Annotated in this window: 35 protein-coding genes; 19 read left to right on the top strand and 16 right to left on the bottom strand. The window is 71.0% G+C overall.

The window, feature by feature from the left end; genetic code table 11:
* From OXR63_RS14905 to OXR63_RS14895, 3 genes are all read right to left on the bottom strand, one after another.
* Nucleotides 1-403: biotin/lipoyl-containing protein (locus OXR63_RS14905; RefSeq protein ID WP_308202650.1), on the bottom strand; the 403-nt coding region annotated here is incomplete at its 3' end.
* A 61-nt stretch (nucleotides 404-464) separates the two neighbouring features.
* Entirely contained in the window at nucleotides 465-1,838 is a 1,374-nt protein-coding gene (lpdA, locus tag OXR63_RS14900; RefSeq protein ID WP_267424545.1) for a dihydrolipoyl dehydrogenase, read from the bottom strand.
* A gap of 154 nt (nucleotides 1,839-1,992) precedes the next feature.
* Nucleotides 1,993-3,471 carry a leucyl aminopeptidase gene (locus tag OXR63_RS14895; protein WP_267424544.1) on the bottom strand — a complete coding sequence of 493 codons (1,479 nt, stop codon included), beginning with the start codon at nucleotides 3,469-3,471 and terminating at the stop codon, nucleotides 1,993-1,995.
* An 84-nt stretch (nucleotides 3,472-3,555) separates the two neighbouring features.
* Between OXR63_RS14895 and OXR63_RS14890 the strand changes: the two genes are divergently transcribed.
* The 5 genes from OXR63_RS14890 (at nucleotide 3,556) to OXR63_RS14870 (ending at nucleotide 9,461) form a co-directional block, all read left to right on the top strand.
* Nucleotides 3,556-4,470 carry a proteasome assembly chaperone family protein gene (locus OXR63_RS14890; RefSeq protein ID WP_374116143.1) on the top strand — a complete coding sequence of 305 codons (915 nt, stop codon included), beginning with the start codon at nucleotides 3,556-3,558 and terminating at the stop codon, nucleotides 4,468-4,470.
* A gap of 91 nt (nucleotides 4,471-4,561) precedes the next feature.
* Nucleotides 4,562-5,881 carry an MFS transporter gene (locus tag OXR63_RS14885; RefSeq protein WP_267424543.1) on the top strand — a complete coding sequence of 440 codons (1,320 nt, stop codon included), beginning with the start codon at nucleotides 4,562-4,564 and terminating at the stop codon, nucleotides 5,879-5,881.
* 258 nt (nucleotides 5,882-6,139) lie between these two features.
* Nucleotides 6,140-7,423, top strand: coding sequence for an RNA polymerase sigma factor (locus OXR63_RS14880; RefSeq protein WP_194661058.1), 1,284 nt, complete (start codon nucleotides 6,140-6,142; stop codon nucleotides 7,421-7,423).
* 8 nt (nucleotides 7,424-7,431) lie between these two features.
* Nucleotides 7,432-8,691, top strand: coding sequence for a MurT ligase domain-containing protein (locus OXR63_RS14875; RefSeq protein ID WP_267424542.1), 1,260 nt, complete (start codon nucleotides 7,432-7,434; stop codon nucleotides 8,689-8,691).
* Complete coding sequence (locus OXR63_RS14870) at nucleotides 8,688-9,461, top strand: type 1 glutamine amidotransferase (RefSeq protein WP_267424541.1); 774 nt, start codon at nucleotides 8,688-8,690, stop codon at nucleotides 9,459-9,461. Before OXR63_RS14875 ends, OXR63_RS14870 begins: the two co-directional genes overlap by 4 nt.
* 151 nt (nucleotides 9,462-9,612) lie before the next feature.
* Here the strand turns inward: OXR63_RS14870 and OXR63_RS14865 are convergent, their stop codons facing one another.
* Nucleotides 9,613-9,837 carry a DUF7455 domain-containing protein gene (locus OXR63_RS14865; protein WP_071275757.1) on the bottom strand — a complete coding sequence of 75 codons (225 nt, stop codon included), beginning with the start codon at nucleotides 9,835-9,837 and terminating at the stop codon, nucleotides 9,613-9,615.
* A 167-nt stretch (nucleotides 9,838-10,004) separates the two neighbouring features.
* Here OXR63_RS14865 and OXR63_RS14860 point away from each other — a divergent pair, with 167 nt between their 5' ends.
* Nucleotides 10,005-12,131, top strand: a complete 2,127-nt coding sequence (locus tag OXR63_RS14860) for a DNA gyrase/topoisomerase IV subunit B (RefSeq protein ID WP_267424540.1) — start codon at nucleotides 10,005-10,007, stop codon at nucleotides 12,129-12,131.
* A gap of 476 nt (nucleotides 12,132-12,607) precedes the next feature.
* Here OXR63_RS14860 and OXR63_RS14855 read toward each other — a convergent pair whose 3' ends face one another.
* Complete coding sequence (locus OXR63_RS14855) at nucleotides 12,608-15,094, bottom strand: DNA gyrase/topoisomerase IV subunit A (RefSeq protein ID WP_267424539.1); 2,487 nt, start codon at nucleotides 15,092-15,094, stop codon at nucleotides 12,608-12,610.
* Between the two features lie 25 nt (nucleotides 15,095-15,119).
* Here OXR63_RS14855 and OXR63_RS14850 point away from each other — a divergent pair, with 25 nt between their 5' ends.
* Entirely contained in the window at nucleotides 15,120-16,271 is a 1,152-nt protein-coding gene (locus tag OXR63_RS14850) for an alkaline phosphatase family protein (RefSeq protein ID WP_267424538.1), read from the top strand.
* A 98-nt stretch (nucleotides 16,272-16,369) separates the two neighbouring features.
* On the opposite strand, the gene sepH is transcribed toward OXR63_RS14850, so the two are convergent.
* Nucleotides 16,370-17,383: a septation protein SepH gene (gene sepH, locus OXR63_RS14845; RefSeq protein ID WP_267424537.1), complete on the bottom strand. Its 1,014-nt coding sequence runs from the start codon at nucleotides 17,381-17,383 to the stop codon at nucleotides 16,370-16,372.
* 367 nt (nucleotides 17,384-17,750) lie between these two features.
* Here sepH and OXR63_RS14840 point away from each other — a divergent pair, with 367 nt between their 5' ends.
* Complete coding sequence (locus tag OXR63_RS14840; protein WP_031263038.1) at nucleotides 17,751-18,050, top strand: DUF4193 domain-containing protein; 300 nt, start codon at nucleotides 17,751-17,753, stop codon at nucleotides 18,048-18,050.
* A 578-nt stretch (nucleotides 18,051-18,628) separates the two neighbouring features.
* Here OXR63_RS14840 and OXR63_RS14835 read toward each other — a convergent pair.
* On the bottom strand, nucleotides 18,629-19,060 hold the full coding sequence (locus OXR63_RS14835; protein WP_267424536.1) for a DUF3093 domain-containing protein: 432 nt from the start codon (nucleotides 19,058-19,060) through the stop codon (nucleotides 18,629-18,631).
* Between the two features lie 65 nt (nucleotides 19,061-19,125).
* On the opposite strand from OXR63_RS14835, the gene dut reads away from it, so the two are divergent.
* The 5 genes from dut (at nucleotide 19,126) to dxs (ending at nucleotide 26,146) form a co-directional block, all read left to right on the top strand.
* Nucleotides 19,126-19,620, top strand: a complete 495-nt coding sequence (dut, locus tag OXR63_RS14830; protein WP_267424535.1) for a dUTP diphosphatase — start codon at nucleotides 19,126-19,128, stop codon at nucleotides 19,618-19,620.
* A complete protein-coding gene (locus OXR63_RS14825; RefSeq protein ID WP_194661048.1) occupies nucleotides 19,617-20,339 on the top strand; it encodes a DUF3710 domain-containing protein in 723 nt (240 codons plus the stop codon). The genes dut and OXR63_RS14825 overlap by 4 nt, the downstream gene beginning before the upstream one ends.
* Nucleotides 20,340-20,354: 15 nt before the next feature.
* Nucleotides 20,355-21,122, top strand: coding sequence for a DUF3159 domain-containing protein (locus OXR63_RS14820; protein ID WP_267424534.1), 768 nt, complete (start codon nucleotides 20,355-20,357; stop codon nucleotides 21,120-21,122).
* Between the two features lie 120 nt (nucleotides 21,123-21,242).
* Entirely contained in the window at nucleotides 21,243-24,080 is a 2,838-nt protein-coding gene (locus OXR63_RS14815; protein ID WP_267424533.1) for an aconitate hydratase, read from the top strand.
* A 131-nt stretch (nucleotides 24,081-24,211) separates the two neighbouring features.
* On the top strand, nucleotides 24,212-26,146 hold the full coding sequence (gene dxs, locus OXR63_RS14810) for a 1-deoxy-D-xylulose-5-phosphate synthase (RefSeq protein WP_267424532.1): 1,935 nt from the start codon (nucleotides 24,212-24,214) through the stop codon (nucleotides 26,144-26,146).
* Nucleotides 26,147-26,232: 86 nt separating this feature from the next.
* Here the strand turns inward: dxs and OXR63_RS14805 are convergent, their stop codons facing one another.
* The 4 genes from OXR63_RS14805 to OXR63_RS14790 form a co-directional block, all read right to left on the bottom strand.
* On the bottom strand, nucleotides 26,233-28,371 hold the full coding sequence (locus tag OXR63_RS14805; protein ID WP_267424531.1) for a 3-hydroxyacyl-CoA dehydrogenase NAD-binding domain-containing protein: 2,139 nt from the start codon (nucleotides 28,369-28,371) through the stop codon (nucleotides 26,233-26,235).
* Nucleotides 28,372-28,373: 2 nt separating this feature from the next.
* On the bottom strand, nucleotides 28,374-29,585 hold the full coding sequence (locus OXR63_RS14800; protein WP_267424530.1) for a thiolase family protein: 1,212 nt from the start codon (nucleotides 29,583-29,585) through the stop codon (nucleotides 28,374-28,376).
* A 132-nt stretch (nucleotides 29,586-29,717) separates the two neighbouring features.
* Nucleotides 29,718-30,899, bottom strand: coding sequence for an HRDC domain-containing protein (locus OXR63_RS14795; RefSeq protein ID WP_267424547.1), 1,182 nt, complete (start codon nucleotides 30,897-30,899; stop codon nucleotides 29,718-29,720).
* Between the two features lie 259 nt (nucleotides 30,900-31,158).
* Nucleotides 31,159-31,755, bottom strand: coding sequence for a DUF3000 domain-containing protein (locus OXR63_RS14790; RefSeq protein WP_194661042.1), 597 nt, complete (start codon nucleotides 31,753-31,755; stop codon nucleotides 31,159-31,161).
* A 23-nt stretch (nucleotides 31,756-31,778) separates the two neighbouring features.
* On the opposite strand from OXR63_RS14790, the gene OXR63_RS14785 reads away from it, so the two are divergent.
* Nucleotides 31,779-33,002, top strand: coding sequence for an alpha/beta hydrolase family protein (locus OXR63_RS14785; protein ID WP_267424529.1), 1,224 nt, complete (start codon nucleotides 31,779-31,781; stop codon nucleotides 33,000-33,002).
* Between the two features lie 68 nt (nucleotides 33,003-33,070).
* Here the strand turns inward: OXR63_RS14785 and OXR63_RS14780 are convergent, their stop codons facing one another.
* Nucleotides 33,071-33,520, bottom strand: coding sequence for a SufE family protein (locus tag OXR63_RS14780; protein WP_267424528.1), 450 nt, complete (start codon nucleotides 33,518-33,520; stop codon nucleotides 33,071-33,073).
* Nucleotides 33,517-34,431: a sulfurtransferase gene (locus OXR63_RS14775; protein ID WP_267424527.1), complete on the bottom strand. Its 915-nt coding sequence runs from the start codon at nucleotides 34,429-34,431 to the stop codon at nucleotides 33,517-33,519. Before OXR63_RS14775 ends, OXR63_RS14780 begins: the two co-directional genes overlap by 4 nt.
* A 130-nt stretch (nucleotides 34,432-34,561) precedes the next feature.
* On the opposite strand from OXR63_RS14775, the gene zapE reads away from it, so the two are divergent.
* The 3 genes from zapE to OXR63_RS14760 all read left to right on the top strand — a co-directional run bounded on the left by zapE (nucleotide 34,562) and on the right by OXR63_RS14760 (nucleotide 38,066).
* A complete protein-coding gene (gene zapE, locus OXR63_RS14770; protein ID WP_374116142.1) occupies nucleotides 34,562-35,572 on the top strand; it encodes a cell division protein ZapE in 1,011 nt (336 codons plus the stop codon).
* Nucleotides 35,573-35,866: 294 nt separating this feature from the next.
* A complete protein-coding gene (locus OXR63_RS14765; protein WP_267424526.1) occupies nucleotides 35,867-37,141 on the top strand; it encodes an ammonium transporter in 1,275 nt (424 codons plus the stop codon).
* Between the two features lie 271 nt (nucleotides 37,142-37,412).
* Entirely contained in the window at nucleotides 37,413-38,066 is a 654-nt protein-coding gene (locus tag OXR63_RS14760) for a tyrosine-protein phosphatase (protein WP_267424525.1), read from the top strand.
* Nucleotides 38,067-38,140: 74 nt separating this feature from the next.
* On the opposite strand, the gene OXR63_RS14755 is transcribed toward OXR63_RS14760, so the two are convergent.
* Complete coding sequence (locus OXR63_RS14755) at nucleotides 38,141-39,112, bottom strand: aldo/keto reductase (RefSeq protein ID WP_267424524.1); 972 nt, start codon at nucleotides 39,110-39,112, stop codon at nucleotides 38,141-38,143.
* 76 nt (nucleotides 39,113-39,188) lie between these two features.
* Between OXR63_RS14755 and OXR63_RS14750 the strand changes: the two genes are divergently transcribed.
* Nucleotides 39,189-39,581, top strand: a complete 393-nt coding sequence (locus tag OXR63_RS14750; protein WP_194661036.1) for a ChaB family protein — start codon at nucleotides 39,189-39,191, stop codon at nucleotides 39,579-39,581.
* Nucleotides 39,582-39,724: 143 nt separating this feature from the next.
* Here the strand turns inward: OXR63_RS14750 and OXR63_RS14745 are convergent, their stop codons facing one another.
* Both OXR63_RS14745 and OXR63_RS14740 read right to left on the bottom strand, forming a co-directional pair.
* The gene (locus tag OXR63_RS14745) at nucleotides 39,725-40,609 is read right to left on the bottom strand and encodes a hypothetical protein (RefSeq protein WP_267424523.1); all 885 of its coding nucleotides are present in this window, start codon (nucleotides 40,607-40,609) and stop codon (nucleotides 39,725-39,727) included.
* Nucleotides 40,610-40,702: 93 nt separating this feature from the next.
* Complete coding sequence (locus tag OXR63_RS14740) at nucleotides 40,703-41,176, bottom strand: hypothetical protein (RefSeq protein WP_267424522.1); 474 nt, start codon at nucleotides 41,174-41,176, stop codon at nucleotides 40,703-40,705.
* A 315-nt stretch (nucleotides 41,177-41,491) separates the two neighbouring features.
* Here OXR63_RS14740 and OXR63_RS14735 point away from each other — a divergent pair, with 315 nt between their 5' ends.
* Complete coding sequence (locus tag OXR63_RS14735) at nucleotides 41,492-41,704, top strand: hypothetical protein (RefSeq protein ID WP_267424521.1); 213 nt, start codon at nucleotides 41,492-41,494, stop codon at nucleotides 41,702-41,704.
* Nucleotides 41,705-41,856: the final 152 nt, after the last annotated feature.

Here is a 41,856-nt window from a genome sequence, read left to right as displayed (position 1 = left end):
GGGTCTGTCCGGCCGGGGCCGGCTCGGGCTCGGTCGGCTCCGGGGCCTTGGCCTCGGTGTCCTGCTCGGTGCTCGGCTCGGCCTCGGGCGCTGCCTGGTCGGCAGCGGCCTCGTTCGAGTCCGACGCCGAGTCCGACGAACCGGAGTCGCCGTCGGAGGAGCCCGTGCCGTCGCCGATCTTCACCAGCGGAGTGCCGACCTCGACGGTCTCGTCCTCCTGGACCAGGATCTCCTCGACCACGCCGGCGATCGGCGACGGGATCTCGGTGTCGACCTTGTCGGTCGAGACCTCGAGCAGCGGCTCGTCGACCTCGACCCGGTCACCGACGTTCTTCAGCCATCGGGTCACCGTGCCCTCGGTGACGCTCTCGCCGAGCGCCGGGAGGTTGACGGATTCGCTCATCGGGTGGACTCCTCTTCGCAGGGGTGGATCGTGGTGGTTGTCGATGTCATCGTGCGCTGGCTCACAGGGCGTGGAGCGGCTTGCCGGCGAGGTGCATCAGCGCTTCGCCGAGGGCTTCGCTCTGGGTCGGGTGCGCGTGGATGAGCGGCGCGACGTCCTCGGGGTGGGCTTCCCAGTTCACGGCGAGCTGAGCCTCCGCGATGAGTTCGCCGACGCGGGCGCCGATCATGCTGATGCCGACGACGGGGCCGTCGACGACCCGCACGACCTTGACCGCACCGGACGTGCCGATGATGTGGCTCTTGCCGTTGCCGGCGAGGTTGTACTCGTACGAGTCGACCTTGTCGGCGCCGTACTGCTCCTCGGCCTTCGACTGCGAGAGACCGACGGAGGCGACCTCGGGGTCGGAGTAGGTGACCTTGGGGATGTTCTTGTCCTCGATGACCACCGGGTTGAGCCCGGCGATCTCCTCGGCGACGAAGATGCCCTGCTGGAAGCCGCGGTGCGCGAGCTGCAGGCCGGGGACGATGTCGCCGACGGCGTAGACGTTCGGGACGTTCGTGGCGAGGCGCTCGTTCGTGATGACGAAGCCGCGGTCCATCGTGATGCCGACCTCGTCGTAGCCGACGTTCTGCGTGACGGGGCCACGGCCGACGGCGACGAGCAGGACGTCACCGTCGAAGGTCGTGCCGTCTTCGAGCGTGACGACGACACCGTTCTCGTGCTGCTCGACGCCCTGGAACCGGGTGCCGAGCGAGAACCCGATGCCGCGCTTGCGGAACGCGCGCTCGAGCTGCTTCGACATGGACTCGTCCTCGGCGGGGACCAGGTGGGGGAGGCCCTCGACGATGGTGACGTCGGCGCCGAAGGACTTCCAGACGCTGGCGAACTCGACACCGATCACGCCGCCGCCCAGGATGACGACCTTGTTCGGGACGTAGTCCATGCGGAGGGCGGTCTCGGAGGTGATGACCCGGCCGCCGATCTCGAGCCCGGGGAGGGACTTCGAGTAGGACCCGGTCGCCAGCACGACGTTCTTGCCGGTGACGGTCTGGTCGCCGACCTGCACGGTGTTCTGCGAGGTCAGGCGGCCCCAGCCCTCGACGACGGTGATGCCGCGGGCCTTGATGAGGCCCTGCAGGCCCTTGTACTTGGAGTTGATGACGCCCTGCTGGTACTCGATGACCTTGGGCACGTCGACACCAGCGAACTCGGCGAGGACGCCGTACTTCTCGGCGTCACGGGCGCCGTCGGCGATCTCGGCGGAGTGCAGCAGCGCCTTCGTCGGGATGCAGCCGCGGTGCAGGCAGGTCCCTCCGAGCTTGTCGCCCTCGATGAGCGCGACGCTCATCCCGAGCTCGGCTGCCCGGAGCGCAGCGGCGTACCCGCCACTCCCGCCACCGAGGACCACGACGTCGTAAGTCTGTTCCGTCACCTGGTGCAACTCCCTCGTGCATGTCGGGGCCGGTCGGGCCCGCACATGGACACCACCGCGGCGGTGTCCGACGGTCGGACCGCATGGTTCCGGTCCCGTCCCGTGTCGTTCCGGTGGGTGGCGTCGAGACGCCCGCCCCACCGGAACCAACCTACTACTTGGACTGGAGGTCTTCTGCGAGCGAGATGAGCGTGCGGACCATCGCACCGGTCGGTCCCTTGCCCAGCCACCCGTAGCCGCCGCCCTTGTTCTCCGAGGGGCCCGCGATGTCGAGGTGCGCCCAGGGGACACCCTCGCCCACGAAGCGCTCCAGGAACTTGCCCGCGAGCAGCATGCCGCCGGCCGGGTTGCCCACCGTGGCGTTCACCATGTCGGCGACGTCGCTGGCGAGCCGGGCGTCGAGCTCCTCGGGGAGGGGCATCGGCCAGATCGGCTCGGCGACGGACTCGGCGAGGGCGCGGACACGGGCCACGAGGTCGTCGGTGCCCATCAGGCCGGTGGTGCGGTCGCCGAGCGCGACGACCTGGGCGCCGGTGAGGGTGGCGACGTCGACGACCGCGTCGGGCTGCTCGAGCGAGGCCGCAGCGAGGCCGTCACCGAGGACCAGACGGCCCTCGGCGTCGGTGTTCGTGACCTCCACGGTCTTGCCGTTCTTCAGCGTCAGGACGTCACCGGGACGGATCGCCGACCCGGACGGCATGTTCTCGGCCAGGCAGAGCCACGCGGTGACCTTGACGTCCAGGCCGAGTCGAGCGGCGGCGACGGTCGCGGCGAGCACGGTCGCAGCGCCGGTCATGTCGGTCTTCATGCCGAGCATCGAGGCGGCCGGCTTGAGCGAGAGCCCGCCCGAGTCGAACGTGATGCCCTTGCCGACGAGGGCGAGGTGCTTCGTCGCGGACTCCGGCGCGTACCGGACGACGACCAGGCGCGGGGGACGGACGGACCCGGCCCCGACGCCGAGGATGCCGCCGAAGCCCTGGGCCTCGAGCGCGGTCTCGTCGAGCACCTCGACGGTCAGCGGCAGGTCCCCGGCGAGCCCGGTGGCCACGTCCGCGACGTCCGAGGGGCCGAGGTCGAGCGCGGCGGTGTTCACGAGGTCGCGCACCAGGGCGGCGGCGTCCGCGACGATCGCCGGGCGCACGGTCGCGTCGGCGACGGCTGACGGGGTGAGCACGACGACGCGCTGGTCGCCCCGCACCGGTCCGGTGCTGCCGGTGCCCCTGTGCCGGGTGAACGAGTAGGACCCGAGTGCCGCACCCTCGAGGGCGGCGTCCACGAGCTCGTCGGAGTCGGTCGGCAGAGCGAGCGCGATCGAGGACACGTGCGGGAGCTGCCGGACGGCGCTGCCCGCGGCCGAGCGGACGGCGGCGACGCCGCTGCCGGAGCCGAGGCCGATGAGCGCGATGCTGCCGGCGCTGACACCGGTGCCCGGCAGGCGAACGAGCTGGTCCTTCGCCCCCGTCACGCCGATCGCCGCGAGGTCGAGGTCATCGAGCTCGGAGAACGGCGTCGTCGCGGGCGGGACGATCGTCGCGGGAGCGCCGTCAGAGCCGGGGCGGACGCCGACGACGAGGACGTCGGCGTCGATCGAGGAGGGGGAGGCGGAGTCAGTGGAGAGCGTCGGTCGGACCATGCTCCAACCCTATCCAGGCACTGTTCGCTGTCGGCGTGGGCGTCGTGGCCGGTGGTGTCTGCACCCCCGCCTAGCATTGGGACGGTGAACCGCCCCGAGGACCTCTACACGTTCGACGAGTCCGCCCCGACGGTCCCCACCGGCCTGCACCTGGTCGCCGGACTCACCGGGTTCGCGGACGCCGGCTCGGCGGTCGCCCAGGTGACCACCTCGATCCTCGAGCGGCTGGACACCCGGCTCGTCGCCGAGTTCGACCCGGACGCGCTGCTCGACTGGCGTGCCCGTCGCCCGGTGATCACGTTCGAGCACGACCACATCACCGACATCGAACCGCCGCGGCTCGCCCTGCACCTGGTGCGCGACGAGATCGGGCAGCCCTTCCTCTTCCTCTCCGGCTACGAACCCGACTTCCAGTGGAACCGGTTCGTCCGCGCGGTGACCGACCTCGCCGCCGAGCTCCAGGTCGTGGACACGACGTGGGTGCAGTCGATCCCGATGCCCGTGCCGCACACCCGCCCCGTCAGCCTCACCGTGTCGGGCACGCGCGCCGACCTCATCGAGTCGATGAGCGTCTGGAAGCCGGAGACCCAGGCGCCGGCGAACGTCCTGCACCTCGTCGAGCACCGTCTCACCGAGCTCGAGCGCCAGGTGACGGGCCTGGTGCTCCTCGTCCCGCACTACCTCTCCGACACGGAGTACCCCGACGCCGCGGTGGCCGCCCTGTCCGGGATCGCCGCCGCGACCGGGCTGATCTTCCCGACGGACGCCCTGCGTGAAGAGGGTCGCGAGTTCGCGCTCCGCGTCGACGAGCAGGTCGCCGGCAACGGCGAGCTGCAGCGCCTCGTCGCGGCGCTCGAGGAACGCCACGACACCTACATGGAGGGCAACCCCGTCGGCTCGCCCCTCACCGGCGTCGACGGCGAGGTCCCCACGGCCGACGCGATCGCGGCCGAGCTGGAGCGCTTCCTGGCGGACCGCCGGGACGCCTCCGACGACTGACCCAGCCAGGAGGCCCCTCCACAGCCGTCCACGCAGCGCGCGTCCTCCACAGCTCGTCCTGGCGGCGGGGCCGCGCCGCTAGCCTTGTCGGGTGAACTCCCGCCGTGCCTTCGTCGTGTGGGGCGTCGCGGTCCTCGCGTACGTCCTGGCGGTCGTGCAGCGGTCCTCGCTCGGTGTGTCCGGCGTGGACGCGCAGGACCGCTTCGCGGTCTCCGCCGCCGTCCTGTCCACCCTGGCGGTCGTGCAGATCGCCGTGTACGCGGGGCTGCAGATCCCCGTCGGGATCGCCCTCGACCGGATCGGCCCGCGGCGCCTCGTGCTGCTCGGGGCCCTGCTGCTCGTGCTCGGGCAGGCCGTCGTCGCGGTGTCACCCACGATCGGCCCGGCGGTGGTCGGGCGGGTCCTGGTCGGTGCCGGGGACGCCATGACCTTCATCTCGGTGATCCGCCTTCTGCCGATGTGGTTCAGCGGCCGGATCCTGCCGCAGATCTCGCAGTGGACGGGCAACCTCGGGCAGGTCGGCCAGATCGCGTCGGCGTTCCCCTTCGCGCTGCTGCTGCACAGCGCCGGCTGGACGGTGGCGTTCGGGGTGGCCGCAGCGGCGAGTGCCGTCGGGCTCGTCCTGGCGTTCGTCTTCGTGCGGAACGGCCCCGTCCCCGTGCGCACCGACACGATCCCGCTGCCGCACACCTGGTCGGCGGCGTTCCACACGTTCGGGCACGCACTCCGCCGCCCCGGCACGCAGCTCGGGTTCTGGTCGCACTACGTCACCCAGTCCTCGGGCACGGTGTTCAGCCTGCTGTGGGGCGTGCCGATGCTCCGCGGGCTCGGGTACTCCTCGACCGAGGCCGCCGGCTTCCTCACCGTGATCGTCGCCGTCGGGTTCGTCGCGGGGCCGCTCCTCGGCGTGCTCTGTGCCCGGTACCCGCTCCGTCGGTCGAACCTGGTGCTCGGCGTGGTCGTCCTGCTCGGGGTCGTGTGGACGTTCGTGCTCGTCTGGCCGGGGCACCCGCCGACCTGGCTCCTCGTGCTGCTCGTCGTGGCGATGGGCATCGGAGGGCCCGGCTCGCTCATCGGGTTCGACTTCGCCCGCTCGTTCAACCCGATGGGCTCCCTCGGGTCGGCGAACGGCGTCGTCAACGTCGGGGGCTTCCTGGCGGCCTTCGTGATGATGTTCCTCATCGGCGTGCTCCTCGACGCGGTCGCCCGGGTCACGGGGGACACCGTCTTCGCCTGGTCGAACTTCCGGGTCGCGCTCACCGTGCAGTACGTCGTGGTCGGGTTCGGCGTCGGGATGCTGCTGCACGCCCGCCGTCGGACGCGCGCCCAGATGCACGCGCAGGACGGAATACGGGTGGCACCACTCTGGGTTGCACTCGTTGCACGCCTGCGGAAGCGGACCGTGCAATAATGAAGACCGGACCCGTTCGGGTCTCCCGTGTACAGGTGCTCCATTCGGGGCGCGCGTTTCGTCGGGGGACTTGACATGGGTCCTAGTGCTGCCCCGAACGCGTGGAGTCGCTGCCCTGACCGGGTGGTGTCGCTGCTCTGGACGTGCAGCACCGCCAAGAGCGACGGGCCAGTGACGCGGGGGAACTGCGGCGCCGGCCCTGGGTGCAGAGGGAAGGCCACGACCCCATGAACGTGGCACGACGAGAGAGGTGATCGCATGGCTGCCCGGAGCACGACGATCGATCCCACGAAGGACAACGCCGACACGGTGACCGAGGCCGAGAGCCCCGAGACCGACGGCACCGCTGCGCCGAAGAAGCGCGCGACGAAGGCCCCCGCCAAGAAGGCGGCCGCCCCGAAGAAGGCCGCGGTCAAGAAGCCCGCGACGAAGAAGGCCGCGTCCGACGAGGACGAGGACGACGCCGTCGAGCCCGTGGAGGCCGTCGACGCGACGGACGACACCGACGACGACACCGAGGACAAGCCGCGCACCGCCGCGGTGGAGGCCGCCAACGCGGTCGCCGCAGGCGCGCTCGTCATCTCGCAGTCCGACGACGACGAAGCGCCGGTCTACTCGACGACCATCACCGGCGCGACCGCTGACCCGGTCAAGGACTACCTCAAGCAGATCGGCAAGGTCGCCCTGCTGAACGCTGAACAAGAGGTCGAGCTCGCGATGCGCATCGAGGCCGGCCTGTTCGCCGAGGACAAGCTGCAGCACACCACCGGCCTGTCGAAGCCCGAGGAGCGCGAGCTCCGCTGGGTCGCTCGTGACGGCCAGCGGGCGAAGTCGCACCTGCTCGGCGCGAACCTCCGCCTCGTCGTGTCGCTCGCCAAGCGCTACACCGGCCGTGGCATGCAGTTCCTGGACCTGATCCAGGAGGGCAACCTGGGCCTCATCCGTGCCGTCGAGAAGTTCGACTACACGAAGGGCTTCAAGTTCTCGACCTACGCCACGTGGTGGATCCGTCAGGCCATCACGCGCGCCATGGCCGACCAGGCCCGCACCATCCGCATCCCGGTGCACATGGTCGAGGTCATCAACAAGCTCGCCCGCGTCCAGCGGCAGATGCTGCAGGACCTGGGCCGCGAACCCACCCCGGAAGAGCTCGCCCGCGAGCTCGACATGACCCCGGAGAAGGTCGTCGAGGTCCAGAAGTACGGCCGCGAGCCGATCTCGCTCCACACCCCCCTGGGTGAAGACGGCGACTCCGAGTTCGGTGACCTCATCGAGGACACCGAGGCGGTCGTGCCGGCCGACGCGGTGGGCTTCACGATGCTGCAGAAGCAGCTCGAGAGCCTGCTCGACTCCCTGTCCGAGCGCGAAGCCGGTGTCATCCGGATGCGCTTCGGCCTGGGCGACGGTCAGCCGAAGACGCTCGACCAGATCGGTGACACGTTCGGCGTGACGCGTGAGCGCATCCGCCAGATCGAGTCCAAGACGATGGCGAAGCTCCGCCACCCGTCGCGGTCGCAGTCGCTGCGCGACTACCTCGAGTAGGCCGACGGTTGCGTTTCTTCATCCCGATCCTCATCGGGCGGATCCTCCGCGCCCTCGCACGTGCGCGGGGTGGGGGGTCCGCCTACCCGGGCTTCATCGTCCTGAAGCTCGTGCCGGACTTCCTGCAGCGCGTCACGAAGCAGTTCCCCAACGGGGTCGTCTTCGTGCTGGGGTCGAACGGCAAGTCCACGACGACGCACATGATCTCGGACATCGTCCGGGCGCACGGGCTGCGGGTCTTCACCAACCCGTCGGGCGCCAACCTGCCGCAGGGCATCGCGTCGGCGCTCCTGTCCGAGGTGTCGCTCACCGGGCGGCTCAAGGCGGACATCGGGATCCTCGAGGTCGACGAGGCCTTCGCCGTCGAGCTCGCCGGCATCCTGTCGCCGTCCACCGTGACGATGCTCAACGTGCAGGTGGACCAGCTCTACCGGTTCTTCGAGACCGAGCGCGTGGCGACGATGATGCTCGACACGGCGGCACTGTCGACCGCGAACGTCATCACGAACCACGACGACCAGTTCCTCGACGCCTACAGTGCGGTCGCCGGCCAGCGGGTCCTGCGCTTCGGCGCGAGCGCCGCCATCGTGGCCGCCAGCCCGAACGGTCTGCAGAACGCGGACGACTTCGACCGCGCCGACGCCGAGCAGTCGGTCATCGACGCCGAGGTCACCGAGCACACCGGTGACGCCGCGACGATCGCCTTCGGGGGATCGGACATCGCCGTGCGCCTGCCCGCGCGTGGCCTGCACTACGCGGTCGACGCCGCAGCGGCCACCGCGACGGCCAGTGCGGCCCTCGGAGCCCAGTTCCGCACCGACGCCGTCACCCGGGCCTTCTCGACGATGAAGCCTGCGTACGGCCGCGGTGAACGCCTGCCCATCGCCGGCGAGTCCGCCGAGTTCACGATGTTCAAGAACGCCGCGAGCCTGCAGCTCAACCTCGACGCACTGCCGGAGCACCCCGAGCAGGTGCTCATGGCGATCGACGAGGGCACACCGGACATCTCGTGGATCTACGACATCGACTTCTCCAAGCTCGACCACGTCGACGTCGTCTCCGGTGACAAGGCCTGGCAGATCGCGATCGCCCTCGAGCACGCCGGAGTCCGGATCGGCCGAGTCGAACCCGACGTCGAGGCCGCGATCAGGCTCATGCAGGGCCTCGGCACGACGAGCACCGGCACGAAGAACTTCATCGTCAACTACGAGATCATGATGATCGCCCGGAAGGCCCTCGGCCACCCGGACCTGGAGAAGACCGCATGACGGCCGATCGCCTGACCATCCTGCACGTGTACCCGCGGCAGATGGGGGTGTCGGGGGACCGCGGCAACGTGGTCGCCCTGACCCGCCGTGCCGACGCCGCCGACCTCCCGACGGAGGTCGTCGAGTACGCCCCGGGTGACGACCTGCCCACCGCGGCCGACGTGGTCGTCATCGGGAACGGTCCGCTCAGCGCGATGCGGTCCCTCGGCGCCGACGTCGCCCGGATCGCGGCTCCTCTCCGTGACCTCGCTGCCGCCGGTGTCCCCGTGGTCGCACTCGGTGGCGGCTTCGACCTGGCGACGAACGAGGTCGTCCCGACCGACGGTGCGCCGGTGCAGGGCTTCGGTGTGTTCGACGCCCGCGCGGTCCGCGGTGCCGAGCGTCGCGTCAACTACTTCGTGCTCGAGACCCGCTACCCGCTGCTCGCCGGCGCGTCGAAGCGGCTCGCTGCGTTCGAGGACCACGCCACGCGGATCGAGCTCGGTTCCGGGGTCACCCCGTTCGCGGACGTCGTGTCCGGCGGCGGGAACCAGGCCGGTTCCCCGGTCGAGGGTGCTGTCCGCGGCACCTCCTTCGGCACACACGCGCAGGGCCCGCTCCTGCCGCTGAACCCGGCCCTCACCGACGCCGTCCTGGCCGCGGCCGCGGAGCGTGTCGGCCGGTCCTACGCACCGGACCCCGACCGCACGGCGAGCATCGACCGGTACGCGCGCGAAGCGCGCGCCACCGTCGACCGGTTCGTCGACAAGGCGTTCAAGCGCATCGCCTGACCACGCGCTGACGGCGACCGCCTGGAGGCCCGCCACCGGTCCACGAGACCGGTGCCGGGCCTCCAGGCCGTTGCTGCCGGTGTGTCTGCGCTGGTGAACGACGACGGGCCCGGATCCTGGTGGATCCGGGCCCGTTGCTGGTGCGTGGTGCTTACTTCGACTCGCGGAGTCGGCTGCTCTCGTCGTGCCACTCGATGGCGGTGGCGGCGAGCTTGTCCTTGAACTCGGCGCCGTGGTGGGCGCAGAAGAACAGTTCACCGCTGGCCATGGTGGCTCGGATGTAGGCCTGCGCACCGCAGCTGTCACACCGGTCGGCAGCGGTGAGCTGGTGGTTGCTGACGTCGTCGATGGAGAGGTCCTGCACGGTCTGGGTCATTGCTGTGCTCCTCACGGATTGCAGGTGGTGCTTCCTGGTTGCACCATTTCAACACGTGATGCCTGGATGTACGGCATTGTGTGCGCCCATTTCGCTCAGCGCGGACCGATCGTCCCCAGTGCGAGTGTCAGGCGGGTGGTGTCGGTCGTGCTGGGTAGGCTCGGGAGGTGAGCTCCGACTACTCCGCACGGCATCTCTCCGTCCTCGAAGGACTCGAGGCAGTCCGGAAGCGTCCCGGCATGTACATCGGGTCGACGGACTCCCGTGGCCTCATGCACTGCCTGTGGGAGATCATCGACAACTCGGTCGACGAAGCCCTCGCCGGACACGGTGACGAGATCGGTGTGCGGTTGTTCCCGGACGGCTCCGTCCAGGTCACCGACACCGCCCGCGGCATCCCCGTCGACGTCGAGCCGAAGACCGGCCTGACCGGGGTGGAGGTCGTCTTCACGAAGCTCCACGCCGGCGGCAAGTTCGGGTCGGGGTCGTACGCGGCGTCCGGCGGTCTGCACGGTGTCGGTGCCTCCGTCGTCAACGCGCTGTCGGAGCGTCTCGACGTCGAGGTCGACCGCGGCGGCAAGACCTACGCCATGTCGTTCCACCGCGGTGAGCCCGGCCTGTTCGACGACTCGGACGGCATCGGGCCGGACGCGCCCTTCAGCCCGTTCACCTCGGGCAGCGAACTGCGCGTGGTCGGCAAGGTCAAGAAGGGCGTCACCGGGTCGCGGGTGCGGTACTGGGCCGACCGGCAGATCTTCACCAGGGACGCCGCCTTCAGCATGTCCGACCTGGTCAACCGAGCACGCCAGACCGCGTTCCTGGTGCCAGGCCTCGGGCTCACCATCACCGACGAGCGCCCTGCAGCCATCACCGCTGCCGCCGAGCGCGCCGCTGCGACGGGGGTCGAGGTCGCCGAGGGGCCCGTCGTCGAGCGCTTCCGGTACGAGGGCGGCATCGGCGAGTTCGTCGAGCACCTCGCCGTCGACGGCGCGAAGACCGACGTCTGGCGCATCCAGGGCTCGGGCACGTTCAAGGAGACCGTGCCGATGCTCGACGACAAGGGCCACATGGTGTCGACCGAGGTCGAGCGCACCTGCGAGGTCGACGTCGCCCTGCGCTGGGGCGACGGCTACGAGACCGTGCTGCGCAGCTTCGTCAACATCATCGCCACGCCGAAGGGCGGTACCCACCAGACGGGCTTCGAGGCCGGGCTGGTGAAGGCCGTCCGGACCCAGGTCGAGGCCAACGCCCGCAAGCTCAAGCTCGGGCAGGACAAGCTCGAGAAGGACGACGTGCTCGCCGGCCTGACCGCCGTGCTGACCGTCCGGCTGCCGGAACCGCAGTTCGAGGGTCAGACGAAGGAGATCCTCGGGACGCCCGCGGTCCGTCGTGTCGTGGACTCGGTCGTCTCCAAGCGGATGACCGAGATCCTCACGTCGACGCAGCGCACCGAGAAGGCGCAGGCCGCGGCACTGCTCGAGAAGGTCGTCGCGGAGATGAAGACCCGTATCTCGGCCCGGGCGCACAAGGAGACCCAGCGCCGTAAGAACGCGCTCGAGAACTCCTCCCTGCCGACGAAGCTCGCGGACTGCCGCTCGAACGACGTCGAGGGCACCGAGCTCTTCATCGTCGAGGGTGACTCCGCGCTCGGCACCGCCAAGCTCGCGCGCAACAGCGAGTACCAGGCGCTCCTGCCCATCCGCGGCAAGATCCTCAACGTGCAGAAGGCGTCCGTGTCGGACATGCTCTCGAACGCCGAGTGCGCCTCGATCATCCAGGTGATCGGCGCCGGGTCCGGTCGGACGTTCGAGCTCGACCAGGCCCGCTACGGCAAGGTCATCATCATGTCCGACGCCGACGTCGACGGCGCCCACATCCGCACGCTGCTCCTGACGCTCTTCTTCCGGTACATGCGGCCGATGATCGAGCAGGGTCGGGTGTTCGCCGCGGTGCCGCCGCTGCACCGGGTCGTCGTGATCAACCGCGGCAAGCCGAACGACACGCTCTACACGTACTCCGAGCAGGAACTCCAGGCCGTGCTGAAGAAGCTGGCGCGGTCGGGCAAGAAGTACCAGGAGCCGATCCAGCGCTACAAGGGGCTCGGCGAGATGGACGCCGACCAGCTCGCGGAGACGACGATGGACCGTGCGCACCGCACCCTTCGCCGGGTCCAGGTGCCCCACGCCGAGTCCGCTGCGAAGGTCTTCGAGCTGCTGATGGGGAACGACGTCGCGCCGCGCAAGGAGTTCATCCTGGCCGGCGAGGGTCTGGACCGCGACCGCATCGACGTGTAGCGCCGCTGCGCGGTACTGACATTGTGAGACACCCCCGTCTGCTTGGGGCGCCGGTGTCTCGCGTGCGCGACTGCCGGTGAGGCCGCGTGAGACGCCCCCGTCTGTGCGGAACGCCGGCGTTTCGCGTCCGGGACAGTCGATGAAGCGGCGTGAGACGCCCCCGTCTGTGCGGAACGCCTCGTGGTCGCCGAGACGGGGGTGTCTCGGGCGACCTGGGCCGCGCGGTCCGGGCGGACGGTTCGGCCGCGCCGAGTCTCGGCTGGGCGGACACTTTCGCGCGTTCGGAGCGCGAGTTGTGTCCGCGGGGCCGAGACTCGGCAGCGGGGGCGGCCGCGCCGCCGCAGCGCGGCCGCGCTACGCGTCGCAGCGCGGCCGCGCTACGCGTCGCAGCGCGGCCGCGCTACGCGTCGCAGCCCGCGCTACGCGTCGCAGCCCGCGCTACGCGTCGCAGCCCGCGCTACGCGTCGCAGCCCGCGCTACGCGTCGCCGCGCGTGCCGTCGAGCGTCGCGGCGCTGCCGCCGATCGACCCGACGACGTTGTCGAGCGAACTACCCGACCCGTCGCGCTTCGACATCCAGTCGGGCAGGGTCCGGGCAGCGCCGTCCGTCCCGACCGCGTGCGGCGGTGCGATGCCGGCCCACGCCACGGTGAGGCCGTCCTCGCCCTTGAGGAACGCGTGCGCCCGGACACCCTGCGTCGCACGGCCCTTCGCGGGGAACTCGGACAGGGACGAGACCTTGGCGCGCCCGGTGTCCGTGCCGGGCAGGGCGGACGAGGACGTGGAGACGGTGGCGACGACGGCGTCCTCGGACGGAGCGACGGCGCCGAACCAGATCACCGAGGCACCGGAGGCCAGCGCCACGCCGGCGACTCCGCCGGCAGGGAGGCCCTGGGCGCGGACGGCTGCGGCCCCGAACCGGAGCAGCTGCGCGTTCGAGGTGATGAACACGAGGTCGTCCGACTCGGCCGACTGGGTGGCGCCGACGACCTGGTCGCCGGGCTTCAACCCGATCGCCACGAAGTCCGGTTTGTCCGGCCAGGCCCCGGGGACGACGCGCTTCACGACGCCCTGCGCGGTGCCGATCGCCAGGGAGTGCTCGGACGCAGCGCCGAGGTCCACCACGGCGACGACGGACTCGCCCCGGGGGATGCCGAGGTACTCGTGGACCCGCACCCCGGCGTCGAGCCGGACGGCGGCGGGCGGGACGGACGGCACGTCGACGGGGGAGAACCGCACGATGCGGCCGGTGGAGGTCAGCGCGCCGACCTGCCCGCGGACGGTGCTGAGCACGCTCGACAGGACGGCGTCGTGCTTGGAGCGCTTCGGCACCCGCACGACCCCGAGTTCGGCGGTCGGGACGTCGACGCGGACGAGCCGCCCGGTGGTCGACAGCAGCACGCGGCACGGGGCGTCGGCGACCTGGAGGTCCTCGGGGTCGACGACGGCCTTCTTGCCGCCGCGCACCGGGGCGTCGGCCTCGGTCAGGAGCGTGCGGCGCGGCGTCGCGAACTTGTCGGAGACCTCGGTGAGCTCGAGCGCGACCTGGGCACGGAGACGGTCGTCGGAGGCGAGCAGTTCCTCCAGCGCGGCGATGTCGGCGAGGAGCTGGTCCCGCTCGCCCTCGAGCTCCATCCGCGAGAACTTCGTGAGCCGCCGCAGGCGCAGTTCGAGGATGTACTCGGCCTGCACCTCGGACAGGTCGAACACGTCCCGCAGACGGCTGCGTGCGGCCTCGGAGTCGTCGGACGTGCGGATGACCTGGATGACCTCGTCGATGTCGAGGATCGCGATGAGCAGGCCCTCGACCAGGTGCAGGCGTTCGCGGCGCCGCGCCAGCCGGTACTCGGTCCGCCGCGTGACGACGGCGATGCGGTGCTGCACGTAGACGTCGAGCAGCTCGCGCAGGCCGAGCGTGCGCGGGGAGCCACCGACCAGGGCGACGTTGTTGATGCCGAAGCCCTCTTCGAGCGGGGTGTGCTTGTACAGCTGCTCGAGCACGGCCGCGGGGTTGAACCCGGACTTGATGCCGATGACGAGCCGCAGCACGTGGTTGCGGTCGGTCAGGTCGTTGACGTCGGAGATGCCGACGAGCTTCTTCGCCTGGACGCCGTCCTTGATCTTCTCGATCACGCGCTCGGGGCCGACGAGGTAGGGCAGCTCGGTGACGACGAGGCCGGTCTTGCGGGGCGAGAGGGTCTCGACGCTGACCTTGGCCCGGGTGCGGAAGGTGCCACGCCCGGTGGCGTAGGCGTCGCGCACGCCCGACAGCCCGACGATCGTGCCGCCGGAGGGCAGGTCCGGCCCCGGCACGTACTCCATCAGCTCCTCGAGCGACGCCTTCGGGTGCAGGAGCAGGTGCTTGGCGGCCTCGACCACCTCGCCGAGGTTGTGCGGCGCCATGTTGGTCGCCATGCCGACCGCGATGCCCGACGCGCCGTTGACCAGCAGGTTCGGGAACGCGGCGGGCAGCACGCCCGGCTGCATGATCTGGTTGTCGTAGTTCGGGACGAAGTCGACGACGTCCTCGCCGAGGTTCTCGGTCATGGCCATCGACGGTTCGGCGAGCCGGGCCTCGGTGTACCGGGCAGCGGCGGGGCCGTCGTCGAGCGATCCGAAGTTGCCGTGGCCGTCGACGAGCGGCACGCGCATCGTGAACGGCTGGGCCATGCGCACCAGGGCGTCGTAGATGGCGCCGTCGCCGTGCGGGTGCAGCTTGCCCATCACCTCGCCGGTGACGCGGGCGCTCTTCACGTGGCCGCGGTCCGGCCGCAGGCCCATCTCCGACATCTGGTACAGGATCCGGCGCTGCACGGGCTTGAGGCCGTCGCGGGCGTCGGGCAGGGCACGCGAGTAGATGACCGAGTACGCGTACTCGAGGAACGAGCCCTGCATCTCCTCGGAGACGTCGACGTCCTCGATGCGCTCACCGTCGGGGAGGCCGACTGTGTCCGTGCGTGCCATGGGACCTTTCTGGGAGTATCGGAGGGTGACACTGAGCCTACCGACGGCCCCCGACGCCACCGCGAACCTCGCCGACGTGCTGCCGAGTTGCCTCGTGGCGCTCGGCGCTGCGGACGACACGTGGTTGCGCACACAGGGCCTGGAGGCTCGGATCCCGCTCCGCCCCGCCCGTTCCGCGGTCGTCGTCCTGGTCGACGGCCTCGGCGCGAACGCGCTCGGCGCGCGTGCCGGGCACGCCCGGTTCCTGACGGGCTCCCGGAAGCGCCTGCGCAGCGGGTTCCCGACGACGACCGCCGCGGCGCTCTCGACCCTGACGACCGGCCGCTCGCCCGGCACCCACGGCGTGGTCGGGTACAGCGGCTGGAGCCCGGACACCGGGGAGGTCGTGAACCTGCTCAGCGGGTGGGACGACGAGGTGCCCGCCGGGTGGCTCCGCACGCCCACTCTGTTCACCGAGGCACCGGGCATCGGCGTCGACCCCGTGGTCGTCGGTCCGGCGCGCTACGAGTCGTCGGGCATGACCGCGAACGTCCTCAGCGGCGCGCGGTACGTCCCCGCCGACACCATCGCGCAGCGGGTCGACGCGGCGATCGCGGCCACGCTCACCGGCACGGCGCTCGTGTACCTCTACGTCCCCGAGCTCGACTCGATCGCGCACAAGCACGGGTGGCAGTCCGACCGCTGGACGGCGGCGCTGGAGTCGCTCGACGGGGAGCTCGCCCGCCTGGCCGCCGGCGTCGCCCGGGACGTCGGGGTGCTCGTCACGGCGGACCACGGCATCCTCGACGTGCCCGAGGAGACGAACATCGCGATCGACCCCGACCTGCTCCAGGACGTCGTCGGGGTCGCGGGGGACCCACGCTGCCGCCAGCTCACCGTGGCCCCGGGGACAGACGTGCCAGGGCTGGCCGAGGCCTGGCGCGCCACCTACGGCAAGCGGGCGTACGTCGCGAGCCGCGAGGAGGCGATCGCCGCGGGCTGGTTCGGCGCCGTGTCCGAGGACGTGCTGCCGCGCATCGGCGACGTGGTCGTGGTGGCCAGGAGCACGTGGGCGTTCAACGACGACCGGGCGCTGAAGCCCGGAGCGGTGCCGAAGCGGATGATCGGCCAGCACGGGGCGATGACCGATGACGAGCTGCTCGTCCCGCTGCGCCTCGCCGGGGCGTTCGCGAGCTGAGCCGCGGGCACGACCCGCACCGGGCCCTGGACGGGAGCAGCCCGCCACGCGCGGTGCGTGACGGGCTGCTCCGAGCCTCCCGGCTGGACGGTGCGGTCTCAGACCTCGTCGTCGGGACGGGTCCCGAACACGATCTCGTCCCAGCTCGGCATCGAGCGGCGGTTCCGCTTCTTGCGGTCCGGGCGCGCCTCGGACTCCGGCGCGGAGGACGGACGGCCGTCCGGCTGCGGAGCGGTGTCGTTCGTGTCGGTGAAGCCGTGCAGCGGGATGTCGACCACGCTGACCGCGCCGCGCTGCTCCTCCTGCTGCTGGTCCGCGAAGGTGACGGACTCGCGCTCACCGCGGCGGCGGCGGAGTGCCTCGAGCAGGTCGGCGGTCTCGTTGCCCGGCGGACGCTCCTCGATCTGGGCGGTGCCGATGCGGGGGAGCGGCGCGCGGAGGGGAGCACGCTCGGGGACCTCGGGGTTCGTGACGGCCTCGTCCGGCTCGTCGACGCGGAAGGCGCCGGAGTCGAACCGGGTGCCGTCGGTGTCCTGCTGGTCGTACTCGACCGCACGGAGGCGGGGCGCGAGGCCCTCGTCCTCGGTGTGCGAGAGCCGGTGCGCGTCGCTCGTGTCCGGCGTCAGCGTCGAGGTCTTCGGGTCGAACGTCCACTGGGCGTCGTGCTCGACCTCGCCCGCCGTGTAGCGGACCTGCACCTGCCAGCCGTTCTCCACGTGCTTCCAGCTCGACCAGGTGACGTCGGTGGCCTCACCGGACTCGAGGCGGGCCGTTATCGCGTCGCCGAACACGTCGGGTGCGGAGTCGTCGGACGGCGTCACCGGCACGCGGCGGGCGGCGTCGAGGATGAAGGCACGCTCGGCGAGGACGGGACCCTCGAAGCGACGGACGTACTCGACGTCGACGTCGAGCGCCGAGGCGACGTCGGCCGCGTCGGCACCGCTGCGGATCCGGGCCTGGACGTCCTTCGGGGACACGCGCTTCTGCGGCATGCCGTCGGGGTTCGCCTGTCGGACCTGCCCCGGCAGCGCCGAGGTGACGGGCAACCGGAACTCGCTGCCGCCGTCGGTCGCGAGCAGGAGTGCCCCGGACTCCACTCCGATGACTCTCACGTCTTGCATGGTTCCGCCTTCCGAGCAGTTGCGTACGGTCTGCGTCGTACCCGGGAAGTATGCAGGGACCGGAGGCCGATTCCGGGGAGGCGCACGGGCGTGCCGTTTCCGGTGCGGTGCGGTACTTCGTGTCGTGGTGGGGCTGGGCTGGGCTCGGGCTTGGGCCCGGCCTGGGCGCGGCTTGGGCTTGGGCTTGAGCCCGGCCTGGGCGCGGCTTGGTCCTGGCCCTCGGGAATGGCCGGACCGCGCGACCGGTTGCACGCCCAGACGAGCCGCTGACCGCTCAGTTTGCATCGAGGCGGCACGTGTTGGATACTGTCGCCGCCGATCTCCGGCGACGACCTCTCGATACGAGAAATGGATGGGCATGGCCACCGATTACGACGCCCCCCGGAAGACCGACGACAACTCCGATTCGGAGTCGATCGAGGCCCTCAAGGAGCGCGTGCCCGACAAGATGTCCGGAGTCGTCGATGACGACTCCGACAACCCCGGCAGCTTCGAACTCGCCGGACAGGACCTCAGCGACGTCGACCTCGACGTCGTCGTGCTGCCCCCGCAGGTGGACGAGTTCACCTGCGTCGAGTGCTTCCTCGTGAAGCACCGGTCGCAGCTCGACCACGAGTCGAAGCTCGGCCCGGTCTGCGCGGAGTGCGCAGCGCTCTAGGGCACGCACGCGAACGTCGGACGGCCCGCATCCCCTCGGGGGTGCGGGCCGTCCGTCGTGTGTGGGGTGTTGCTTCGGGGACGGGGGGGCTGTGGGTCCGGGCTGCGTCGAAGGGTCGGTCGGTCGCGAGACGCCGGTGTCTCGGCGCTGACCGCTCGCGAGACGCCGGTGTCTGTGCGAGACGCCCTGTCCCGGGCGAGACGCCGCGGTTTTCGGCGGCGTTTCGGGAGTTCGGGGGCGTTTCGTCGAGACGCCGGCGTCTCAGTGGACGATGCTCGCGAGACGCCGGTGTCCGGGCGAGACGCCCTGTCCCGGGCGAGACGCCGCGGTTTTCGGCGGCGTTTCGGGAGTTCGGGGGCGTTTCGTCGAGACGCCGGCGTCTCGGCGCGCAAGGTCACGCGAGACGGGGGCGTCTCGGACGAGCAGTCACGCGAGACGGGGGCGTGTCGCGGAGACGGGGGTGTCTCGCGGCAACGGCAACGGCAACGGCAACGGCACCGGCACCGGCGGCGACAGCGGCGACCGCGTGGCAGCGGCAGCGGCGGCCGACTTGCCAGCGCGAGCGGCGCCGTTGGGCTTCAGGACCGCAGCGCGTCGACGACCTTGTCCGGGTTGCGCACGCTGACCAGCCAGTACGGGGTGGGGTCGGCGTCGTCGCGGACCTCGACGCGCACGACGGGCCGGACGTACCCGCGGAAGAGCGTCCACGCCCGGGCGTCGAGCTTCGGCCCGCGCTGGGTCGTGGCCTCGGCCCCGTGGAACGGCACGGCCTCGCCCACCACCGCGCGCGGCAGGTGCGCTCGTCCGGCGCGGAACTCGGTGTCGGTCACCTCGACCACGGGTGCGACGGCCCAGAGGAGCACGAGCACCCCGACCTCCATGGCCGCGGCGACGATGATCCCCGTCACGATGCTGATCGGCAGGAACACGAGGAGGCTCGCGGGGATGACGAGCGCCGTCGCCAGGTACAGGCTCGGCGGCGCCCAGAGACGTTCGCGGTACAGGGTCACGGGTCCATTCGACCACGACTCACCTGAGGTCACGGAACGGTCACGGGCTGCACTACCCTCGTCACGTGACCGAACCTGTCGACGTGCTCTGGACCGGGGAGAACGCTCCCGTCCACGCCCACCCCGGCGACGCCGGCGCCGACCTCGTCTCGACCGAGGCCTTCGTGCTCGCACCCGGTGAGCGTCGTCTCGTCGGCACGGGCGTCTCGATCGCCCTGCCCGACGGCCACGCGGCCTTCGTGGTCCCGCGGAGCGGCCTCGCGGCGAAGCACGGCATCACGATCGTGAACGCCCCCGGCACGGTCGACTCCGGGTACCGCGGTGAGATCAAGGTCGCGCTGCTCAACACCGACCAGGCCGAGCCGTACGAGGTCCACGTGGGCGACCGCATCGCGCAGATGATCGTCATGCCGGTGCCCCCGGTGGTGTTCACCCGGGTCGACGAACTCCCCGACAGCGTCCGCGGCCATGGCGGCTTCGGCTCCTCGGGCTACGGTGGCACGAGCGCCGAACAGGGCGCAGGGACTGACCTGAACCAGACGGAAGGAACGCAGCGATGAGGATCGGCCGACGCAAGCGCGACGAGGTCGAGGTGGCCGCTGCGGTCGCCGACGACGCCGAGGTCGCGGAGACCTCACCGGAGGTCGACATCGCGGTGGAGGCCGACGCCGGACTCGACGAGGTCGACGCCGTCGCGCCGACCGGCAAGTCCGCCCCCGCTGACCGTGAAGAGTCGGGCCCCCTCGACGAGACCGAGGCCAACCCGGTCCGCCCCTACGTCGACCTCGGCGGCGTGAAGATCCTGCCGCGCGAGGGCCTGCACCTCCGGCTCGAGGTCGAGGAGGGCTCCCAGCGCGTCGTCGCGGTCGGGCTCGACTACGACGACTCCACGCTCCAGGTCCAGCCGTTCGCCGCACCGCGCTCCACCGGCCTCTGGCACGAGATCCGGGCGCAGATCGCCGACCAGATCGAACGCCAGGGCGGCACGGTGACCGAGGTCGACGGCCCGTTCGGTCCCGAGCTCCGCGCCAGCGTCCCGGTCCTGGTCGACGGGGACGGCGGCGTCGCCGGTGCCCGCCCGGCTCGCTTCATCGGCGTCGACGGACCCCGCTGGTTCCTCCGCGGCGTGATCGCCGGCAAGGCCGCCGACTCGCCCGAGGACGCCGAGGAGATCGAAGAGCTCTTCCGCAGCGTCGTGGTGGTGCGGGGCACCACGCCGATGCCGCCGCGCGACCTGATCCCGCTGCACATGCCGAAGTCGACGCAGTCGGCGATCTGACGACCAGGAGGCCCGGTGCCGGACCGTCTCGACCCTGCTGACCCCGAGGGGGTCGCGTCCACTGACGCGCCCGTTCCCGAGCCCCTGTCGCTGAACGCGCAGCTCCGCGACGCCGTCCGGAACGCCGGCATCGGTCAGGTGGCACCGGGAGAAGCCCCCTCCGGTCGCGCCCTGGTGACCGCCGTCGGTGGCGTCCGTGGCCTCGCCGAGTCGGTGCTGCCGGGCTTCGCGTTCCTGGTCGTCTACGCGATCACGAAGGAACTCGTCCCGAGCGTCGTGATCCCCGTGCTCGTCGGGCTCGTCTTCGTCGTGCTCCGGCTGGTGCAGCGGCAGTCCCTGGCGATGTCGTTCGCCGGCATCCTCGGCGTCGCGATCTCGGCCGGGCTCGCGCTCATCACGGGCAAGGCGGAGAGCAACTTCATCCCCGGGATCGTGATCAACCTGGTGTGCCTGGTGGTGCTCCTCGTGACGCTCGTCATCCGTCGTCCCCTCATCGGGCTCATCGTCGGCCTGCTCCTGCCCCAGGACGAGGACGGCACGGGCACCGACTGGCGCGCCGACCCGGGCAAGCGCCGCGTGCTCACGGTCGCGACCTGGCTCTGGGTCGGGCTGTTCGCGCTCCGGCTGGTCATCGAGATCCCGCTGTACCTGACGGCCCAGGTCGAACTGCTCGCCGGCATCAAGCTCATCACGGGCGTCCCGCTGTACGCGGCGCTGCTCTGGGTGACGTGGCTGCTCACCCGCACGGTGTTCAAGCGCGAGCCGGACCAGGCTGCCGTGTAGAGTTCTCTCGACATCAAGACATCTCTGACGGGGCATCGCACCCGGCGGCAGAGGTCTACCGTGCTGGTGGGACGGCCCACGAGGACGAGGGCACGATCGATCAACTCAGGAGGCGGCACAGTGGCTGCAGTCAACAGCTTCGGCTCGAAGGACACGCTCTCGGTTGGGGGTGTCGACTACGCGATCCACCGGATCGACTCCGTCCCCGGACACGAGAAGCTCCCGTACAGCCTGAAGGTGCTGCTCGAGAACCTCCTCCGCACCGAGGACGGCAAGAACGTCACGGCGGACCAGATCCGTTCGCTCGGCTCCTGGCGTCCCGAGGCGCACCCGGACACCGAGATCCAGTTCTCCCCGGCCCGCGTGGTCATGCAGGACTTCACCGGTGTCCCGTGCATCGTCGACCTCGCCACCATGCGCGAGGCGATGGCCGACATCGGCGGGGACCCGAACAAGATCAACCCGCTGTCCCCGGCCGAGATGGTCATCGACCACTCCGTCATCGCCGACCTGTTCGGCAGCACGGACGCCCTGCAGCGCAACACCGACCTCGAGTACGAGCGGAACGGTGAGCGCTACCAGTTCCTCCGCTGGGGCCAGACGGCGTTCGAGGACTTCAAGGTCGTCCCCCCGGGGACCGGCATCGTCCACCAGGTCAACATCGAGTACCTGGCGAAGGTCACCTACACGCGTGACTTCGACGGCGAGACCTACGCCTACCCCGACACCCTCGTCGGCACCGACTCCCACACGACGATGGTCAACGGCCTCGGCGTGCTCGGCTGGGGCGTCGGCGGCATCGAGGCCGAGGCGGCGATGCTCGGCCAGCCCGTGTCGATGCTCATCCCGAAGGTGGTCGGCTTCAAGCTCTCCGGCGAGATCCCGGCCGGTGTGACCGCGACCGACGTCGTGCTCACCATCACGCAGCAGCTCCGCAAGCACGGCGTCGTCGGCAAGTTCGTCGAGTTCTACGGGGAGGGGGTCAGTGCCGTCCCGCTCGCGAACCGCGCGACCATCGGCAACATGAGCCCCGAGTTCGGCTCGACGGCCGCCATCTTCCCGGTGGACGACGTCACCCTCGACTACCTCCGCCTGACTGGTCGCGACGAGGCCCAGATCGCCCTCGTCGAGGCCTACTCCAAGGAGCAGGGCCTGTGGCACGACGCCTCCGTCGAGCCCGCCTACTCGGAGTACATGGAGCTCGACCTCTCCACGGTCGTCCCGTCCATCTCCGGCCCGAAGCGCCCGCAGGACCGCATCGAGCTGTCCAAGGCGAAGGACCAGTTCGAGGTCGACCTCGCCAACTACGCGAGCATCGACCACACCGAAGAGGACAAGGCCGTCGCGGACACCTTCCCGGCGTCCGACCCGGTCGCCGCCGCCCCCGGTGACGAGCACGCCGTCGACGACCTGCAGGACGCCCCGGCGTCGGAGGTCCCGGCGCACGCCTCCAGCGCCCCCGGCACGGTCTCCAAGCCGACGTCGGTCGCCATCGCGGACGGTGCGCCGTTCACGATCGACCACGGCGCCGTCGCGATCGCCGCGATCACGTCGTGCACCAACACGTCGAACCCGTCGGTGATGATGGCCGCCGGCATCCTCGCACGGAACGCCGCGAACAAGGGCCTCACCGCCAAGCCGTGGGTGAAGACCACCCTCGCGCCCGGCTCCAAGGTCGTCACGGACTACTACGAGAAGGCCGGACTCACGACCTACCTCGAGCAGCTCGGCTTCTACACGGTCGGCTACGGCTGCACCACCTGCATCGGCAACTCGGGCCCCCTGCCCGAGGAGATCTCGCAGGCCGTGCAGGACAACGACCTCGCCGTCACCGCGGTGCTCTCGGGCAACCGCAACTTCGAGGGCCGCATCAACCCCGACGTGAAGATGAACTACCTGGCGAGCCCGCCGCTGGTCATCGCGTACGCCCTCGCCGGGTCGATGCACTTCGACTTCGACACGGACGCCCTCGGCCAGGACCAGGACGGCAACGACGTCTACCTGGCGGACATCTGGCCTGACGCGGCCGAGGTCCAGCAGGTCATCGACACGTCGATCGACACCGCGATGTTCACCCACGAGTACGGCTCCGTGTTCGAGGGCGACGACCGCTGGAAGAACCTGCCGACCCCGACGGGCGACACCTTCGAGTGGGACGCCGAGTCGACCTACGTGCGGAAGCCCCCGTACTTCGACGGGATGACGATGACCCCGGACGCCGTCTCGGACATCTCGGGTGCGCGCGTGCTGGCGAAGCTCGGTGACTCGGTCACGACCGACCACATCTCGCCGGCCGGTTCGATCAAGGCCGACAGCCCGGCGGGCAAGTACCTCGCCGAGCACGCGGTCGACCGCAAGGACTTCAACTCCTACGGCTCGCGTCGTGGCAACCACGAGGTGATGATCCGCGGCACGTTCGCGAACATCCGCCTGCGCAACCAGCTCCTCGACGGCGTGGAGGGCGGCTACACCCGCGACTTCACCACCGCCGACGGCGACCAGTCGTTCATCTACGACGCCTCGCAGCACTACCAGGAGCAGGGCATCCCGCTCGTCGTCTTCGGCGGCAAGGAGTACGGCTCCGGCTCGTCCCGCGACTGGGCAGCCAAGGGCACGAGCCTGCTCGGCGTGAAGGCCGTCATCACCGAGAGCTTCGAGCGCATCCACCGCTCGAACCTCATCGGCATGGGCGTCGTCCCGCTGCAGTTCCCGGCGGGCGAGACGATCGAGTCCCTCGGGCTCGACGGCACCGAGGTCGTCTCGATCTCCGGGCTCACCGAGCTGAACGAGGGCCGCACGCCGAAGACGGTGCACGTCACCGCCGAGCCGAGCGCGCACTCGCCCGAGGGCAAGCAGACCGTCGAGTTCGACGCCGTCGTCCGCATCGACACCCCCGGTGAGGCCGACTACTACCGCAACGGCGGCATCCTGCAGTACGTGCTCCGGTCGCTCGTCTGAGTGACGTGACCACCGGTCGCTGACGCGACCAGGACCGGACGGGAGGCGCGGTGCCAGCTGGCACCGCGCCTCCCGTCCGTTGTCGGTCACCGCGAATAGAGTGGGCCGACAGCCCCACGAAAGGAGCGCCCGTGAGTCTGCTCGCCAGCATCACGTCGCCGCGCGACCTGAAGCGTCTCTCCGACGCCCAGATGACCGAACTGTCGGCCGAGATCCGCAAGTTCCTCGTGGCCGAGGTCGCCAAGACCGGCGGCCACCTCGGACCGAATCTCGGGGTGGTCGAGCTGACGCTCGCGATGCACCGGGTGTTCGACTCGCCACACGACCCGTTCGTGTTCGACACCGGGCACCAGTCCTACGTGCACAAGATCGTGACGGGTCGGCAGGACTTCTCGCACCTGCGCGAGCGCGGCGGCATCGCCGGCTACCCGCAGCGGAGCGAGTCCGAGCACGACATCGTGGAGTCCTCGCACGCGTCCTCCTCGTTGTCCTGGGCGGACGGGATCTCCCGCGCCTTCCGGCAGACCGGCCAGTCCGACCGCACCGTCGTGGCCGTCGTCGGGGACGGCGCGCTCACGGGCGGCATGACGTGGGAGGCGCTCAACAACATCTCCGACGACAACGACCGCCGGCTCGTGATCGTCGTCAACGACAACGGGCGGTCCTACGCCCCGACCATCGGTGGCATGGCCCGCTTCCTCAACTCCGTGCGCACCCGCCGCGAGTACCGGGAGCTCTACGAGAAGAGCCAGGCAGCGGCCGCCCGCTTCGGTGCTCCGGGCCGCGCCGTGTACCGGGGACTACGCGGGGGCCTGCACGGGTTCCTGTCGCGCGTCACGAACAACGAGTCGCTCTACTCGAACCTCGACATCAAGTACATCGGGCCGGTCAACGGACACGACCAGCAGGCGATGGAGGCCGCGCTCCGGCAGGCCAAGGAGTACGGCGCGCCCGTGATCGTGCACGCCATCACGGAGAAGGGCCACGGCTTCGAGCCGGCCCTGCGCGACCAGGCCGACCAGTTCCACGCCGTCGGGCACATCGACCCGGAGACGGGCGAGTCGCTCGACACCGCGTCGGGTCCGTCGTGGACGTCCGTCTTCGCGGCCGAGCTCGCCGCCGTCGGTGCTGCGGACCCGCGGGTGGTCGCCATCACCGCAGCCATGCTCCGCCCGACCGGCCTGCACCTCTTCCAGGAGCAGCACCCCGAGCGCGTGTACGACGTGGGGATCGCCGAGCAGCACGCCGTCACCTCCGCCGCCGGCCTGGCGTACGGAGGACTGCACCCCGTCGTCGCCCTCTACGCCACGTTCCTCAACCGGGCGTTCGACCAGGTCCTCATGGACGTCGCCCTGCACCGTGCCGGCGTGACGTTCGTGCTCGACCGTGCCGGGGTCACCGGTCCCGACGGCCCGTCGCACCACGGGATGTGGGACCTCGCGCTGCTGCAGGTCGTCCCCGGGATCCGCATCGCCGCCCCGCGTGACGCCGCCACCCTGCGCGAGGAGTTCCGCGAGGCCGTCGCCATCGACGACGCGCCCACCGTGCTGCGCTGGTCGAAGGGCCAGGTCGGCCCGGACATCCCCGCGCTGTCCCGGACCTCGGACGGGGTGGACGTGCTGCACGCGTCGGACACGTCGGAGGACGTCCTGTTCGTCGCCGTCGGCTCGATGGTGCCGGTCGCGCTCGAAGCCGCCGGGCTGCTCGAGGCCCAGGGCATCGGCGTCACCGTCGTCGACCCGCGGTGGGTCGTGCCGATCCCGACCTCGCTCATCGAGCTGTCCCGCTCGCACCGTCTCGTGATCACGATCGAGGACGGCGTCCGCGTCGGCGGTGTGGGCACGCGCCTGCGTCAGGACCTCCGCGCGGCGGGTGTCGACACCGGGGTGAACGAGCTCGGGTTGCCGGACGAGTTCATCGACCACGCCACGCGCTCCCAGATCCTGCACGACGCCGGACTCACGGCGCAGGCGATCGCCCGTGACGTCATCGACCAGGTCGTCGGCACGAAGGTGCCCCAGGCGAAGCCGGCGCGGTCCCGCGAGTCCGCAGCCTCAGACCGCTAGCGCGCGCACCGCACCGGGAAACGGACACAGCACCACGGGATCCCGTGGTGCTGTGTCCGTTGTGTGGTGCTGTGAGCGGGCGACCGTCAGCGGGAGGCGGGGCCGACGATTCGAGGCTCGTGGAACGCTCCGCCGAAGACGCGCTCGGACGCACCACTCCGGTCGAGGTAGGGGCTGATGCCACCGGCCTGGAACGGGTAGCCCGCGCCGAGGATCAGCCCGAGGTCGATCTCCTCGACGTGCTGCACGACCTCGTCCTCGAGCATGCGGTGCACCTCGTCGGCGAGGGCGTCCTCGAAGCGGCGCTGCATCTCGGCAGCGTCCACCGGTGCGGCGTCCTTCTTCGACGGTGCGACGAGCTTCACGGCAGCGGGGTCGTACCCGGTCACCGAGCCCTTCTTGTCGCGGGTGAGGATCGTGCCGTGCTCGGCGATCCGCTTCAGCCCGTCGCCAGGGTAGAAGCGCTCGGGCCAGGCGGCGTGGTGCGAGTCGAGCACGTGCGCACCGACGGGCAGGCCGACGAGCTCGAGCAGCTCGAACGGCGACATCGGCAGCCCCAGGGGAGCGGCGCCCTCCGCCACGGTCTCGAACGGGGTGCCCTCCTCGACGCCACGCATCGCCTCGCCGAGCACCCGGGCGAGCACCCGGTTGACGACGAAGCCCGGCTGGTCCGCCGTGACGATCGCGGTCTTCTTCAGGGTCTTCGCGACGGCCAACGCGGTGGCGACGGCCTCGTCGGACGTCTGGGACGCCCGGACGACCTCGAGCAGCGGCATCACCGCGACGGGGTTGAAGAAGTGGAACCCGACCAGGCGCTCCGGGTGCTGGAGCACCGAGGCCATCTCGTCGACGGACAGCGACGAGGTGTTCGTGGCGAGGATCGCGTCGGGAGCGATGACCTGCTCGATCTTGCGGAACACGTCCTGCTTGACGGACATCTCCTCGAAGACGGCCTCGATCACCCAGTCGGCGTCGGCGAAGGCGTCGTACGACACCGAACCGCTGACGAGCGCGGTGATGCGGTTCGCATCGTCCTGCGAGACGCGGCCCTTGGCGAGCATCTCCTCGACGGACTGGCGGATCCGTGCGACACCGGCATCGACGCGTTCCTGCGAGACGTCGGTGATGACGACGGGGACCCCGAGCCGACGGGCGAACAGCAGCGCGAACTGCGACGCCATGAGCCCGGCGCCGAGGACGCCGACCTTCGTGATCTTCTTCGCCTCGACGCCCTCCGGGGCACCGACCGGTCGTTTCGCACGCTTCTGCACGAGGTCGAACGCGTACATCGACGCAGCGAACTGGTCGCCGGAGAGCAGGTCCGCGAGCGCGTCGTCCTCACCGGCGAACCGCTCGTCGAGCGACCCGGACTTGGCGGCGGCGACGAGGTCGAGCGCACGGAACGGCGACTTCGGCACGGTGCCGATCTTCGACGCGACCTGCGAGCGTGCGACCTTGACGACCGTGCCCCACGCGGCCTTCTCGAGCATGCCCGGCTCGTTCTTCCGGACGACCTTGGTGCGACCGGCGACCACGCCGTCGGCCCAGGCGACCGCGGACGGCAGGAAGGTCACCGACGGGATGAGGGCGTCGCCGATGCCGAGGTCGACGGCGGCTGCACCGTCCATCAGGCGGTTGTTCTTGAGCGGGTTCTCGACGATGACGCGGAGCGCCTTCTCCGGGCCGATCAGGCGGGGGAGCAGCGTCGCACCGCCCCAGCCGGGGATGATGCCGAGGAAGACCTCGGGCAGGCCGATGCCCTGTGCGGCGGACGAGAACACCCGGTACGTGCAGTGCAGTGCGACCTCGAGGCCACCGCCGAGCGCGATGCCGTTCACGAACGCGAACGAAGGCACGCCCAGGTCGGAGAACTTGCGGAGGGTCGCGTGCCCCAGGGCAGCCAGGTCGTGGGCGACCTCGCGCGAGGGCACCGACGACGCCTGGGACAGGTCGGCCCCGGCGGCGAAGCAGTACTCCTTGCCCGTGACCGCGACGGCCTGGACCTCGCCCTTCGACGCCGCAGCGCGCAGGGAGTCCAGCACGTCGGAGAGCTCGCGCAGGGTGCGCGGACCGAGCGTCGAGGGGCGCTTGTAGTCCTTGCCGTTGTCGAGGGTGATGAGCGCGAGCGTGCCGCCGGAGGGCAGCGCGACGTGCTTGACGTACGAGTGGGTGACGACCTCGTCCTTGCTCAGGGCGGTCAGCTGGTCGTTCTCGGCGATGGTCATGGTCAGGCCGCCTTCCGTGCCGCGGACTTGCTGAACGAGGGGTTCTCCCAGATGACGGTCCCGCCCTGGCCGAGCCCGATGCACATCGTCGTGATGCCGTACTTGACGTCGGGACGCTCGGCGAACTGCGCCGCGAGCTGGTTCATCAGGCGGACGCCGCTCGACGCCAGCGGGTGCCCGACGGCGATCGCGCCACCCCAGGCGTTGACGTTCGGGGAGTCCTGCGCGATGCCGTAGTTGTCGAGGAAGGCGAGCACCTGGACGGCGAACGCCTCGTTGATCTCGAACAGGCCGATGTCGTCGATCGACAGGCCGGCCTTCGACAGCGCCTTGTCGGTGGCGGGCACCGGGCCGACGCCCATGACCTCGGGCTCGACGCCCGCGAAGGCGAACGAGACCATGCGCATCTTCGTCGGCAGGCCGTGCTCGGCTGCGCCGGCGGACGAGGCGAGCAGGCTCATCGTCGCGCCGTCGTTGAGGCCCGCGGCGTTGCCGGCGGTGACCCGTCCGTGGGGCCGGAACGGCGTCTTCAGCGCGGCCAGGGCCTCCAGGGTGGTGCCGGGACGCGGCGGCTCGTCGGAGGACACGATGTCCCAGCCCTGGCCGGTGTTGACCTCGACCGGGATGACGTCCGGCTGCAGCTTGCCGGCGCCCCAGGCGGCGGCGTAGCGCTGTTGGGACTGCACCGCGAAGGCGTCGGTGCGGTCCTTCGTGATGGCGGGGAAGCGGTCGTGCAGGCGCTCGGCGGTGGCACCCATGACCAGGGCGTCGCTCGAGACCATGCGCTCCGCGACGAATCGGGGGTTGGGGTCCGCGTTGAAGCCCATCGGGTGGCGGCCCATGTGCTCGACGCCGCCGGCGATGGCGATGTCGGCGGCACCGAAGGCGATCGCACCCGCGAGCGTCGTGACGCTCGTCATGGCACCTGCGCACATGCGGTCGATCGCGTAGCCCGGGACGGACTTCGGCAGACCGGCGAGCATGCCCACGGTGCGGCCGAGGGTCAGGCCCTGGTCGCCCTGCTGGGTCGTCGCGGCGACGGCGACGTCGTCGACGGCGGCTCCGTCGAGGGAGCTGTTCCGGTCGAGCAGTCCACGCATCGCGTGCACGGCGAGGTCGTCGGCGCGGGTCCGCCAGAACACCCCCTTCTCCCCGGCGCGTCCGAACGGTGTCCGCACGCCGTCGACGAACACGACGTCTGATGCCTTTGCCAAGCTGGCCTCCACAGATCCACATCGATCGAGTCAGGGCGCTCGGTCGCGTCCTGACCCTGGCCGGGGCAGACCCCGGCGACGACCCGACGCTATGCCCCGCGGCTGAGGGGCCGCATGTCGGTTGGTCGGTTCCTACGACGAGGCGGGAGTCGCCCCGCCGTCGTCCTGTCCGCCTGCCACAAACGCCTCGGCGATGCGGGCGGCGGTCTCCTCGACCTGCCAGGGGCGCGCGTCGAGGGCCACGAGGGCCGCTGCGACACCCGCGGTCGAGACGTCCGCCGGCGGTTCCCACGCCACCGTCCGGAGCGTGTCCGGGGTGAGGAGGTTCTCCAGCGGGATGTCGAGCTCCTCGGCCCGCGCGGCGACGGCCGCACGTGCGGCCTTGTACCGGCGGTCGGCCTCGGGGTTCCGGTCGGCCCACGCGCGGGGCGGCGGCAGGGTCGGCTCGCCACGGCCGCGGAGCTTCGGGAGGTCCTCGGTCGTGCGTCCGGCCTCGACGGCGGCCCACCAGCGGTCGAGTTCGGAGCGGCTCGCGCGGCCGGTGAAGGCCTTGACCGCCGACAGGTCCTTGCGGGACTCCGGGGCAGCTGCGGCGGCGGCGACGATGGCGGAGTCCGGGATGGTGCGACCCGGGGCGATGTCGGTCTCCTGGGCGAAGGCGTCGCGCGCCTCCCACAGGGACCGGGCGATGGCGAGGGCGCGCTGCCCCCGGAGCGCGTGCATGCCGGACAGGCGGCGCCACGGCTCGGCCTTCGGTGGCTTCGGGGCGCGGCTCAGCACGGCGTGGAACTCCTGCTGGGCGATCTGCGTCTTGCCGGCCTCCTCGAGCTGCGCGGCGAGGGCGTCGCGGAGGTCGGGGAGCAGCTCCACGTCGAGCGATGCGTACACGAGCCACGACTGCGGCAGCGGACGGGTCGACCAGTCGGCGGCCGAGTGCGCCTTCGCGAGCGTGATCCCGAGGAGCTGCTCGACGACGGCACCGAGGCCGACGCGCGGGAACCCGGCGATGCGGGCGCCGAGCTCGGTGTCGAAGATGCGCGTCGGGACGAGGCCGACCTCGCGCAGGCAGGGGAGGTCCTGCGACGCGGCGTGGAACAGCCACTCCTCGTCGACGATCGCGTCCTGCAGCTCGCGGAAGTCCTGGATGGTGATCGGGTCGAACAGGAAGGCACCGGCACCGCGGCGGAACACCTGGATGAGGTACGCGCGCTGGGAGTAGCGGTAGCCACTGGCACGCTCGGCGTCGACCGCGACCGGCCCGTGCCCGGCGGCGATGCGCTCGACGGCGGCGAGGTAGTCCTCGCGCGACTCGATGACCTTGACGGCGTCGTGGGCCGCCTCGAAGGACGGGGCCGTGGACGTGGCGTCAGCGGAGGCCGGGACGTCAGCGGCGGCTGGGACGTCAGCCGCGGCCGGGACGTCAGCGGCGGCCGGGACGTCCGCGGGGGCCGTGGCGGCAGGGACAGCGGCAGCGGCAGCGGCAGGGGCGTCAGCCCGCGGCGCGTCCGCCGCCGCCCGCACCGACTCCGGCACGGCGAACGGGTCGATCGGGACGCGGCGGGGAGCAGCGGGGTCAGTCACGGGCGAGCCTCCTGGGGCCGAGGAGCGTCACGCCGTCCGACGACGGCGGGAGTCCTGCGAGCATGGCGACGATCTCCTCCCAGGCCTCGACGTGCGCGACGAGGTCGGTGCCGCGCGGCGTCCACGACGCCCGGAGCTCCAGCTGTGCGCCGTCGCCCTGGGCCGCGAGGTCGCCGTAGCCGCGGGAGATGATCTTGGTTGCGGTGCCCGACGCGTGGTCGTACTCGGCCCCGTGCGCCGCGAGGGCGTCCACGAGCCAGCTCCACGTCACGTCGGCGACGAACTCGTCGACGCCGATCTCCGGCTCGAGGGGCGCCTGCGCGAACGTCACGATGCGGAACGCCCCCGCCCACCCGGCGGGCTCGGACGGGTCGTACAGCGCGATGAACCGGCCGGTGCCGAGATCGGAGTCGACCCCGTGCTCCACGCCGGACACGTCCGCCGCCAGGGCGATCGAGAACGGGGCGAGGCGGGACGGCGACGGGATCTCGGTCACCGTGGTCTCGCTGCGGATCCCACCCGTCGACACGAACGCGCGGAGGCCGGCGAAGGCCTCCGGTTCGGCCGTGGGCTCATGGGTGTCGGACACGAATGCAGACTAGGCTCCGGACCATGTCCCGTTCCGCGCGACCCGCCGTGGAGCCGGCGCAGGGTGCCGCGCGCTCCGCCGGACTCATCGCCCTCGGGACCGGTCTCGCCGCCGCTGCCGTGGGCACCGCCGTCGTCGGGGGCTTCGTCGCCGCGATCGCGCGGATGGTCGTCACGCCGGACCGCAAGCGCACCGAGCGGGTCCCGATCATCGGGGTCGACCGCATCCACGGCACCGTGACCCTGGAGCGCACGCCGGACACCGAGCTGCAGGGCCGCTACAGCCTGTGGTTCGGCGGCGGCACCGGTCACATGCGCGTCGGTGACGTCCTCACCACCACGCCCACGACGGTCACGCGGCGCATCATCGCGATCGACGCCGGCGACCCGACCGACGCCCGCCGCGGCCGGTGGGGCGGCTGGTTCTACCTGACCCCCGGCGAGCTCGACGTCCCGGTCGAGGACGTCGACGTCCCGACCCCGAACGGCCCTGCGCCCGCGTGGGTCGTCCGCGCCGACGACCCTGCAGCACCCTGGGCCGTCCTGGTGCACGGCCGCGGCGTCACCCGCGCCGAGACCATCCGCGCCCTGCCGGTCTTCCGCGCGGCCGGGTACTCGGTGCTCCTCGCCTCGTGGCGGAACGACGGCGTCGCGCCGAAGAGCGTCGACGGCCGGTACGGCCTCGGCTCCACCGAGTGGGAGGACGTCGACTCCGCCCTCCGCTGGGTGGCCGCGCACGGTGCGACGAGCGTGGTGCTGATGGGCTGGTCGATGGGCGGCGCGGTCGTCCTGCAGACCCTCGTGCGGTCGCCGCTCGCACACCTGGTCGACGGCGTCGTGCTCGAGTCGGCCGTGGTCGACTGGCACGCGGTGCTGAAGTCCCAGAGCCGGGCGATGCGCCTGCCGCGGGTGGTCAGGAAGGTCGCGCAGCGGGTGCTCCGCACGCCGGTGCTGCACCGCCTGGCCGGGCTCGCGCAGCCGGTCGACCTCCGCGAGCTCGACATGGTCGCGCGCGCCGACGAGCTGACCGTGCCGATCCTGCTGCTGCACAGCGACGACGACGGCTTCGTGCCGTCCTCCGCGTCGCACGCCCTGGCCGAGGCCCGCCCGGACCTGGTCCGGCTCGAGGTCGCGCACGAGGCCCGGCACACCAAGCTCTGGAACCACGACGCCGACTGGTTCGACACCAGGATCCTCGCGTGGCTGACCGAGGTGGTCCGGCCGCAGGGCGCGACCACGGCCCGGTAGTCCCCGCGGGACGGACTGGAGGCCCGGTGCCAGCTGGCACCGGGCCTCCAGTCCGTGGACGCGAACGCTCAGCCCAGCGCGCGCACCTGCCGCTGGACGCGGCCGAGCATGCCGACCATGCCGCGGATGCGCAGAGGGCTGACCGCCTCGGACAGCCCGATGGTGAGCGGGTAGTCCGCCGGCACGGCGAGCACCTGGTCAACGGTCAGGCCGGACAGGCCCTGCGCCAGGATCGACGCGAAGCCGCGCGTGGTCGGGGACTCGCGCGGGGCGGTGGCGTGCATGCGGACGACGTCGGGTGCGTCGCCGTCCTCACCCACGGTGACGAGGATGAACACGGGGGACTGGCACTCCTCCACCCGTTCGAGTTCGTCCTCATGGCCCTGCAGCCGCTCCGGCAGTGCGGGGAGCTCGTTCGAGAACTCGAGGAGCAGCTGCAGCCGGTCGGCCTGGGTCAGCGCGAGGAAGTCGTCGCGGGTCTCGGCGAGGACGGTGGGGAGCTCGGTGGTGTCGCTCATCGGGTCGGCAGTGCTCCCGGCTCGGTGCCCTGCACGATCGGGACGCGGACGGCGCTGCCCCACTCGGTCCAGGAGCCGTCGTAGTTGCGGACGTTCTCGTAGCCGAGCAGGTGCTGCAGGACGAACCAGGTGTGGCTCGAGCGCTCCCCGATGCGGCAGTACGCGATGACCTGGTCGGCGTCACCGATGCCGGCGCCCTCGCGGTACACGGCGTCGAGCTCGGCTCGGGACCTGAACGTGCCGTCCGGTGCCGCCGCGGTGGCCCAGGGGATGTTCACCGCGGTGGGGATGTGACCGCCGCGCAGGGCGCCTTCTTCCGGGTAGTCCGGCGCGGTGGTGCGGTCGCCGCTGTACTCCGGGGCGCTCCGGACGTCGATGAGGGGCTCGCCGAGGTGCGCGAGGACGTCCTCCTTGAACGCGCGGACCGGGGCGTCGTCACGCTCGACGACGGGGTACTCGGCCGGGGTCACGGCGGAGCGGTCGGTCGTGACGGGGCGGTCCTCGGCGATCCACTTCGCGCGGCCGCCGTCGAGCAGGCGGACGTCCTCGTGGCCGAAGAGCGTGAAGACCCAGAGGGCGTAGGCGGCCCACCAGTTGTTCTTGTCGCCGTAGATCACGACGGTGGTGTCGCGGCCGATCCCCTTGCCGCCGACGAGACGGGCGAAGGCCTCGCCGTCGATGTAGTCGCGCTGCACCGGGTCGTTGAGGTCCGTGTGCCAGTCGATCTTCACGGAACCGGGCACGTGGCCGGTCTCGTAGAGCAGGACGTCCTCGTCGGACTCCACCACCACGAGGTCCGCAGTGCCGACGGCTCCGGCGTCGAGCTGGTCCTGCAGCCACGCGGTCGAGACCAGCCGTTCGGGGTGGGCGTAGTCGCGGAACGTGTCGGACGGGTCGACCGGTGCGGTCATCGGGGGGCCTCCTTGAGCGTGGTGGCGCCGGACTAGGATCGGTGCTCGGCGTCGGGAGCAACGGTACGCGGACGTACTGTCACCCCGGTGCAACGTGACCTCGCACGACACCCTTCCCGGAAGGCACCCATTGCCCCAGCACCTCGTCGACCGTGACCCGCAGGTGTCGCCGCAGCAGATGGCCGCGGCGCTGGTGCCCCCGCCCCAGTTCACGGACGCGTCGTTCGACTCCTACCGCCCGGACGCGGACTACCCGTCGCAGGCCGACGTCCGGGACGCCGTCGCCGCGTTCGTGGCCACGCGCCCGGAGCCGGCGAAGCGCGGGTTGTTCGGGCGCCGGCGCTCGTCGTCGCCGGAGACGCCGACGACGTCGGGGGTCTACCTCGACGGCGGGTTCGGTGTCGGCAAGACCCACCTGCTCGCCGCGGCGTACCACGCGGAGCCCGGGCGCAAGACGTTCGGCACGTTCATCGAGTACACCGCGCTCGTCGGCGCGCTCGGCTTCCAGGGCACGGTGGACCTGCTCCGCGGGACCTCGCTCGTGTGCATCGACGAGTTCGAGCTCGACGACCCGGGCGACACGATGGTGATGACGCGGCTGATCCGGGAGCTCAGCGACTCCGGCACCCGCTTCGCCGCCACGTCGAACACGCCGCCCGGCGCCCTCGGCGAGGGCCGCTTCGCCGCGCAGGACTTCCTCCGCGAGATCCAGGCGATGTCCGACAGGTTCGACACGATGCGCATCGACGGTCTCGACTTCCGCCGACGGGCCGTTGACGAGTCGGCTCGCGTCGTGTCCGACGTCGCCGCCGAACTGCCGGGAGGCCCCGCTCGCGTCACGCAGGACGACTTCCGGTCCGTCGTGGCCCACCTGGCATCGGTGCACCCCTCGAAGTACGTCGCGCTGGTCGAGGGGCTCGACGCCGTCGGACTGACCGACGTGGCCGAGTTCCGCGACCAGACCGACGCGCTGCGCTGGGTGGCGCTCGTCGACCGGCTGTACGACGCCCAGGTGCGGATCGTCGCGTCGGGGACGCCGCTCGATCAGGTGTACCCCGAGTCGATGCTCGACGGCGGGTACCGCAAGAAGTACCTGCGTGCCGCGAGCCGCGTCGTCGCCCTGACCCGCGCCGCGGACTGAGCCACGCGCGCTGCGGACTGAGCGACCCGCGCTGCGGACTGAGCGACCCGCGCTGCGGACGGTGGCGGGGCGGGGCCGGGGGGAGCCTCCCGGCCGGTGCGGTGCGCTTTCCTGCCTGCCGGTAACACGACGTTTACACGGGGGCGCATCGCGTTACACCCGCGAAACACGCTGCGTTCCCCTGTGAAACACCACGTCGCCAGACTCTGTCCTACCCGAGGCGGACACGGTCGGTCCCCGTTGCACAGCAAGCACCGCCGACGTGGAAACCGCACTGCAACCGAGAGGTGAGACATGCTTGATCAGGGCAACACGACGTTCGTGTTGGTGATGGCGGCACTGGTGTTGTTCATGACACCAGGCCTGGCGTTCTTCTACGGCGGACTGGTGAAGGCCAAGTCCGTCATCAGCATGATGATGATGTCCTTCGGAGCGATCGCGCTCGTGAGCGTCCTCTGGGTGCTCTACGGCTACGCGATCGCGTTCGCCAACCCCGGCGACCACACCGCGATCTCCGGCGTCGTCGGGTTCTTCAGCATCGACTGGAACCAGCTCGGCCTCGGCCAGGCGTTCGAGGAGGCCAAGGCCTCGAAGATCGACGCCGCCTACCCCTCGATGGCCTTCGTCGGCTTCCAGGCCACGTTCGCGATCATCACGGTCGCGCTCATCTCCGGTGCGATCGCCGACCGTGCCAAGTTCGGCGCGTGGATGGTCTTCGCCGGTGTCTGGGTCACGGTCGTCTACTTCCCCGTCGCCTCGTGGGTCTTCAACCTGACCTCCGGCTGGGCTGCCACGTGGGGCGTCATCGACTTCGCCGGTGGCACCGCGGTGCACATCAACGCCGGTGCAGCGGGCCTCGCCCTGGCGATCGTCCTCGGCAAGCGCGTCGGGTTCGCCAAGGGTGCGCACAAGCCGCACAACCCGCCCTTCGTCCTCCTCGGTGCCGCGATCCTCTGGTTCGGCTGGTTCGGCTTCAACGCCGGGTCCGAGGGTGCCGCTGACGGCATCGCGTCCATCGCCTGGGTGAACACGCTCGCCGCCCCGGCCGCCGCGATCCTCGGCTGGCTGCTCATCGAGAAGCTCCGCGACGGCAAGGCCACGTCCGTCGGTGCCGCCTCGGGTGCCGTCACCGGCCTCGTCGCGATCACCCCGGCCTGCGCCAACCTGACGCCCGGGTGGGGCATCGTGCTCGGCTTCCTCGCGGGCATCATCTGCTGCTTCGCCATCGACTGGAAGTACCGCCTCGGCTTCGACGACTCGCTCGACGTGGTCGGCGTGCACCTGGTCGGCGGCATCTTCGGGACGCTGTTCCTCGGCTTCTTCGCCAACGACACCGGCCTGATCTACTCCGGCTCGTTCGCGCAGCTCGGCAAGCAGGCCGCAGCGGCCGGTGCCGTCGGTGCGTACTCGTTCGTCCTGGCCTTCATCATCGGCTTCGTCATCGAGAAGACGATCGGCTTCCGCGTGAAGACCGAGGACGAGGTCGCCGGCATCGACACCGCGGTCCACGGCGAAGAGGGCTACGTCCTCTACGACCAGGAGGACAGCACCCCGGTCTCCGTCCGGTAGCTCCACCCCGCTCGGCCCGACGGCCCCCGCGCTCCGGCGTGGGGGCCGTCGGCGTGTGGGGGTGCTGCTGGTGCGTGGGTGTTGCTGGTGCGTGGGCGTGTTCGCGCGTGGGTGTTGCTGGTGCGTGGTGCGAGGTTGGGCACTCCGTGCCGGGCCATGAGGTCGCACGGGGTGGGGAAGCTCGCACGGGCTGAGCGGAGGCGCACGGTGCTGCGTCGCTTCGGTGCGTCGTCGCCGCGTGCCTCCGTCCGCCGCGTGGGAGGGTGGGCGCATGACGACGCCGTCGAGGGTGCTCAACCTGCGGGAGGTCGGCGGCGCCGGGTTGCAGGACCACCGGGCGCGGACCGCGTACCGCGCGGCCACGGAGCCCGGGGTGCCGGCGTCGGCGTACCCGTCGGGGCTGGTCGCCGTCGTCGACCTCCGCCGCGAGGACGAGGTCCGTGCGGTCGCGCACCCCCTCGCCGGCTCGGACGGGTACCGGAACGTGCCGCTGTTCGACCCGTGGACGGTCGAGTCCGCCGCTCAGGCAGTGCAGCTCGAGGACCAGTACGTCGACTGGCTCGACCGACACGCGCACGGCATCGCTGCGGCCCTCGGCGCGATCGGCTCGGCTGACGGGGACGTGCTCGTCTGCTGTTCAGCCGGGAAGGACCGCACCGGGGTCGTCAGCGCGCTGCTCGCACGGCTGTGGGGAGCGTCGCTCGAGCGCATCGGGACCGACTACGCCGCGAGTGGCGCCGCGCTCGTCGACCGGTTCGCGGCCGAGCGCGCCGTGAGCACCGACCCCGAAGCCACCGCGGTGGCGCAACGCTGCGTGCCCGAGACCATGACGACGGTCATCAGGCACGTCGAGCACCGGTGGGGGAGCGTCGCCGCGTACCTCCGGGAGATCGGCCTGTCCGACGCTCAGGTCGCCGCGCTCTGACGTCCGCGTGACCACATGGCGGAGGCCCGGTGCGCGTCGGACGCGCACCGGGCCTCCAGGCTGGGTTCCTCAGGTCACCAGGCGAAGTCCTCCGGCGACGTCTTGTGGCCGGGGAACAGCTCGTCGAGGCGCGCGAGCGCCGCGTCGTCGAGGCGGATGTCCGTCGCACGGACGGCCGACTCCCACTGCTCCATCGTGCGCGGACCCGTGATCGGAGCGGTGACGCCCGGCTGGTGCAGCAGCCAGGCCAGCGCGAGCTCGCCCGGGGTGTGGCCGAGGTCCTTCGCGAGGGCCTCGTACGCCGTGAGCTGGTCGCGGTGGCCCTCGACGTACTCGGCGCTTCGGCCGCTGAGGCGACGCGAGCCCTGCTCGGTCTTCTCGATGATGCCGCCGAGCAGGCCGCCCTGCAGCGGGGACCACGGGATCAGGCCGAGGCCGTAGTGGCGGGCGGAGGGCAGGACCTCGCGCTCGACGTCGCGGACGACGAGGTTGTAGATCGACTGCTCGCTGACGAGGCCGAGGAAGTTGCGGTGCTTCGCTGCCTCTTGCGCCTGGGCGATGTGCCAACCCGCGAAGTTCGACGAGCCGACGTAGAGCACCTTGCCCTGGGCGACGGCGAGCTCCATGGCCTGCCAGATCTCGTCCCACGGGGTGTCCCGGTCGACGTGGTGCATCTGGAAGAGGTCGATGTGGTCGGTCTGCAGACGACGAAGGCTGGCATCCAGCGACTGCCGGATGTTGTACGCCGAGAGCTTGCCGCCGTTCGGCCACTCGATCATCTCGCCGTAGACCTTCGTGGCCAGCACCGTCTTCTCGCGGCGGCCACCGCCCTTGGCGAACCAGCGGCCGATGATCTCCTCGGTGGCGCCCTTGCCCACCGAGCCGCCGTAGCCGTTGGCGGTGTCGAAGAAGTTCACGCCGAGCTCGTGGGCCCGGTCCATGATCGCGTGCGAGTCGTCCTCGCTGGTCTCCGGTCCGAAGTTCATGGTGCCGAGCACTGCTCGTGACACCGACAACCCTGTCCGTCCGAGGTGTGTGTAGTCCATGGGTCTGGTCTACCCGCTCCTCTCCGAGCGCTGCCAGGCCCTGCGAGTACCGGTGACGGTGACCCGAGGAGGACACATGCCAGCGAAGGACGAGATCCCGAGCACCCTGCAGCGGTCGCCGGAGCACGCGCAGGAGATCTACGCGAAGACGCTCGACTCGGCGAACGAGACGTACGGCGAGGGGGAGCGGGCGCACCGCACCGCCTTCGCGGCCGTCAAGCACGAGTACGAGAAGGTCGGCGACCACTGGGAGGAGAAGGAGTCCGCCGGGCCGTCGGACTCCGGTGCTGCCGGCACGCGCGGCTCCGGCACGACCGAGGACGGAGTCGACGCCAACGCGTCGAAGGCACACCTGATGGACGTGGCGAAGCGGCTCGAGATCAGCGGGCGGTCCTCCATGAAGAAGGACGAACTGGTCGAGGCGATCAAGAAGGCCAACGCGCGGGCGACCGCGAAGGCGCGGCGCTGAGCGGTCCCGCTCGCTGCCGGTCGCGCTTCGTGCCGGTGTTGGTGACCTGACAGTCCCGCTTGGTGTCGGCCCTGCCGACCTGACGGCGGACGGGAGGCGCGTGGCGGGTCCGCCACGGGCCTCCCGTCCGGTCGGGGGTGCGCTCAGAGCGCGGTGCCGGACCGCCGCTGCTGGTCGCCGGTGTCCTCGGCCTCGTCCTGCTTGTCCTTGCGACGCCAGGGGAGTCCGCGGCCGAGCTGCTTCGGGGCCTTCTGGTCGAGGATCATCGGGAACTGCGTCGGCGGGAGCCCGAAGCCCTCGCGCGAGGCCTGGATCACCTTGCGCCCGAGTGCGTGGTTGCCGATGCCGCCGACCGCTGCTCCGATGCCGAAGGGCAGCGCCCGCCCGAGCATCGAGGTGCCCTGACGGGCCACGAAGCGCTTGATGAAGGAGTCGCGGATCTGCTTGCCGATCCCGCTGACTGCCTGCTTGGGCAGCGACGACGCCACCATCTCGCCCCAGAAGGCCGTCCTGACCTGCCCGCCGGCTGCCTGGCCCGCGAGCTGCTTGATGAGCTGTGTGCCCGGCGCGCCGAGGATCATCGCCATGACGAGTGTGCGCGAGCGCTCCGGGTCGTCGAGGGCGATGCCGTGCACCTCGGTCACCGACTGGGCGAACAGCGCCGTGGTCTCGAGGAAGCCGATCGTCTCCGCGCCGCTGAGCCCGAAGCTCGCCACCATGCCGATGCCCGGGACGACTGCACTTGCACCCACTGCAGCGCCGCCGGTCGTCACCGCCGCGAGGTACTGCCGCTCGAGGATCTGGATGATCTCGGCGGGCGAGGCGTTCGGGTGTCGACGTCGTACGGCGTTGACGTGCGCGATGACGACGGGGCGCTGGACGTCGATCACACGGTCGAGCATCTTGGCCCAGCCCTTGGTGGTGGTGGGGACGTCGGGCTTGGGGTTGGTGTGGTCGATCGGCGCGGAGGGCAGGGGGATGATCGCCTGGTCCCGCTGGTCCGACCGGTTGTTCTGCTTCGGGGCCATGCCGCAACGCTACGCCGAGCACGTGGGAGGGTCGCTGGATGGCTCCAGAACACGCGCTCGACGACGTCGCGGAGGCCGGGCGGCGCGGGCTGGTCATCGACATGGGATGCCTACTCGGACGAGCGCTGCCCGGACGGTCTCGAGGTCCATCAGGTCGGACCAGCTGAAGCGGACGACGAACCTGACCTCGGGGAACGAGCGGAGGAAGTCCTCGCGCCGCTTCTCCTGCCAGTGGGCGTCGGCGGTCGTGGACCCGCCGAGCATTGCCGGGTCCTCGTACTTGGCGCGCCCGTCGATCTCGACCACGACGCCCTGGTCTGGGAACCAGAAGTCGACGACGGCGTGCCGTTCGCCGGGACGGGCGAACTCGTGCTGCTGCACGGGATCCGGCGCTCCGACCTGGCGGAAGCGCACGCGTCCGATCGACTCCGCTGGAGAGCCGGACAGCGGCGACCCCATCGCGACCGCTCGATCGGCCCGGGCATGCTCCTTCGGATCCACGGCGGTCAACTCGTCGTCGAGCATCTCCGGCAGGACGAGTCTGCGGCCGAGTGCTGCGTCGATCATCGGCACCGACGCGATCGCAGGCGCTGTCGCAGCGACATCGACGAGCGTCCGTACGAGCGAGGTGACCGATGCGCCGCAGAAGGTGGTCGACGACGTCGGTTCCAGTCCGCTCCACCGACTCGTCTGGGTCACCGGTGTGTCTGGTCGCACGAACAGGAGTGTCGTCGAGTCAGGATGCGTGCGTCGAGGGTCCCTGACCTGCAGGCGACTCGGTGGTGGTTCGACGAACGGCATCCCGTGGATCGCTGCGGCAGTCGCGTGGGAGTAGCTCCGCGGAGGACGGACCGACGGCGCGGATGCCCGGGCCAGGAGGACGTGGTGTTCTTCCGGGAGGAGCTGTTCAAGAGCATCGACCGGGACGAACACCCCCGGCCGGACGACGTGCAGTTCACCGCGACGGGCACGCCGTTGCAGGGCTCGCCGTTCGGCGCTCTCGTGGTGGGCCGTTCGGATGAGTGGGACGGCCAGAACTCGTTCATGCATGACTCCACGATCGCGTTCCCAGGGCGACCACGAGGCGGCCCGTAGTTCATCTGTGGATGACGAGCCGAGCCTCCAGGCTGTGGTGGAGCCGCGCGACGGAACAGGTGACACCGTCGATGTCGTACGACAGCGAGCTTGTCGTGGCCTCGCTGAGGACCGTGCTCTTGGGGCGTGGGGCGACACCGTCGAGGTCGTAC

The organism is Curtobacterium sp. GC_Cur_3 (assembly GCF_026544205.1).
In the GTDB taxonomy this organism is placed as follows: Bacteria; Actinomycetota; Actinomycetes; order Actinomycetales; family Microbacteriaceae; genus Curtobacterium.
The sequence above is the reverse complement of the archived record's forward strand: the minus strand, read 5'-3'. Positions and strand labels throughout refer to the sequence as shown.

What these genes read in the sequence shown, in the direction of transcription:
- OXR63_RS14895 (WP_267424544.1), bottom strand. Translation starts at nt 3,471, where the DNA reads ATGGTCCGACCGACGCTCTCCACTGACTCCGCCTCCCCCTCCTCGATC.
- OXR63_RS14880 (WP_194661058.1), top strand. Translation starts at nt 6,140, where the DNA reads ATGGCTGCCCGGAGCACGACGATCGATCCCACGAAGGACAACGCCGAC.
- OXR63_RS14870 (WP_267424541.1), top strand. Translation starts at nt 8,688, where the DNA reads ATGACGGCCGATCGCCTGACCATCCTGCACGTGTACCCGCGGCAGATG.
- OXR63_RS14865 (WP_071275757.1), bottom strand. Translation starts at nt 9,837, where the DNA reads ATGACCCAGACCGTGCAGGACCTCTCCATCGACGACGTCAGCAACCAC.
- OXR63_RS14855 (WP_267424539.1), bottom strand. Translation starts at nt 15,094, where the DNA reads ATGGCACGCACGGACACAGTCGGCCTCCCCGACGGTGAGCGCATCGAG.
- OXR63_RS14840 (WP_031263038.1), top strand. Translation starts at nt 17,751, where the DNA reads ATGGCCACCGATTACGACGCCCCCCGGAAGACCGACGACAACTCCGAT.
- OXR63_RS14825 (WP_194661048.1), top strand. Translation starts at nt 19,617, where the DNA reads ATGAGGATCGGCCGACGCAAGCGCGACGAGGTCGAGGTGGCCGCTGCG.
- OXR63_RS14805 (WP_267424531.1), bottom strand. Translation starts at nt 28,371, where the DNA reads ATGACCATCGCCGAGAACGACCAGCTGACCGCCCTGAGCAAGGACGAG.
- OXR63_RS14785 (WP_267424529.1), top strand. Translation starts at nt 31,779, where the DNA reads ATGTCCCGTTCCGCGCGACCCGCCGTGGAGCCGGCGCAGGGTGCCGCG.
- OXR63_RS14780 (WP_267424528.1), bottom strand. Translation starts at nt 33,520, where the DNA reads ATGAGCGACACCACCGAGCTCCCCACCGTCCTCGCCGAGACCCGCGAC.
- OXR63_RS14775 (WP_267424527.1), bottom strand. Translation starts at nt 34,431, where the DNA reads ATGACCGCACCGGTCGACCCGTCCGACACGTTCCGCGACTACGCCCAC.
- OXR63_RS14765 (WP_267424526.1), top strand. Translation starts at nt 35,867, where the DNA reads ATGCTTGATCAGGGCAACACGACGTTCGTGTTGGTGATGGCGGCACTG.
- OXR63_RS14760 (WP_267424525.1), top strand. Translation starts at nt 37,413, where the DNA reads ATGACGACGCCGTCGAGGGTGCTCAACCTGCGGGAGGTCGGCGGCGCC.
- OXR63_RS14755 (WP_267424524.1), bottom strand. Translation starts at nt 39,112, where the DNA reads ATGGACTACACACACCTCGGACGGACAGGGTTGTCGGTGTCACGAGCA.
- OXR63_RS14750 (WP_194661036.1), top strand. Translation starts at nt 39,189, where the DNA reads ATGCCAGCGAAGGACGAGATCCCGAGCACCCTGCAGCGGTCGCCGGAG.
- OXR63_RS14745 (WP_267424523.1), bottom strand. Translation starts at nt 40,609, where the DNA reads ATGGCCCCGAAGCAGAACAACCGGTCGGACCAGCGGGACCAGGCGATC.
- OXR63_RS14740 (WP_267424522.1), bottom strand. Translation starts at nt 41,176, where the DNA reads ATGATCGACGCAGCACTCGGCCGCAGACTCGTCCTGCCGGAGATGCTC.